At 67.3% G+C, this 57,671-nt stretch carries 49 protein-coding genes and 5 pseudogenes (2 of these 54 running past the window's edge); 18 read left to right on the top strand and 36 right to left on the bottom strand.

What is annotated here, in order from left to right; genetic code table 11:
* The 3 genes and pseudogenes from L1066_RS05500 to L1066_RS05495 all read left to right on the top strand — a co-directional run.
* Positions 1-791, top strand: the 3' portion of a protein-coding gene (locus tag L1066_RS05500) for an MFS transporter (RefSeq protein ID WP_235735352.1). It extends 616 nt beyond the left edge of the window; only the last 791 of its 1,407 coding nucleotides appear in the window; its start codon lies beyond the left edge, outside the window; its stop codon occupies positions 789-791.
* 45 nt (positions 792-836) lie between these two features.
* Positions 837-1,154 (top strand): annotated as a pseudogene (locus L1066_RS28415) (NAD(P)-binding domain-containing protein); the annotation flags it as partial.
* Between the two features lie 77 nt (positions 1,155-1,231).
* Entirely contained in the window at positions 1,232-1,720 is a 489-nt protein-coding gene (locus L1066_RS05495; RefSeq protein WP_235735351.1) for an imine reductase family protein, read from the top strand.
* A gap of 83 nt (positions 1,721-1,803) precedes the next feature.
* On the opposite strand, the gene L1066_RS05490 is transcribed toward L1066_RS05495, so the two are convergent.
* Together L1066_RS05490 and L1066_RS05485 are read right to left on the bottom strand one after the other, a co-directional pair.
* Entirely contained in the window at positions 1,804-2,118 is a 315-nt protein-coding gene (locus L1066_RS05490; RefSeq protein ID WP_235735350.1) for a hypothetical protein, read from the bottom strand.
* A 124-nt stretch (positions 2,119-2,242) separates the two neighbouring features.
* Positions 2,243-5,683, bottom strand: coding sequence for a TM0106 family RecB-like putative nuclease (locus L1066_RS05485; RefSeq protein WP_235735349.1), 3,441 nt, complete (start codon positions 5,681-5,683; stop codon positions 2,243-2,245).
* Between the two features lie 200 nt (positions 5,684-5,883).
* Between L1066_RS05485 and L1066_RS05480 the strand changes: the two genes are divergently transcribed.
* Together L1066_RS05480 and ppsA are read left to right on the top strand one after the other, a co-directional pair.
* Complete coding sequence (locus L1066_RS05480) at positions 5,884-6,780, top strand: pyruvate, water dikinase regulatory protein (protein WP_235735348.1); 897 nt, start codon at positions 5,884-5,886, stop codon at positions 6,778-6,780.
* A complete protein-coding gene (ppsA, locus tag L1066_RS05475) occupies positions 6,777-9,140 on the top strand; it encodes a phosphoenolpyruvate synthase (protein ID WP_235735347.1) in 2,364 nt (787 codons plus the stop codon). The genes L1066_RS05480 and ppsA overlap by 4 nt, the downstream gene beginning before the upstream one ends.
* A 239-nt stretch (positions 9,141-9,379) precedes the next feature.
* Here ppsA and L1066_RS05470 read toward each other — a convergent pair whose 3' ends face one another.
* Positions 9,380-9,490: a hypothetical protein gene (locus L1066_RS05470; RefSeq protein ID WP_235735346.1), complete on the bottom strand. Its 111-nt coding sequence runs from the start codon at positions 9,488-9,490 to the stop codon at positions 9,380-9,382.
* A gap of 373 nt (positions 9,491-9,863) precedes the next feature.
* Between L1066_RS05470 and L1066_RS05465 the strand changes: the two genes are divergently transcribed.
* The gene (locus tag L1066_RS05465; RefSeq protein WP_235735345.1) at positions 9,864-10,025 is read left to right on the top strand and encodes a hypothetical protein; all 162 of its coding nucleotides are present in this window, start codon (positions 9,864-9,866) and stop codon (positions 10,023-10,025) included.
* Positions 10,026-10,053: 28 nt separating this feature from the next.
* Entirely contained in the window at positions 10,054-11,301 is a 1,248-nt protein-coding gene (locus L1066_RS05460; protein WP_235735344.1) for a hypothetical protein, read from the top strand.
* Positions 11,302-12,364: 1,063 nt separating this feature from the next.
* Here L1066_RS05460 and L1066_RS05455 read toward each other — a convergent pair.
* The 4 genes from L1066_RS05455 to L1066_RS05440 form a co-directional block, all read right to left on the bottom strand.
* Positions 12,365-12,928, bottom strand: a complete 564-nt coding sequence (locus L1066_RS05455) for a DUF6036 family nucleotidyltransferase (RefSeq protein ID WP_235735343.1) — start codon at positions 12,926-12,928, stop codon at positions 12,365-12,367.
* Positions 12,928-13,446, bottom strand: a complete 519-nt coding sequence (locus tag L1066_RS05450) for a helix-turn-helix domain-containing protein (RefSeq protein ID WP_235735342.1) — start codon at positions 13,444-13,446, stop codon at positions 12,928-12,930. The genes L1066_RS05455 and L1066_RS05450 overlap by 1 nt, the downstream gene beginning before the upstream one ends.
* Positions 13,447-13,562: 116 nt before the next feature.
* Positions 13,563-15,278 carry a DUF2075 domain-containing protein gene (locus L1066_RS05445; RefSeq protein WP_235735341.1) on the bottom strand — a complete coding sequence of 572 codons (1,716 nt, stop codon included), beginning with the start codon at positions 15,276-15,278 and terminating at the stop codon, positions 13,563-13,565.
* Entirely contained in the window at positions 15,259-15,585 is a 327-nt protein-coding gene (locus tag L1066_RS05440) for a nucleotide pyrophosphohydrolase (RefSeq protein WP_235735340.1), read from the bottom strand. The genes L1066_RS05445 and L1066_RS05440 overlap by 20 nt, the downstream gene beginning before the upstream one ends.
* Before the next feature lie 175 nt (positions 15,586-15,760).
* On the opposite strand from L1066_RS05440, the gene L1066_RS05435 reads away from it, so the two are divergent.
* Positions 15,761-17,191: a hypothetical protein gene (locus L1066_RS05435; protein ID WP_235735339.1), complete on the top strand. Its 1,431-nt coding sequence runs from the start codon at positions 15,761-15,763 to the stop codon at positions 17,189-17,191.
* A gap of 160 nt (positions 17,192-17,351) precedes the next feature.
* On the opposite strand, the gene L1066_RS05430 is transcribed toward L1066_RS05435, so the two are convergent.
* Positions 17,352-17,666 carry a hypothetical protein gene (locus tag L1066_RS05430; protein ID WP_235735338.1) on the bottom strand — a complete coding sequence of 105 codons (315 nt, stop codon included), beginning with the start codon at positions 17,664-17,666 and terminating at the stop codon, positions 17,352-17,354.
* A gap of 409 nt (positions 17,667-18,075) precedes the next feature.
* Between L1066_RS05430 and L1066_RS05425 the strand changes: the two genes are divergently transcribed.
* Positions 18,076-21,723 (top strand): Ig-like domain repeat protein, encoded by a 3,648-nt coding sequence (locus L1066_RS05425; RefSeq protein ID WP_235735337.1) that lies wholly within the window; start codon positions 18,076-18,078, stop codon positions 21,721-21,723.
* Between the two features lie 167 nt (positions 21,724-21,890).
* On the opposite strand, the gene L1066_RS05420 is transcribed toward L1066_RS05425, so the two are convergent.
* The 13 genes and pseudogenes from L1066_RS05420 to L1066_RS05370 form a co-directional block, all read right to left on the bottom strand.
* Entirely contained in the window at positions 21,891-22,478 is a 588-nt protein-coding gene (locus L1066_RS05420) for an enoyl-CoA hydratase-related protein (RefSeq protein ID WP_283095289.1), read from the bottom strand.
* A 14-nt stretch (positions 22,479-22,492) separates the two neighbouring features.
* A pseudogene (locus L1066_RS28410) lies at positions 22,493-22,687 on the bottom strand (enoyl-CoA hydratase-related protein); the annotation flags it as partial.
* A complete protein-coding gene (locus tag L1066_RS05415) occupies positions 22,687-23,025 on the bottom strand; it encodes a VOC family protein (RefSeq protein ID WP_235735336.1) in 339 nt (112 codons plus the stop codon). The gene L1066_RS05415 and the pseudogene L1066_RS28410, both read right to left, overlap by 1 nt.
* Complete coding sequence (locus L1066_RS05410) at positions 23,025-23,213, bottom strand: hypothetical protein (RefSeq protein ID WP_235735335.1); 189 nt, start codon at positions 23,211-23,213, stop codon at positions 23,025-23,027. Before L1066_RS05410 ends, L1066_RS05415 begins: the two co-directional genes overlap by 1 nt.
* Positions 23,214-23,248: 35 nt before the next feature.
* Positions 23,249-23,914 (bottom strand): annotated as a pseudogene (locus tag L1066_RS28405) (LLM class flavin-dependent oxidoreductase); the annotation flags it as partial.
* Positions 23,915-24,009: 95 nt separating this feature from the next.
* Entirely contained in the window at positions 24,010-24,981 is a 972-nt protein-coding gene (locus tag L1066_RS05405) for an enoyl-CoA hydratase/isomerase family protein (RefSeq protein WP_235735334.1), read from the bottom strand.
* A gap of 78 nt (positions 24,982-25,059) precedes the next feature.
* Positions 25,060-26,046 carry an LLM class flavin-dependent oxidoreductase gene (locus tag L1066_RS05400; protein WP_235735333.1) on the bottom strand — a complete coding sequence of 329 codons (987 nt, stop codon included), beginning with the start codon at positions 26,044-26,046 and terminating at the stop codon, positions 25,060-25,062.
* Entirely contained in the window at positions 26,043-27,581 is a 1,539-nt protein-coding gene (locus L1066_RS05395) for a class I adenylate-forming enzyme family protein (protein ID WP_235735332.1), read from the bottom strand. The genes L1066_RS05400 and L1066_RS05395 overlap by 4 nt, the downstream gene beginning before the upstream one ends.
* Positions 27,578-28,579: an LLM class flavin-dependent oxidoreductase gene (locus tag L1066_RS05390; RefSeq protein ID WP_235735331.1), complete on the bottom strand. Its 1,002-nt coding sequence runs from the start codon at positions 28,577-28,579 to the stop codon at positions 27,578-27,580. The genes L1066_RS05395 and L1066_RS05390 overlap by 4 nt, the downstream gene beginning before the upstream one ends.
* The gene (locus tag L1066_RS05385) at positions 28,576-29,664 is read right to left on the bottom strand and encodes an LLM class flavin-dependent oxidoreductase (protein ID WP_235735330.1); all 1,089 of its coding nucleotides are present in this window, start codon (positions 29,662-29,664) and stop codon (positions 28,576-28,578) included. The genes L1066_RS05390 and L1066_RS05385 overlap by 4 nt, the downstream gene beginning before the upstream one ends.
* Before the next feature lie 73 nt (positions 29,665-29,737).
* Positions 29,738-30,748: an acyl-CoA dehydrogenase family protein gene (locus L1066_RS05380; protein ID WP_235735329.1), complete on the bottom strand. Its 1,011-nt coding sequence runs from the start codon at positions 30,746-30,748 to the stop codon at positions 29,738-29,740.
* Between the two features lie 13 nt (positions 30,749-30,761).
* Positions 30,762-31,913, bottom strand: coding sequence for an acyl-CoA dehydrogenase family protein (locus L1066_RS05375; RefSeq protein WP_235735328.1), 1,152 nt, complete (start codon positions 31,911-31,913; stop codon positions 30,762-30,764).
* 2 nt (positions 31,914-31,915) lie between these two features.
* The gene (locus L1066_RS05370; RefSeq protein ID WP_235735327.1) at positions 31,916-33,451 is read right to left on the bottom strand and encodes an AMP-binding protein; all 1,536 of its coding nucleotides are present in this window, start codon (positions 33,449-33,451) and stop codon (positions 31,916-31,918) included.
* 69 nt (positions 33,452-33,520) lie between these two features.
* Here L1066_RS05370 and L1066_RS05365 point away from each other — a divergent pair, with 69 nt between their 5' ends.
* Genes L1066_RS05365 through L1066_RS05355 form a run of 3 tightly spaced genes read left to right on the top strand, consistent with a single transcriptional unit; the run spans position 33,521 to position 36,272 of the window.
* The gene (locus L1066_RS05365) at positions 33,521-34,519 is read left to right on the top strand and encodes an MBL fold metallo-hydrolase (protein ID WP_235735326.1); all 999 of its coding nucleotides are present in this window, start codon (positions 33,521-33,523) and stop codon (positions 34,517-34,519) included.
* A complete protein-coding gene (locus tag L1066_RS05360; protein ID WP_235735325.1) occupies positions 34,516-35,511 on the top strand; it encodes a zinc-binding dehydrogenase in 996 nt (331 codons plus the stop codon). The genes L1066_RS05365 and L1066_RS05360 overlap by 4 nt, the downstream gene beginning before the upstream one ends.
* The gene (locus L1066_RS05355) at positions 35,508-36,272 is read left to right on the top strand and encodes an enoyl-CoA hydratase/isomerase family protein (protein WP_235735324.1); all 765 of its coding nucleotides are present in this window, start codon (positions 35,508-35,510) and stop codon (positions 36,270-36,272) included. Before L1066_RS05360 ends, L1066_RS05355 begins: the two co-directional genes overlap by 4 nt.
* Positions 36,273-36,339: 67 nt before the next feature.
* On the opposite strand, the gene L1066_RS05350 is transcribed toward L1066_RS05355, so the two are convergent.
* The 13 genes and pseudogenes from L1066_RS05350 to L1066_RS05290 form a co-directional block, all read right to left on the bottom strand.
* On the bottom strand, positions 36,340-37,884 hold the full coding sequence (locus tag L1066_RS05350; RefSeq protein WP_235735323.1) for a class I adenylate-forming enzyme family protein: 1,545 nt from the start codon (positions 37,882-37,884) through the stop codon (positions 36,340-36,342).
* Complete coding sequence (locus L1066_RS05345; protein WP_235735322.1) at positions 37,881-39,407, bottom strand: class I adenylate-forming enzyme family protein; 1,527 nt, start codon at positions 39,405-39,407, stop codon at positions 37,881-37,883. Before L1066_RS05345 ends, L1066_RS05350 begins: the two co-directional genes overlap by 4 nt.
* Positions 39,407-39,910, bottom strand: coding sequence for a VOC family protein (locus L1066_RS05340; protein WP_235735321.1), 504 nt, complete (start codon positions 39,908-39,910; stop codon positions 39,407-39,409). The genes L1066_RS05345 and L1066_RS05340 overlap by 1 nt, the downstream gene beginning before the upstream one ends.
* A 38-nt stretch (positions 39,911-39,948) precedes the next feature.
* On the bottom strand, positions 39,949-40,857 hold the full coding sequence (locus tag L1066_RS05335; protein WP_235735320.1) for an SDR family NAD(P)-dependent oxidoreductase: 909 nt from the start codon (positions 40,855-40,857) through the stop codon (positions 39,949-39,951).
* Complete coding sequence (locus L1066_RS05330; RefSeq protein WP_235735319.1) at positions 40,854-41,279, bottom strand: thiolase C-terminal domain-containing protein; 426 nt, start codon at positions 41,277-41,279, stop codon at positions 40,854-40,856. Before L1066_RS05330 ends, L1066_RS05335 begins: the two co-directional genes overlap by 4 nt.
* Positions 41,237-42,049 carry a thiolase family protein gene (locus tag L1066_RS05325; RefSeq protein ID WP_235735318.1) on the bottom strand — a complete coding sequence of 271 codons (813 nt, stop codon included), beginning with the start codon at positions 42,047-42,049 and terminating at the stop codon, positions 41,237-41,239. The genes L1066_RS05330 and L1066_RS05325 overlap by 43 nt, the downstream gene beginning before the upstream one ends.
* Before the next feature lie 4 nt (positions 42,050-42,053).
* Entirely contained in the window at positions 42,054-43,439 is a 1,386-nt protein-coding gene (locus L1066_RS05320) for a hypothetical protein (RefSeq protein WP_235735317.1), read from the bottom strand.
* Positions 43,432-45,135 carry a dipeptide/oligopeptide/nickel ABC transporter permease/ATP-binding protein gene (locus L1066_RS05315; protein WP_235735316.1) on the bottom strand — a complete coding sequence of 568 codons (1,704 nt, stop codon included), beginning with the start codon at positions 45,133-45,135 and terminating at the stop codon, positions 43,432-43,434. Before L1066_RS05315 ends, L1066_RS05320 begins: the two co-directional genes overlap by 8 nt.
* 5 nt (positions 45,136-45,140) lie before the next feature.
* A pseudogene (locus L1066_RS05310) lies at positions 45,141-46,051 on the bottom strand (ABC transporter permease).
* On the bottom strand, positions 46,048-46,881 hold the full coding sequence (locus L1066_RS05305; protein ID WP_235735315.1) for an ABC transporter ATP-binding protein: 834 nt from the start codon (positions 46,879-46,881) through the stop codon (positions 46,048-46,050). Before L1066_RS05305 ends, L1066_RS05310 begins: the two are co-directional and overlap by 4 nt.
* A 1-nt stretch (position 46,882) precedes the next feature.
* Positions 46,883-48,339: pseudogene (locus L1066_RS27515) on the bottom strand (ABC transporter substrate-binding protein).
* Between the two features lie 290 nt (positions 48,340-48,629).
* On the bottom strand, positions 48,630-49,325 hold the full coding sequence (locus L1066_RS05295; protein ID WP_235735314.1) for an alpha/beta fold hydrolase: 696 nt from the start codon (positions 49,323-49,325) through the stop codon (positions 48,630-48,632).
* Positions 49,322-49,489, bottom strand: coding sequence for an alpha/beta fold hydrolase family protein (locus tag L1066_RS05290; RefSeq protein ID WP_235735313.1), 168 nt, complete (start codon positions 49,487-49,489; stop codon positions 49,322-49,324). Before L1066_RS05290 ends, L1066_RS05295 begins: the two co-directional genes overlap by 4 nt.
* Positions 49,490-49,560: 71 nt before the next feature.
* Between L1066_RS05290 and L1066_RS05285 the strand changes: the two genes are divergently transcribed.
* Both L1066_RS05285 and L1066_RS05280 read left to right on the top strand, forming a co-directional pair.
* Positions 49,561-50,292: an enoyl-CoA hydratase/isomerase family protein gene (locus L1066_RS05285; protein ID WP_235735312.1), complete on the top strand. Its 732-nt coding sequence runs from the start codon at positions 49,561-49,563 to the stop codon at positions 50,290-50,292.
* On the top strand, positions 50,289-51,623 hold the full coding sequence (locus L1066_RS05280) for a flavin reductase (RefSeq protein ID WP_235735311.1): 1,335 nt from the start codon (positions 50,289-50,291) through the stop codon (positions 51,621-51,623). Before L1066_RS05285 ends, L1066_RS05280 begins: the two co-directional genes overlap by 4 nt.
* A gap of 70 nt (positions 51,624-51,693) precedes the next feature.
* Here the strand turns inward: L1066_RS05280 and L1066_RS05275 are convergent, their stop codons facing one another.
* Positions 51,694-52,338 (bottom strand): TetR/AcrR family transcriptional regulator, encoded by a 645-nt coding sequence (locus L1066_RS05275; RefSeq protein WP_235735310.1) that lies wholly within the window; start codon positions 52,336-52,338, stop codon positions 51,694-51,696.
* A gap of 26 nt (positions 52,339-52,364) precedes the next feature.
* The gene (locus L1066_RS05270) at positions 52,365-52,838 is read right to left on the bottom strand and encodes a MaoC family dehydratase (protein ID WP_235735309.1); all 474 of its coding nucleotides are present in this window, start codon (positions 52,836-52,838) and stop codon (positions 52,365-52,367) included.
* A gap of 115 nt (positions 52,839-52,953) precedes the next feature.
* Between L1066_RS05270 and L1066_RS05265 the strand changes: the two genes are divergently transcribed.
* From L1066_RS05265 to L1066_RS05250, 4 genes are all read left to right on the top strand, one after another.
* Positions 52,954-54,555, top strand: coding sequence for a class I adenylate-forming enzyme family protein (locus tag L1066_RS05265; RefSeq protein WP_235735308.1), 1,602 nt, complete (start codon positions 52,954-52,956; stop codon positions 54,553-54,555).
* 3 nt (positions 54,556-54,558) lie between these two features.
* Complete coding sequence (locus tag L1066_RS05260; RefSeq protein ID WP_235735307.1) at positions 54,559-55,716, top strand: acyl-CoA dehydrogenase family protein; 1,158 nt, start codon at positions 54,559-54,561, stop codon at positions 55,714-55,716.
* 93 nt (positions 55,717-55,809) lie between these two features.
* Positions 55,810-56,733 carry an AfsR/SARP family transcriptional regulator gene (locus L1066_RS05255; RefSeq protein ID WP_235735306.1) on the top strand — a complete coding sequence of 308 codons (924 nt, stop codon included), beginning with the start codon at positions 55,810-55,812 and terminating at the stop codon, positions 56,731-56,733.
* Positions 56,621-57,671, top strand: partial view of an ATP-binding protein gene (locus L1066_RS05250; RefSeq protein ID WP_235735379.1) — the 5' portion only. 701 nt of this gene lie beyond the right edge of the window; the window shows 1,051 of its 1,752 coding nt (coding positions 1-1,051); it begins with the start codon at positions 56,621-56,623; its stop codon lies off the right edge, out of view. Before L1066_RS05255 ends, L1066_RS05250 begins: the two co-directional genes overlap by 113 nt.

Genomic DNA, 57,671 nt, shown 5'->3' with positions numbered 1-57,671 from the left:
CGAGCGAGACCGTGCCTTGGGGTTCACTGGTGCTGCTCGCCAGCGGTGTCGGCGCGGTGAGCCTCGCCAGCGTCGTACCGGCGGGGGTCGCGAGCGCGTCGGCCCTGGTCGTCGGCATCGCCTTGGGCGTGCTGTTCCTCCGCCACGAGCGGGACGGCCGCAGCGGCATCCTGCCCAGGGTCACGTTCTCGCAGTCGTCCTCGGTCCGCTGGGTGTATCTGGCAGTAGCGGTTCTCGCGTTCGGAATCGGCACGGAGGCGTTCATCCCCCTCTTCGGACAGGAGATCGGGGCACTCGCTCCGCTGGTCGCGGGCCTGCTGGGAGCCGCGCTCTCCCTGGGCTGGTCGGTGACTCAGATGTTCGCAGCCAACGTGTCGGCCGACCGAGGTCGACGACGGCTGATCATCGCCGGACCACTGGTCGTGGCCATCGGACTCGCGGCGTACGGCGCACTCCAGCACGAGGGTCCGTCGAACGTGGTCATCGGCTTGTGGTTCGTCACCTTGTTCGTGGCCGGCGCCGGCATCGGCCTCGGGTTCCCCCACCTGACGGTGGCTGCCCTCGGCAGTGCCGACGGGGACGAGGAAGGTGCGAAGGCAGCCGCCGCCGTGAGCACCGTCTTCATGATCGCGAGTGCCGTCAGCGCTGCCCTGGCCGGGGTGCTCGTGAACCTCGGCTCCATGAGCCTCTTCCAGTCCGCACAACTACTGATGCTCGTGTTCGCCGGCATCTCCGTCGTCGGAGTGGTGGCCGCCCGTCGAGCCGCCGCCGGTGTTGGTCACCAGAGCTGAGAATCCTGAGCCCACGCATCCGCACACGTCAACGAGGAGAAGCGCATGAATCCGAACAGCCAGATCACCGTCCTTGGCCTTGGCTCCATGGGGTCCGCGATCGCACACGGTCTTGTCGACCGCGGATACACCACGACGGTGTGGAACCGGACCGCGGCGAAGTCCGTCCCGTTGGCCGAAGCGGGGGCCAGGGTCGCAACGACCGCCCAGGAGGCGGTCCTTGCGAGTCCCCTCGTCATCATCTGCCTGCTCGACAGCGCGGCCTCCGACGAGGTGCTGGGTTCCCTGGGCCCGGAGGTGGCGGGCAAGGTGGTCGTGAATCTCACGACCTGCGCTCCCGAGCATGCGCGGGCGAACGAGGCCTGGGCACTCGAGCGTGGGGCAACGTATGTCGACGGCAAGATCATGGGAGATCCCCGGATGTCGGTGGCCCGAACCTCATGCTGCTGTTCAGCGGCTCCCCAGACGCGTTCGAGGAGCACAGGACGACGCTCGAGTCGTTGGGAAACGTGGCCTATCACGGCCCGGACGCCGGCATGGCCGCTGTGGAGTTCATGGCACAGGTCGCCATCGGTTACGAGTTCCTGATCGGCTTCTTGCACACCCTTCGGCTGGTGAGTGCCGAAGGCGTTGACGTTGCCGAATTTGCGCGGCGTGTCTCGGCCTCCATCGGCGGCTACGCGGCCCTGGTCGACGCCTTCGGCGTCGCGGTCCAAAGTGGCGAGTACGGCCCGGACCTCGGCTCCCTGAACGTCCAGTCTGCGCTGATGGACGACTTGGTCACCCATCGCGAATCCAAGGGAGTCGAGGCCGTGCGCATGCGGGAGGTCAGGGACTTGATGGCCCAGCGGATAGCTGACGGACACGGCGACCACGGGTTCTCGAGCCTGTTCGAGCTCCTGGAACCCAGCGGTTCACGAGCCAGCTGACGCTGACGTTTCGCAGAGAACTTCGAGATTCGACGCGCGGCCTGTGAAGGTCAACGCAGAGCCTCTTCGATCTCGCCGCTCGGTCACGAAGCCGCTGTCCCGGTGGCGTCGTGGGAGTGCATCGCGCGAAGGGCGCGAACGAACTTGGCAGCCAGGGCGAGGCTGTCTGCGCTGTCGGGTCGCAACACGGCACGCGCCGACTCGAGCTCGTCGATCGCTGCCAGGTAGGGCGTGGCGGCGGGATTCTCGAGACCGTGCTCATGGGCGCGGGCGAACTGCCACGCGATCTCGTTCGTGATCGCCTCGCTGACAATCTCGAACTCGATGCCGACGGCGTACGTCGGGGAGAGGTTCAACCGGGTCATGACCATCCCTTCGTCGTTTTCCGATTCTGCCACGGCACGCGATTCTGACTTCGTTCGTCGCAGTGCCCGCGATTCGATCCCCGGCCACTCCCGAAGAATGTCCACGTCGAGCACTTCAGCCAGGGGCGTCCGAGCAACGATCGCTCATCAACGACCATCAGCGGTCCTCACACAGCCCGATGAACGCCCCCAGCTCCAACACGCCCCGAGCAGTGCTCGGCATGAAGGCAGTCAGTGCCTCGGAACGGATGAGCACCGCTCGCCACTGCGCTCGCGACACCGCGACGTTGACCCGATTGCGGTTGAGCAGGAAGGACATCCCGCGCGGCACGTCACCGTGGGAGGAGGCGGTCATGGAGACGATCACGACCGGTGCTTCCTGGCCCTGGAACTTGTCCACCGTGCCCACAGGGACGCCGGCCAGGCCGGCCCGGGTGAGCGCGTCACGGATGCAGGTCACCTGAGCGTTGTAGGGGGCAACCACCCGAAAATCGTTCTCACCCAGAGGGCGCGGAGTCATCTCTGCCGCGGGGTCCAGCCAGGACAGGCCCAGGTGGGCCCGGACTTGGCGCACGACCTCCTCGGCCTCCTCCGGCGAGTCCACCCGGTTGTGCTGGTGCGACAGCGTGATGACCTGCAGTCCCGGCTTGACGCCTTCGAGCCGACGCTCCGAGGCCGGTCCCGCCGAAGTGAGGCGACCGTCGTAGGAGAGCGTCGACACCTTGGCGCAGAGCGCCGGGTGCATCCGGTAGGACAGCCCCAGGAAACAACCGAGCGCGGGCGGCAGGGTGTCGTGGCCGTCCATCAACCAACCGAGCGCGGAGTCGTCGACCGGCTCTGCATGGGAGCCCTGACTCACCTGAGGGAGCTGTTGCGGGTCACCGAGCAGGAGCAGACGTCTGGCGGCGGCCGACACGGCGATGGTGCGAGCCAACGAGAACTGGCCGGCCTCGTCGACCACCAACAGGTCGAGGCTCTCGCGCGCAATCTTGTTGGTGTTGGTGAAGTCCCAGGCTGTGCCGCCCACGACGCAGCCGGTCTCGACGTGGTCGTCGAGGTAGGCCGGCAGCTTCGACACGGTGGTCCAGCGCGGATCGGTGGCGTGCTTGGCCGCTCCCTTGGCCACCAGCGCCGGATCGAGACCTGCCCTCACGACGGCGTCAAGCATGTTCTCGACGACCGCATGGGACTGCGCAACCACACCCACTCGCCAGCCGTGCTCCTCGACCAGCTCCTTGATGACCCGGGAACCGGTGTAGGTCTTGCCGGTGCCGGGCGGGCCCTGCACCGCCAGGTAGGAGTTGGCCATGGCGGTCAGCGCGGTCACGACGTCATCGACGGTCGAACCGGTACTGGGCATCCCGCCTCGGGGCAGCCGTGGTGGTCGACGCGCCATCAGGTCGAAGACGGCCCGCTCCGGCAGCGTCGCCGCATCAGCGGCAGCGGAGGCGACCTCGTGGATCGCCGTACGGATGCTGGTGGTGGGCGGTGGTGGCGCCGGCACGAGCGCCACCGGCAAGTCATCGAAGACGTCGTCGGGTGGGCAGCCCTCGGTCAGCAGCATCACCCTCGGATCGACGGGATCCGGCTCCAACGCACCGTCTCGCCGAGCGGCGTACGGAGCACCGTCTGGACCGAAGGACTTCGCGGGAGCCGGCGTCGCATAGACGACCTGGCTCTCCTTCGGGGCGCTCCCCGGCGTCCAGTCCCCGACGAGCCGGAGCGTGCGGCGGTGGTTCGTGCCCCTCCCTTCGGGCGGTGTCCAGCTCTGCACGACCTCGGCGGACTCGACCACGAAGATGTCGCGAGCACGCCCCCAGTCCTCGATGCGGTGGCCGAGCCGCTCGAAGTGTCCCCACCAGTACTGCTTCTCCTCGCGCCGGTCGTAGTCGAGCGCGGTCGCAAGCATCGCGTGGGCCTGTTGCTCCGGCGTCCGGCGCGCCGCAACCGCTCCGCCGGCCTTCGCCATCAGCGCGATGAAGACGGGGTCGTTCTCGGAGAGCTCCTCGCCCTCCTCGGTCTTGGTGCGCGCCACGATCTCATCGCGAACGCCTGCCTCCGTGGCCCGCTCGAGCAACCAGTCGCGCAGCCGGAGGGTGGAGAGGCAGTCGTATTCGTTGTAGTCGGCCAGCGCCGCCTGCCGCTCTCGGGCGGTCAAGGGGTCGGTGGCAAGGAACTCGCGGAACTCCTGATAGGCGACGATCGACGCGGCGCCATCGGCAACGTCGCTCTCACGCAGCTGCTCGCCCATGTAGAGCGGCTCGAGCTTCTTGATGCTGTAGGAGGGCTGACCGACCTGCACGGAGCCGCGCACGATCGCATAGAGGTCGACGAACACCTCGGAGCGGAGCAGGTCGTCGAGTTCCTTCTCGCGGGTCTGGTAGCGCATCGCGAGCCGTTTGAGCGCGGCGACCTCGTAGGGCGCGTAGTGGTGGATGTGGAGGTCGGGGTGCTGGAGACGGCGGGCGGCGACGTCATCGATGAACGCCACGAACGCGTCCCGCTCCTCGGCCCAGCTGTGCGCCCAGGTGGGCGTGTAGTGCCCATCAGCGTCGAGCACGCCCCAGAGGTATTCGAGCCCGACCCGGCTCGGGTCACCCTCCTCGTGCATCGGGTCGCCCTCGAAGTCGAAGAACAGGTCGCCGGGCGAAGGCGCCGGCAGGCGCCGCAGTGTGTCGGCAGCCGTCGCGGTGAGGCGGTATTCGACCGGCATGTCGCCGGTGTCTGCGCCCCTTGACTCCATCTGCCGCCACTGCAGGTCGGCTTGGGCACGGAGCTTGGCGAACGTCGCACCCACCATGCCGTCGGGCTGCACGGTGGCCGAGGCGAGGTCGGCAACGGTGGCGATGCCCACCTCACGGAGCTTGCGGCGCTGATCCATCCGGACCCCGGCGACGAGGAGCACGTCATCGACCTCTGCCGCGGCTTCGGTGCACTCGTCGCAACGCCCGCACGCGACGTACCGCTCGTCTCCCCATGCCGCAGCCCTGCCACTCGCCGCGTGGGTGGCGAGCAGCTCGCGCAGCCGCGAGCGACGTTCCTCGAAGACGGGGAGTACGTCGGTGGCCGGGAACTCGACACGCTCGCCGTTGCCGAGCAGGAGGGCGACGGTCGGCGCCAGCGGCAGACCCAGCGACCGGATCTGGGCGGCGTAGGCGCCGAGCTGCAGCAGTGCCTGGGGCTTGGCCGAGCGGGCGAGCTTGGCGTCGCAGACCAGCCAGCCGGCCTCGGTGCGCTCAACGAAGTCGGCATAGCCGAAGAACTCGCCGTCGTAGAAGGCGGCCTGATGGATCGTGGTGGGCTCGTCCTCGAACACCTTCAGCGTCGCCTGGGACTCGTCGCGCAGCGAGCCCTCCTCGTAGGACGCCATCTGGCGGAGCTCGACCAGCCCGCCACGTGCTCGGAACTCCTCGAGCAGCCTGGCCTCGTGACGGTTGCCGAGATCGGCGATGTGCCGCTGGAGCAGGTCTTCCTCATGGATGACGCGCGGCGCACGGCGCAGCTCGTAGTCCATCGCCCGGAGCAGCGCGTATTCGCACTGCGCCGCGACCGACAGGTCCGATGCGCTCCAGCGGAGCGTGCCGTCGATGAGGAACACCGCGCCTCCTTCTGTTGACGTCCAGCTTCAGCGTGGCAGAGACCTCCGACAGTCGCTGGCACACACCCTGCATGCGGAGCAGGGCGCGCAGCAAGACCTCGTTCGCGCACCTGAGTGACGCCAACCTCCGGGGAGGTCGGAGCACCCGTAGACTACGGCCGACCAGTAACCATCAGTTGAACCGAAGAAGACGATGAGGCGTGGGCGCCGAAACGAGTTTCAAGGGAGCGGCTGACGCCGACGCCGTACCGGTGTTCTTCCTCTCCGACAGCACCGGCATCAGCGCGGAGACGATGGGCAATGCGCTGCTCATCCAGTTCCCGGGTCTCCGCTTCGAACGGACGGTCGTCCCCTTCATCTCCTCGGTCGAGGAGGCGGCAGAGATCGTCTCCCGCCTCGACAAGGTGCTGGACGAGAGCCCGCGCACGCCCCTGGTGTTCACGACCGCGGCCAACGACGAGGTCCGTCATGCCCTGCAGCGCACCCGGTGTCCGGTCATCGACTTCTTCGACCTCCACCTCCGCCCGGTCGAGGAGATCCTCGGAATCCGTGGCGCGCGGGAGGCAGCACTGCTCCACGGTGTCGGCGACGTCCAGCGCTACAACAGCCGGATGCAGGCCATCGAGTACTCCATCGAGCACGACGACGGACAGAGTGTGCGCGGTTTGGAGAAGGCCGACGTGATCCTCCTGGCGCCGTCGCGCTGCGGCAAGACGCCGACGTCCATGTATCTGGCACTCCAGCACGGGCTGTTCGTGGCCAACTACCCGTTGGTCGAGGAAGACCTCTCCGGCACCGACCTGCCCGCCCCGGTGCGAGACCTGCGCGACCGATGCTTCGGCATGACCACGACACCGCGGCGCCTTGCCGCCGTACGGGAAGAGCGGCGGCCCGGATCCAGGTATGCCTCGCTCGACCAGTGCACCTTCGAGCTGCGCCGGACGAGTGAGATGTTCCGCCGCCACCGCCTTCCCGTGATCGACTCCTCCACGAAGTCGGTCGAGGAGATCGCCACCCTGATCCTTCAGCGCCTCAAGAAGATGCCCGCCGAGAACCAACCCACCGCCAGCCCGTCGTCGCCCAGGAGAATCCGATGAGCGCCTCCGCCAACATCCGCCCCTTCGCCGAGCTCGGCCTCAACGACCTGGAACAGGTCGGGGGCAAGAACGCCTCGCTCGGCGAGATGGTTGCCAACCTCTCCTCGCTCGGCGTGAAGGTGCCCGACGGCTTCGCCACGACCGCCGACGCCTTCCGCCGCTTCATCGGCGACACGGGCCTGGCGGAGGAGATCTCCCGCTCCCTGCGCGACCTCGACGTCAACGACACCCAGACGTTGGCCGAGGTGGGTCGCACGCTGCGCGAGAAGGTGGCCGGACAGCCGTTCCCCGCTGACCTCGAGGCCGACATCCGGGCGGCGTACGACGGCTTGGTCGCCGGACGCACGGAGGTCTCGTTCGCGGTGCGCTCGAGTGCGACCGCGGAGGACCTGCCCGACGCCTCCTTCGCCGGCCAGCAGGAGACCTTCCTCAACATCGTGGGCATCGACGGCGTCCTGCGGGCGATCCGTGAGGTCTTCGCCTCGCTCTACAACGACCGCGCCATCGCCTACCGCGTGCACCACGACTTCGACCACGACGACGTCGCGCTCTCCGCGGGCGTCCAGGAGATGGTGCGCTCCGACGTGGGCGCCTCGGGTGTCATGTTCACGATGGACACCGAGTCCGGGTTCGACGACGCCGTGTTCGTGACCTCCTCCTACGGACTGGGCGAGGCCGTCGTCCAGGGGGCGGTGAACCCGGACGAGTTCTACGTCTACAAGCCCGCCCTGCGGGACGGCCGCCCGGCGGTGCTCAAGCGCGGTGTGGGCTCGAAGGCCATCAAGATGGTCTACACCGACGACAGGTCCGTGGGCCGCACCACGGAGTTCGTCGACACCGACCCCGCCACGCGAGGTCTGCTCAGCCTCACCGATGCCGAGGTGGAGGAGCTCGCTCGATACGCGTTGGTCATCGAGGAACACTACGGCCGCCCGATGGACATCGAGTGGGGCAAGGACGGCGTCGACGGCGGCCTCTACATCCTGCAGGCCCGCCCCGAGACCGTGATGTCACGCGCGGGTGTGCGGCAGCGGTTCCGCATGGGCGCGCACCAGGGCGAGGTGATCGTCGAGGGCCGCGCGATCGGGCAGAAGATCGGTGCGGGCGCCGTACGCGTGATGACCTCGATCGACCAGATGCACGACTTCAAGGACGGCGAGGTGCTGGTCGCCGACATGACGGACCCCGACTGGGAGCCGATCATGAAGCGCGCGTCGGCGATCGTCACCAACCGCGGTGGACGCACCTGCCACGCGGCGATCATCGCCCGCGAGCTGGGCATCCCCGCTGTCGTCGGCACGGGTGGCGGCACCCGCGAGCTCGCCGATGGTCGGGAGGTGACGGTCTCCTGCGCGGAGGGTGACACCGGGCTGGTGTACGACGGTCGGCTCGACTTCACCGTCGAGGAGACCGAGCTCCAGGCGATGCCCGAGCTCCCCACCAAGATCATGATGAACGTCGGCACCCCGGAGCAGGCGTTTGCTTTCGCGCAGCTGCCCAACGCCGGCATCGGCCTGGCGCGGCTCGAGTTCATCATCAACCGGCAGATCGGCATCCACCCCCGGGCGCTGCTCGACTTCGACTCCCTCGAGGAGCCGCTGCGCTCGGAGATCGCCGAGGAGATCAAGGCCTATTCGACGCCCCGCGACTTCTTCGTGCAGCGCATCGCCGAGGGCGTCTCCATGCTCGCGGCGGCCTTCGCACCCAAGCCGGTCATCGTGCGGATGAGCGACTTCAAGTCGAACGAATACGCCAACCTGGTCGGCGGCGAGCTCTACGAGCCGCACGAGGAGAACCCGATGATCGGCTACCGCGGAGCCTCGCGTTACCTGTCGGACGACTTCGCCGAGTGCTTCGCCATGGAGGCCGAGGCGCTGCGTTACGTGCGCGACGAGATGGGCCTGACCAACGTCAAGATCATGATTCCCTTCGTGCGCACGGTGCCGGAGGCCGAAGCAGTCATCGCACTGCTCGCCGAGCACGGACTCGTGCGTGGTGAGAACGACCTGCAGGTGATCATGATGTGCGAGGTCCCGTCGAACGCGATCCTGGCCGAGCAGTTCCTCGAGCACTTCGACGGCTTCTCCATCGGCTCCAACGACATGACCCAGCTGACCCTCGGCCTCGACCGCGACTCCTCGCTGGTCGCCGACTCCTTCGACGAGCGCGACCCTGCGGTGCTCTTCATGCTGGAGCGCGCGATCAAGGCCTGCCACGCTGCCGGCAAGTACGTCGGCATCTGCGGTCAGGGCCCCAGCGACCACCCCGACCTGGCCCAGTGGCTGCTGGATCAGAAGATCGACTCGATGTCGCTCAACCCCGACACCGTCGTCGACACCTGGCTGGCGCTGGCGAAGTAGCCCGACCCCGCTGGTCGAGCTTCTCCCGCTGGTCGAGCTTCTCCCGCTGGTCGAGCTGCCTCGTTGGTCGAGCCTGTCGAGACCCACCCCGCCGGTCGAGCTTCTCCCGCTGGTCGAGCCTGTCGAGACCCACCCCGCTGGTCGAGCTTGTCGAGACCATCCACCGTGCCCCGAAAGGTGCGCAGGGGCGCAGTGTTGCCCGACCGAGCGGACCGCCGGGACTCAGCTCGCCACCAGAGTCACCACCTTGGCCAGTTCGTCGCCGTCCCGAACGACTGCTTGAATTCCTGCACCCGCTCAGGATGCTTGTGCAGGAGGTAGCCCAGGTCAATCGCTGGCTGGGTGGTCAAGACGGTCAGGAGCGCCGGGACAGTCTGCCGGAGGGTACGTCGGGGAGCGAGAGGGTTTCGATGCGAGGCACCGGTGCCGGAGCTTGAGCCAGCAGATGCGTCCTACCGCCCAGAGTGGGCTACCCGCGATGGCACACCATCTTCAGTCAGAGCGCCCGTCCAAGGGGGCTGCTGCACGACGAACATGCGGGAGTGTCGGCCTCTGTTGCGGGTTAAGGTGTTGGAGGCCCGCGAGCGAGCAAACCGGCGGCGGGCTCGTACGGCGTTGTTCACCACGACTGCCGGTGGCATTCGGGAGAATCCCCGTATGAGTCGAAGCTGTGACCAGTGCGGGCACGATACTCCCACGCGCGGCGGGGAAGGTCGTTTCTCAGTGCACGATCGTGACGGCAACGCCGAGGTGCTGCTCGGCCCTCGGATCGCCTCCGACACGGACCGGTGCCCCGGTTCGCTGCCGTACCCGGTGGATGACCAGAAGGTGCAGTCGATTCACGCGACTTCCGGCGGGCTGCCCGGTCTCGGGAAGCGCCGATGACGGGCAGTTCGGCGAGAGGCCGCAGCACGTGAGCGAGCGATATCTGCTGTCGTCGAGCGTGTTCAAATACTGGCAGATTGACTTCCAGAAGGGGACCATCCGCATTGTCGCGCAGGACGGTCGGGACGTCGAAGAGGAACTGGAAGCCAGGTATCGACCGGAGGACTCCCAGATCGCTTGCACAATCTTCGATTGGGAGAAATGGTGGATCTGGTCGATCACCACGCGGGATGACGTGATCGTCACGGAGGGGTTCAATCCGAACTCTCCCCCGCCGTTCAACGGGCGAGCGTCGGTCTACCTCGACCAGAACCGGTGGCGGACCGTCTCGGACGCGTTGCATAACCCAGAGCGGGTGAAGAACGAGGAGGAGCGCCGCGCCGCTCTCGACCTGATCCGGCTTGCTGTGGACGGTGGCATCGTCATGCCGTTGTCGATGGGGCACGCGCTGGAGACGGCGGGGCTGCACGGCGACCGCCGGTACGAGATTGGGGTGACGATGGCCCACCTGTCGAGCGGGTGGCAGATTCGGAACCCGGTCGACCTGTGGAAGCACGAGGCGGAACTGTCGATCCGGACTCACCTTGGACTGATGGACGGTGCGCCGGTCATACATCCGATCGTGACCGAGCCGGGGGCGTTGTACGGGTCTGACACATCGTTGGGAATCACCGACGAGACACCCGATCAGGACAAGTTCATGGCGATGTTGACCATGCCGAACGTGTTGCTGTCGATGCTGGTCGAGCCAGAGCAGACGCCGAAGCACCCGCTGACGACGTGGATCGACCACCATGCCCGCATTACGACCCAGATTCACGCGGAAGGCATGCCCAAGGACCAGCGCCGTCGGCTGGCTCGACGCCGTTACTGGAACGAGAACATCGGTTTCTATGCGGCTGCGTATCGGCGGTTGACGAACAGCGCAGACTTCCCGACGTTCAGCGACCGCGAGTTGGTCACGTTGCTAGCGGGTTCACCAATGGTGGGACTGGTGTCGGAACTGTTCGTTCGGAGGTTTATCGACCACCAGAGCAAGTGGCGTCGGAACGACTTGATCGACATGTTCCACTTGTCGACCGCCGCTGCGTACGCCGACTACGTGTGCGCGGAGACGCATACCGGTACGCAACTTCGTGACGCCCAGCGGGCGTTGAAGCGGCCTGTAACGGTGTTCACGTCGCTGGATGCTTTGGTGACGGCTGTTCGTCGTGATGGGGCGCGAGCCGCGTCCGAATGCATGCCGGTCGAACCGCAAGACGACGCGGACGAGTAGGCGTGACGCGGGAGGACGGCGCTTCGTCGACGCGCGGGTGCACCAGAATGTCGTCATCATGACGACCTGGACCGTTGCACTTACTGCCGTCGGCGCTGTCGGTACTTTCGCGCTCGGACTGTTCGCTGACGCTTAGCGCACTCGCCTCGGGATCAGAGCCTCGAAGAACGAGCGGACTGAGCTGCGAACTATCGCGCGCCAAGATCGCCGGGAAGAGTTCGAGGTTGCCGCACTACTCGAGCTGCAAGAAGTTGTCCTGACCATGGCTCGGCAAGTCGGGCAGGGGAACCACTCGGACGAAATGCACTACCGCACTACTGGCAGTTGGATAGCCGGGGCTTCTCCATTTCCGGAAGCCGCCGGAGGGGAAGCGAGCCTCGCGGCCGGTCGCTCCTTCTTGAAACTAAAGGCGCGGATACCGTCAGATGACCTACGGCGAACTCTCGAAGAGTTCCGTGAAGCGTGCACCGCCGCCACGCTGACTCCCGCTGGCGACGGCGCAAATGACGCCGCTATGCGGGCTGAGGCGACCGAACGTATGACGCTCATGGCCTCCCGGCTGGAGTCGGCTCAGGATGCCATCGGCGCTCGCGTCAGAGAGCTCTACGCCACCTGGCGGATCCGTCGATGCAACGGCGTGGTGGCGGCTCGTCGACTCCGTCTATCCGCCGCCTTCACCCTCCTCAGTGCGCTAACATTGCGTGCTCCGTGCAGCCTGGCTTGGGTCTGGCTGTTGGTTCGACTCCAATGGGGTCACCGCCAGTGTGCTTCTCATTGCCGCACCTCTGCTTCTCAACCTCGTAAGCGGACTCAAGAACCGGATTTCGAAAGCAGGCAGGACGACAAAGGGAGGGGTGCGTATGACGCGAGTCACCGCATGGGTCTGTTCGACCTTCTACAACATTGGCTGTGGCTTGGCAGGCGGCATCCTGTCCCAGACCAGGCGGCACGGTGCATCCTGCTAGCTGACGCCTCGGCGTGCACCCACAACGCCGGCGGGTCGACGGCTTCCCCTCGCCCTCCTGAGGTGCGTCAATCCGCCGCGAAGGTCGCCTAGGTCTGGCTACTTCCGGGACGACAACCAGGCTGCCGCGCGGTCGCGGTTCGCTCTGTAAACATCAGGGATCGCGTTGAGGCGGGCGGCGATGACCGCGGCATCCACCAGTTCTGCGTCCAGCAGAGCCGCTACGAAGTTACGATCCTTCTCGCGCAGCGCACACAACTTCGCCACGCAGAGGTCTTCCTTGTCCAAGCACCAGCCGGTGAACTCGGGATTGCCCGAGGGAGCGGTGGTGTTCTTGTTCTGCACCTTGACCAAACGACCGCGCCAGCCCTCGGGCAGCACCGCGGTGTCAAGATCGACGCCGTCGATGTGGAAGCCGTGAAGTTCGTCGAAGGGTGAGAACTCGCCGGCCACGCCTTCGAGCAGGTCAGCGAGGCGAGCGGTCTCAGTGTTGCCCTCTGCGATGGGCAGGATGTCGACCTCGACGGACATGGTGGCTTCCTGAGGCAGCTCGGTTTCGTCGAAACTCCCCAGAATCGATTGAGATCCAACGACGATCAATTCTGTCGTGCCGATGATCTGGCACGCCGCTCGAATGGCGTGTTCAAGTTGGTCGCGCCGCATCAGCCAGCCATCTGGAGTACGTCGGAACGCTCGTCTTGCGAGAGGATCCCGCCCATCGGAGAGACTTCGCGCATCTCGATCGAGTCACGGTCCAGGCCGGTCAGGAGGCGTTGGAGCCCGAGAACGTCGCTGTCTTGGATCAATGACGTCCAGCGCTCCAGATTGCGCACGTGCGGCTGCCCGGTCACGTTGCCGCGAAGGCGTTCGAGATTGCGCTCGATCGTGGGGCGCCACTCCTTGAGGTTTGAGCGGCTCAGATGCATGGAGAGTTGGCGATGGAGAAGCCAGGACCGGCGCTCAGAACGGGTCAAGTTGGGCACCACCGGTCGACGTACCACCTCGAGGCGGTAACCCATGCAACACAGCAGACGATCGAGTTGCGCGTCGCTCAACTGCACCTTGCCGGACAGGAACTGGCTGATGCTGGGTTGGCTGACGCCGCTCACCCGCGACAGCCAGGACTGGGTCACGCTCGTCTTGAGCATCACCTCTCGAAGCAGTTCGCCACGGTCGGACATGCTCCGAATATAGCAAAAATGCTATAGGGCGCCGCCCTCGTCCAGGCACTTGTCGATGGTCGAGACTCAGCGGGCGGGCACCTGCGCCCGGTCCCCGCGAATGCCCCGGCGGCGACTCACCCAAAGTACCTCCGCAGATGCTCACGCAAGTGCGGATCGACGACGTACAGGTAGGTCCCGCGGATGCCGCGGGTCAGGAGCACGGCGTAGATGTTCCGCACGTACTCCAGCAGATCATGGTCCGACAACTTCTGCCCCGGGTTGTTCTGCACACCCTTCTTGTCGAAGTAGTTCCGCCGGTCAAAGGACAGCCGGCCTGTTGACGGGTCGAGTCGGAGGTCGCGCCCGATGATGACACCCGCATAGTTGAGGTCGTAGCCCTGGATCGTGTGAATGGAACCGACCTCTTCCAACGACTTCGGCGAGTCCACCCAGTCCACGACACGACTGTTCCAGCGCAGTTCGATGCTCTCGTCATCGAACCGGATGTCAGTGTTCGCCTTGTCCTTCTTGCTGTTCCACGGCCAGGCATAGCCCGCAACGACGCGGGCCAGCCCGGTCTCGGCGTCGCGTTCCCTCACGGCGGAGACCATGTCGCCGGCCCTCTCGAAGAAGCGGACGTCGTACTCACCGAAGTCGATGCGACGCTCGGGCGGCGTGGGCCCGAGCACCTGGCGCACATAGTCGACGTAGTCCGATCCCGCCCGCACGCGCAGCTGGGACGTGAGGACGTGAAGACGTCCTCGCTGACCTGCACGAGCCGCAACATCCTCCAGCACCTGCGGGTCCAGATCGGCCGGCCTGACGCGCTGGAGTACGTCGATCAGCAACAACTGCTGATGGCTCATCTCCTGGATCCAGTCCAGCTGGGTCTTGCTGGGGTCATCCGCGCCGAAGAGCTTCTCGTTGATCTCTCTGAACTCGCGGTTCTTCTGTGCAGACGTCTGATTCGCACGCTGGTTGAGGCGGTGTGCTTCATCAACGATGAGCAGGTCCCACGTTCTGTCGCTCTTTCCGACATCGAACGGAGACAGCACGCTCACTTCCCCGAGGCCCGGAGTCCGCGCGAACACGGCTTGGATCGACTTCCGCAGCGACTGCTGCGGCACCACAACGCCGATGTCGAGATCCGCAAGGGTCGATGTGTTCTCTGTGGTGAAGAGTCCGGCGAGCACCGACTCGTTCTCCAGTGGTTCACCGTCCCAAGCCCCCAAGTCACGCAGGAGCTTGGTGAGGAAGACAGCCACGACCGTCTTCCCTGTGCCAGGCCCACCCTCGATCACCAGCGACCCACCAGGACCCGCACGAAGATCAGCAAGCAGGCTCTCGGTGATGGCAATGACCGCATCGCTCTGCTCGCCCGTCAAGGTCTTGAACGGCGACAGCTTGAAGAGATCGGAGTTCTCGATCTCCTCGATCGTGGTGGTGAACAACCCCTCCGCGCGCAGCTTGTCGAAGATCTCGCGGAAGCGCTCCCGATAGTCATCACGCTGGTAGTAGTTGCCCGATCCGCCACTGGTCTGGATGTTGAGCACCTTGAAGCGGCCCTCACCAGCGAAGAGGCCGATCAAGTAGGCCTCAAGGTCCAGGCACGCCGACTTGTTGAAGGCGTCGTCGATGATCACCCGCGCCTCGCCGAGGTGGGACTTCTTGTTCCCGTCAAGATGCTGACGAAGGCGAGACGTCGCGTCGACCGACTCCCCGACGTACAACTCCGTGGAGTCGTTCAGCGTGTAGACAACTGGCCAGTCCCGGTGTTGGTCGGCAAGACGACCCCACGCACCGAGTTCGCCACGCTCGAGTCGAAGAGACTCAATCCGGAAGCTGGTCATACTTCGTGCTCCGCCCACGCGCCTTGTCAGCCGGATACTTCGATCGAGTCGTCTCGAGTTTGTCCATCACTATGGCGTCCGCATCCAGGCCGAGTCGGTCCGCCAACAGGAAGCAGTAGGTGAGGACGTCAGCCAACTCCTCCTGAACACGTCGGGGGTCGCCGTCTTCTGACCATTGAAAGCACTCAAGCAACTCGCCCGCCTCGATGCTGATCGACTTGGCCAAGTTCGCCGGCGAGTGGAACTGCGTCCAATCGCGTTCAGCCATGAATTGGCGCAGCGCATCGAGGACCCCGTCAGAAGCCATGGGTGAACCCTAGACCGCCGCAACGCTCAACCGAGACCGAACGGCGAGGCGGGATGCTTCCGAATGGACAAGGCCAATCTCAGATATTCGGGCGCACGTCCCATTAGCCTCGACCACTAAGGACGGCGAGGAGCCGCCCACAAGTACGACGCAGCAGCTGACTGGGGAGCGTGAGATGAGCGAAGAGTCCTGGCACGAAGCAAGACTCATTCCGACGTCGGGCATCAACGGCGCTGAAGAACAGGAGCGTCGAGCCACCTCTGCCCTGCTCGCCGTACTCGGCGCTGTGAAGGAGTTCGGGCGGGGCTTCGTGAAGCCATTCGGCGCACCTGCTGGAAGCATGGAGTGCTACATCGAAGTCCCCTTCGTGCTCGGCGAACGCCGCCTCTATCCAGATGGACTCATCAAGGTGTCGCGCGGATCCAGGTCATGGACCGCGCTCGTGGAGGTGAAGACCGGACCGAATCAACTCAAGACGGACCAGATCGAGTCCTACCTCGACATTGCACGCGAGCAAGGCTTCGACGCCGTCATCACCATTTCCAACGAGATCCCTCCTGTCCCTGGGCAGCACCCCACCGCAGTCGACAAGAGGAAGCTGCGCAAGGTCGCGCTGCACCACGTCTCCTGGTCGCGGATCCTCGCCGACGCAGTGATGCAGAAGGAGTTCCGCGGCGTCGCCGATCCCGATCAGGCTTGGATCCTCGGTGAACTCATCCGTTATCTGGAGCACCGGAAGTCGGGCGCACTCGAGTTCGACGACATGGGTGAGTCGTGGGTGTCCGTGCGCGACGCCGTACGGGCCGGCACGCTTCGGCCTACAGACAAGGGAATCGTGGAAGTCGTGGCGCGATTCGACGCTCTCCTGCGTTTCGCCAGCCTGCAACTTGGACGCCAACTCGGCACCGAAGTGATCCCGGCGCTCAGCCGGAAGGAACTTGCGGACCCAGCCGTACGGGTGCAGACGCTGAGCACGTCCCTTTGCCAGACGGGTGTGCTCTCAGGCGCCATCCGCATCCCCGATACCGTCGGAGACATCGTCATCACGGCAGACCTGAGGGCATCGCAGGTCACCTGCCACGTCGATGTTGACGCGCCCCGGGAAGGTCGCCCGACCACACGCGTGAACTGGCTCGTTCGTCAGCTCAAGGCTGCCCCAGACGCCGTGCGCGTCGAGTCGTTCGTCGTGCGCGGGCGCGGTTCGGCCGCCGCGGAACTTCTGAGCGCAGTCCGAGAAGATCCCCGCAGTCTGGTCCAGGAGGCCGACCGGGAGATCCGCACGTTCCGCGTCGCGACGAGCAGTTCCCTTGGCACCAAGCGTGGCCGCGGTCGTGGAGCATTCATCGACTCGGTGCTGACTGCGGTCGACGACTTCTATGCAGACGTTCTCGGTTCACTCCGGGCGTGGTCTGCCACGCCACCCAAGCTGCGGCCCTCCGACCCGGATGCAAAGGGCGTCGACCCGGAGGTGCCAACGTCACTTTCGTCGACGGACTATTCGTCCCAGGACGAACCAACTCACTACACCTCGGGACCGGCACCTTCACCAGACGCCGGCGATGCGCACACGCATCTGGAAAGCGTGTCTGCGGCCGAAGGGGAGTGACTCAGAGTTGTCTGCACGTGTAGTGCGGCGGAGCACTGGCAGCCGGACAAGTGGCGCCAACGGCCTGCGGTTCTGCCTGAGCGTTACGCCGGGTCTGCGCGGCCGTGAATGAGGTCTTGGATCCTCTGGTCTGGGTAGGGCGCATGTACGCCGCGCAGTTTCAGAGCACGCTCTCCCCGCGCAACTCCCGGTTGTCTCCGTTGGTGCCACCACCCCCGGATCCAGAGGCGGGCCGAGCGCCGGCCAGGTAACCAGCCAAGGTCCCGAGCAGGGTGTAGATGGCCGTTCGAGCTTCAGTTGTCAGCGAGGAGGTCACCGCCAGTGCACATCCCAGGGCAGCGATGACGATGATCCCGAAGAGCTTGGCGAAGTTGGACGAGAAGGTCCCGCCCTTGAGGATCCGAGCGGCCTGCAACACGGAGAGCAATGCGAGGGCGACGGCGCAGAAGACGAGAAGGGCGTTCTGAGTGCTCACGGAAACACCTCCCTGTGGATGCCCCGACTGGGACAATTTTCTCAAGGCTAGGAGTCGGTGCGGACGGCGTCGTCATCCATGATCGGTATCTCGCCGGAGTGAGTGGTTTCGACAAGCTCAACCAACGGGGCGAGCGGTTTCGACAAGCTCAACCAACGGAGTGAGTGGTTTCGACAAGCTCAACCAACGGGGAGCGCTCACCCAGCGGGGAGACGAAGGACCCAGTCGCGCGGCCATCTGGGGGCACCATGTGTGCGTCCGCCGCACCGATCGGTCATTTCCACTCGGCAACGTCACCGCGGCCGCTCGTCCGCCACTAACGTTCGACCGTTGCCCCGGCTCGGGCGCCTCTTCGAGGTCACACCGGTGTTCCTTCCCTCTGACCACCGCATGACCAGAAAGAGATCCCGTGCTCCTACTACGCCGCCTCGGCGTTGCCATGCTGCTCGCTGCCAGCAGCATGGTTGCCCTGTCCTTGTCCGCACTCCCTGCCCACGCCGACCAGCTCGGGCCGCAGATCGCGCTGAATCCCGGCGGTGGTCTTCTCGCCAACGGCTCGGACGGCTTGCGGTTCGTGATCAACGCAGATTCCACACAGTCGTACCCGGGAGCAGACTCAGTCATCTACCGCGGCACCAACCAGTACTGCTGCAGCGCCGGCGCACCGATGCTCAACATCGGCGGCACCTTGTTCGGCCAGGCCGGCCCCGCCTTCAACCTCAGCAACTGGACCTCCCTGACGGTGCTGGCCACCACCGGCAGCACGGCTGTCGGCAACCTGACCAGTTCGAAGGGCAATGCGAGCGCGACGGTGCGCTACGTCGCCACGAAGAACTCACTGCAGTACGTGATGGAGCGCCACGTCAGCTACACCTACCCCAACGACTTCGTCACCGAGAGCTACACCTTCACGATCCCCGAGGGCAACACGGAGCAGGTGAAGTTCTACCTCGGCGGCGACACCGCCCCCGGCGGCTCGGACAGCGGCCTGGGCGTCATGATGACCGCACCGGTGCGGACGGTCATCTCGCTCAACCCGAACTCCGGCATTCAGTTCGGCTTCCGCGAGATGCCCGGCTCCAAGCCCTTCGACGGAGCCACCTCACAAAGCTTCTACACGCCCTACCCGCTGGTTGAATTCGGCCAGGACATCGGGTTCTACGCCCAACCTGGCCCGGGCGTACACGACGCCGGCCTGATGGTGCAGTGGAACCTCGGAAGCACTCCCGGCACCCAGACTGCCTCCATGCAACAGTTCGCCAGCGAGCAGGGCACCAACCTGACGGCCGGCTTCGACCGCGAGTTCGCCGTGGCCGGCGAGAGCGTGCTGCTGAATGCCTCCATCGAGAACACCCACACGACCGCAGCAGCCGCCCTCGACTTCCAGGTGACCCTGCCCGCAGGGACGACCGTCGCGCCCGGCGCGCAGAGCAACGCCTGCGGCGGCACCCTGACCGCGCCGGTCGGCGGCACCTCGACCACCGTGACCGGCGCCCAGGTCGGTGGCCTCACCAGCTGCGTCGTCACCGTGCCCGTCGTGGCGACGACGTACGGCACCTACACGATGTCCGCAGCCAACGTCACCACCTCCGGCGGCCTGACCAACAACGTCGGTACCTCCTCCTTCTATGTCCCGCTCGCTCCCGAGATCACCGTGACCGACCTCGGCACGCTCGCGGTAGGCGCACCCATCGACACAGCGATCTCCTCGCTGGGTGCGCCGCCGCCGAGCTTCGCCGTGACCGCGGGCTCGCTCCCGGCCGGTTTGACCCTCGATGCAGAGACCGGCTCCCTCACCGGCACCCCGACCACGGCCGGCCCCTACTCCGTCACGATCACCGCGACCAACGCCGGTGGCAGCGACAGCCAGCTCTTCACCGGCGCGGTGGAGCGTGGGACGTCCGGACTCGGCGGCACCGCCACCCCCAGCAGCGCCACGTACGGCGACACAGTGACCCTGGAGGTCTCCGACCTTCCCGCGTCGGCCACCGGCACCGTCGCCTTCACCAGCGGCGAGACCACCCTCTGCTCGGTCACCCTCCCCGCGACCTCCTGCACCACGAGTGCCGATCTGGTGCCCGCGACGTACCCGGTGCAGGCCTCCTACAACGGCGACGACAACTGGCTGCCCCGCAACGAGACCGTCACCAGCTTCAGCGTGGCGGCTGCCGCGACCACCGTCAGCGGAGCTCTCGCCGAGCACACCGTGCGGTACGGCGACGACGTGTCGGTCAGCGCGTCGGTGACCCCTGCTGCAGCCGGCGGAACCATCGCTGTCAGCACCGCCGGGCAGACCCTGTGCACCATCACCCTGCCCGCCACCGCGTGCACGATCGAGGAGGACCTCGCACCCGGCACGCACACGATCGCGCTCGCCTACTCCGGTGACGCGCCCCGCTACCTGGCCTCGTCTGCCCAGGCCGGCACGCTCCAGATCAACCGCGCGGTCCCGGCCCCGGCACCTGACAGCCCGGTCGTCTCCACCTACGGCGACGACATCGAACTCGAGCTGCCGGGCCTGCCCACTGCCGCGACCGGCACCGTCACCTTCAGCATCGACGGCGACGAGCTCTGCTCCTACGAGCTCGATGGCGATGCCGAATCCTGCACCGTGGACGGCGGGAGGCCGGCCGGTGACTACGTCATCGACGTCGCCTATTCCGGCGACGACAACTTCGAGCCCATCACGGAGGTGATCGACCTGCTCATCGAGAAGGCCAGCACCTCGATCGGCGCACCCGCCGCACTCACCGGCACCTACGGTCAGGCCGTGACCGTGGCTGCAACCGGAGTCCCTACAGGCGCCACCGGCTCCCTCACGGTCAAGCTCGGCAACGACACCCTCTGCACGGTCGCGGCGAGCGACGGTTCGAGCTGTGCCCTGCCCGCCGACCTGCCGGCCGGCGAGCACAGCCTCCTGGTCTCCTACTCCGGAGACACCAACCACCTCGGGTCCGACGCCGTCACGGTCGTCACCGTCGAGCGTGCCGGCACCGAGATCAGTGTCGACGACGTGATCCGCACCGATCGCAACGTCGCGGCGAGCGTGGAGGTCTCCGGCCTGCCCGCCGCAGCCACCGGCACCGTCACGATCGTCCACGACGAGCAGGGAGTGCTCTGCTCCTTCGACGTGGCCGACGCCAGCAGCTGCTCGACTCCCGCCGAGCTGCTCCCGGGCAGCTGGGAGCTGACCGCCGTCTACTCGGGCGACGCCAACCACTCCGGCTCGGAGGCCGACTTCACCCTCGAGATCGCCCGCGACGACACCCAGGTCGAGACGGCTGCGACGCTGACCGGAACCTTCGGCACCGCGACCACTCTCACGGTGTCGGGACTTCCCACCGAGGCGACCGGCGACGTCACCGTCTCGTACGACGAGGCTGGAACGACCGTCGTACTCTGCACCTTCGCGGTGCCCGGCACCTCGTCGTGCGAACTGCCCGCCCACCTCCCGGCCGGCGACCACGAGTTGACCGTCGACTACTCCGGCGACGTCAACCACAAGCCGTCGTCGAGCCGGACCGCACTCGAGGTCGACAAGCTGGCGACGGAGATCCTGGCCGCCGACGTCGTCACCACCGAGGTCGGCAGCGCTGCCGAGATCAGCACGTCGGGCCTGCCGGAGACCGCGACGGGCACCATCACGGTGTCAGTGGCTCCCGCCGCCCGGGCGGCTGCCCGGACGGCTGCTCGGACGACGCCTGCGGCCGGTGCCGTGCTCTGCTCGTTCGACGTCACCGAGGCGTCTTCGTGCGAGACCAGCACCACGATCGCGGCGGGGACCTATCGGATCCTGGTCGCCTACTCCGGCGACGACAACCACGTGCCCTCCCAGACCCAGGGGCGGTTCGTGGTCGAGGACGTCGTGACCGACGACGGTGACGACGTCAAGCCGGACAACGGTGGCAGTGACAACGGGAAGGACGCGCGCGACAGCGGCCAGCTTCCCGACACCGGCGCACCGTTCGCCTGGCTGCTCGCCCCGCTCGGCCTCGCACTCCTGGCGAGTGGCGCGACGTTCGTGTATGCCAGTCGGCGGCGCCACGAGGTGTTGTGACCCGAGCGCTCCGCCGTGCCATCGAGCCTCGACTGCTTCCGGCAGTCGAGGCTCGATCTCGTCATGGCGGCGTCTCGCGCGACGACCTCGAAGCGGTGTCCCCACAGCGGCTGCCACGAGCGGTGGCATGCCTGTCCCGCGCCAACTCGCACCACGGAGGACGCGTGTCAGCAACCGAGGAAGACCGGCCTGCGCTTGCCCAGGAACGCATCCACCGCACCACGATGGTCGTCGCTGCCACCACAGCGCTCCTGCTCGACTCCCTCGGCGGCAAGCACCTCGTCCAAGGCGGCACCGGAGGCACCCAGGCTCAGCAGCCGTTTGGTCGACGCGTAGGCAACGGTCGGTCCTGCGGCCAACCTCTGGGCCAGCTCAGTGGCAACGCTGCGCACCTCACTGACCGGCTCGACCGGACCGGCGAAGCCCCACGTCGTTGCCTCCTCCGGGGTGAAGCTCCTTCCGAGCAGGAGCAACTCGCGCGCGCGTGCAGCACCGATCATGCCGGGCAGTGTCGTCGAGACGCCCGAGTCGCAGGTCAGGCCGACCTTCGTGAAGGCGGTCCCGAGGGTCACTCCCGCACCCCACACCTGCAGGTCGCAGGCCAGCGCGAAGCCGAGGCCCGCACCGACACAGGTGCCGTGGACCGCTGCCACCACCGGCTTCGGCATCGTGGCCAGCAGACGGGTGATCGGACTGAAGTGCCGACCCACGGTCTCCGACGCCCGATCGGGAGCGTCACGCAGGGTCGAGGCCAACTCCCCAGGTCCTGACCCACGCAGAAGATCGGCCCCGCGCCGGCGAGCAACACCGCCCGGACCTCGTCGTCCTCGGCGATCCCACCCAGCTCGGCGACCAGCGCATCCTTCAGCGCCGTGTTCAACGCGTTCCCGTCCTCGGGTCGGTTGAGCGTCACTCGCGCTAGGCCCCCGGACCGCTCGACGAGCAGCACCGGCTCGGCGGCCATCAGCCGATCCGCTCGTGGACCACGACCGGGTTGCCGAACGGGTCACGCAGGGTCACCCGTCGTTCGTGTCCGCCCTCGACGATCTCGCCGACATCACCGTCGTCCGCCGACCATGCAGCGAGGAACGCTTCGAGGGACTCGACCTGCAAGGACACCACGATCCGGTCCTCGACCGGTTGCTCGACGGGAGCGGCGAGCCCGAGAGTCACCGATCCGTCCCCCACGGCGGCATAGCGATCGCCGTCGCGGAACCGCAACTCCAACCCGAGGCGCTCGACATAGAAACGGGCGGCCGATTCGACGTCGGCCACCGGGACGATGACATGTCCGATCTTCATCAGCGGAACCTCGGCATGACCTCGCGGGCGAACCGCTCAAGGATCTCCACCGACTTCTCGATCGGGAGTCCCAGCCACTGCACCCGGAAGACGAAGTGGTTGTAGCCGGCATCGGAGAAGTCCTGGATCTTCGCCGTGATGTCGTCGGGAGACCCGAAGAAGAGTGCCTTCTCCTTGATCCCCTCCACTGCGTGGCGAAGTAGTCCATGCCGTACTGGACGTACTCGTCGTACGACCTGCGAACCGGGTCGCCAGCGATCTCGAAGGCATCCTCGACGGAGTCGGCGACGCACAGGTCACGGTGGATCGGGAAGGTCATCCCGGTCTCGTCGTGGCCGGCCTCGCGCAGGCTCTGTCGGTAGTCCGCCAGATTCCCGACCGCCCAGTTGCGACGCACGTTGCTCGGCGCCAACCAGGAGAGGCCCTGACCGGCGATCCGCTTGATCCCGACCGGCCCGTTGGCACCGACCCAGACCTCTGGCCCACCCTCCTGTGCCGGCAGCACACTGCATCGCACGCCGTCGAGCGTGAAGTGCTTGCCCTGGTGATGGACCGGCTCACCCGACCACAGCTTCTGCATCACCTCGAGCGACTCGTTCATCCGGGAGACACGCGTCCGCCGATCGATCCCGAACGAGTTGAACTCGTCCTCGCGGTAGCCGGAGCCGATGCCGAGGACGAAGCGACCGCCAGACATCTGGTCGATCGTCGCGATCTCTTCGGCCCAGTGCACCGGGTGCCCCAGCGGCAGGATCAGGATGCCGGTGCCGATCTGCATGTCGCCGGTGTGGTCGAGCAGTCGGGAGAGCAACGGCAGCGGTTGCGGTGTGCTCAACGACGACAGGTAGTGCTGGATGCCGAAGAGCGAGTCGAAGCCAAGATCACGCACATGCTGCGTGAGCTCGATCAGCTCCCCGTGCGACGACCGAGGTCGTCACCGCGTTCGTACTGGTGGTCGAGCAGGATCCCGAACTTCACGCCAGATCAGTCCTGCTCGGCACGGGTGTTGCTGAGCCGGAAGTACGGCGCCACCCGCTGGTCGCGGTCCGCCAGCGCGGCGCTGACACCCCGGTCACGACGTTCCTTGAGGAAGTTCCAATCACCTTCGTCGAAGGAGGCGTTGGTGGCCCAGCCATGGCCGACCCAGCCCGTCATGGCACCGAGTCCCTTGCCGCGGGCCTCCATGATCACCTGCATCATCGACTTGCCCATCATCAGCGAGTCGAGGGGCATGAAGGCAATTGCGTCGGCGTAGTCGTCCACCCACTTCTCGAGCTCGTCGCGCTCGACGACCTTGGTGACCAAGCCCTTGCGCTCGCCCTCCTCGGCACCGATGGCGCGCATGGTGAGCATGACGTCCTTCATGGTCGTCAGGCCCATCTTCTCGATCCAGTGATACATGTCCTGCGGCGCGGGACCGAGGTAGCGGAAGGCCGGGTGGGTGAACCGCGCGTCGGGGGTGGCGATCACGATGTCCGCGGAGAGCGCGATCTGGAAGTGGCCGCCGTAGCAGTAGCCCTGCACCTGGCAGATGGTCGCTTTGAGGGACTCGATGATCGGGCGGGTGAAACCGGAGCTGAGCACGTTCCGGTCCGGCAGGATCCGCTGGCGCTGGGCCGGACGACGACGCGAGGCCTTGTCGGTGCCGGACTTGTAGCCGATGTAGTGGCCGAGCTCGGCAGCGTCGGCGCCAGTGCCGAAGTGCTCGCCGTTGCCCTTGAAGACGATCACCTTGACCCGGTCGTCGGCCTCGGCCTCGCGGACCAGGTCACCCACGCGCTCGAACGCTGCCACGGGGATGGCGTTGAGCAGTTCCGGCCGATCGAAGCAGATGGTCGCGACCGATCGCTCCTCGTCGACTTCGTAGGTGACGTACTTCTCGATGGTCGCCTGGTCGGTCACCATGTTCTCGGCATCCCACTGGGTCGCCAGCAGTTCTGCCTCGGTCTTCTTCATGATGTTCCTCTCGTATGGGTGCTGCATGATTGACGTGCCACGAGGTGCGGCCCGTGGTGCCGGGGAGCAGGTCTGAGCTCAGCGGAAGGCGGGGAAGACCTCCGTGGCGAAGAGATGCAGGGACCGGCGCACCATCTCCGGCGGCATCCCGAGCCAGCCGGGCCGGAAGATGATGTGGTTGAAGCCCATGTCACGCAGTTCCCCGATCCGCTCGATGAGCAACTCCGGGGATCCGAGGAGCAGGGTGTTGGCGACGAGGTCGTCGAAGCGGTCCCGCTGCCAGCGCAGAGCCGGGTACTCGGCGTACGTCGAGTACTCGCGGCGCGCATACTGCATGCCCTGCTCGACGGCCTGTTCCGTGGTCGGGGCGCAGAACACCTCGAGGCCAACCGGCCTCTCGATGCCGTCGGTCGGCAGCCCGAGCCGCTCCCGTTCCTCGTCGAAGATCGCGAGGTGCTTGGGCAGGAAGGTCGGATTGGGCGAGTTCCCGGGCGCGTACCAGGCGTCGCCGAGGCGGGCGGCGCGGCGTACGGCGATCTTGCCGCCGGCGCCGACCCAGATCGGAGGGCCGCCGGGGGTCAACGGCCTCACTCCGATCTGGGCGTCCTTGAGGGGATAGAACTCCCCGTCGTGGTTCACGGTCTGTCCGGACCACAGCGAGCGGATCAGCCGCAACGACTCGTCGAGGCGACGGAACCGGGAATCCGGGTCGACGGCGAAGGCCGCAAGTTCGTTGTCGCGATACCCGGCGCCGACCCCGAGCACCACCCTGCCACCGGAGAGCTGGTCCAAGGTGGCGAACTCCTCGGCGATGTGGACCGGGTGGAACATCGGCATGAGCAGGATTCCGGTGCCAAGCATCATGTCGCCGGTGCGCGGGATCAGCGCTCCGAGCATCGAGACGGGCTGCGGCGTCGCCAGGTTGGACAGGAAGTGGTTGATGGTCCACACCGAGTCGTAGCCGAGCTCGGCGGCGGTCTCGACCGTGCCGAAGAGGGCGTCGAGATGCGGGCGCAGGTCCTCGTCGTGGGGATACTGGTGCGAGGCCATGATGCCGAACTTCACGACGCGCCTCCGATCCCCGTGGGTACGGCGCCACGCTTGATCTTGCCCGCCTCGCTGCGCTCGAGCTCGGGGACGAACTCGACCCGACGTGGGGTCTTGAAGTGCGCCAGCCGCTCCCGGGCTTGGGCGATGAGGAGTTCGGTCAGCTCCGCGTCGCTGGTGCCCGGGTCGTCGACGCGCACCACGAGGGCGGTGGGCACCTCCCCGAGCCTGTCGTCCGGTGTCCCGACGACACGTACGTCGTGCACCAGCGGATGAGCGCGCAGCTCGTCCTCGATCTCCTCGGGCCAGACCTGGAATCCACCGCACTTGATCATGTCGCGCTTGCGGCCGGACAAGAAGAGCACACTGTCCTCGTCGACGTATCCGATGTCACCGGTGTGCACCCAGCCGTCACGGACCAGCTCCGCAGAGGCCTCCGCATCATCGACGTAGCCCCGGGTCATCTCGGAGCGGACCACGATCTCACCGGCGGTGCCGCACGGCTGGGCCACTCCGTCGTCGTCGCGGATCTCGAGCTCGACACCCGGATAGACCTTCCCGGCGGAACCCGGCTTCCACAGCCCGGCCCTCATGTCGCGACCGGTCCAGCCAGCGATGTGACCGGACTCGGTGGAACCGTAGTTGACCAGGATCGGCACGTTGTAGCGTTCCTCGAAGGCCTTGCGCACTGACCAGCTGAGTGCCTGACCGGCCACCAACACGTGCTTGACCGAGCCGAGCGGGAGCGAATCCTGCGCGTGCACGATGTCGAAGAGCATGGTGGGCAGCAGGAAGAGGTTGTCAAAGCGGTGCCGCTCCAGCAAGGTGCGCATCCGGTCCAGGTTGAACCGTTCCCACACCACGCAGCCGCGGCCGACGTGGAAGGCGAACAGCAGTGAGTGCTGGCCGCCGCTGTGGAAGAGCGGGAGCGCAATCAGGTTGGGCACGGTCTCCGCATCGACGGTTCCCGCTTCGGCACTGCCGGTGGAGACCTTCGCCAGCCGGGCCAGGGAGTCGCGGATCCCACCATGGGTGACGCTGACCGCCTTGGGGCGGCCGCTGGTGCCACCGGTGAAGAGGATGCAGGCCTCTTCGTCACCGGCGACGTCGACGGCTGCGAACTCGGTCGGGTTGCGCCACTCCAGCGGCTCGACTCCGTCGAGCGCTCCGGCAAGGCTGCGCACCTTCATCCGGTCGGAGACCGCGGCGACCACGTCGGGCCTGGCGGCGTCGACGAGGAGGAGGACCGGCGCTGTCTTCTGCAGCGACTCGGCGAGCTCGTGCTCGTTGTAGAGGCTGCTGATCGTGACCGGGATCGCCCCGATCTTCCAGGCACCGAAGAGGAGCAGGGCCACCTCGGGACCGTTGGTGAGGTAGGCCGCGACCCGGTCGCCGCGGCGTACCCCGGCGTCCTGGAGTGCGGTGGCGATGCCGCCGGCGAGCCTGTCGGCCTCACCGAAGGTGAGGCTGTTCCCGGCCTGGTCGAAGAGACCTGCCACTCCGGGCTGCTCGGCGGCGCGGTCCTCGAGGATCACGCCGAGGTTGGGGTTCATCGAGTGCCTCCTGAATCCTGCTCTGCGAGGTGCGGAACGACGTCTGCGCCGAAGCGGGCTATCTGGTCCATGGCCTCGTCCTGGCTGGCGCCGACGAACTGGAGCCGCAGCGCCACCTCGGTGATGCCGAGTTCGGCCTCCCAGTGGCGGAGCTTGGCGACGATCTCGTCGGGGGTGCCCACCAGGCAGTCCTCCTCGATGTAGCGCTCGAGGTCGATGGACTGGGCGTCGTCCCAGGACTTGTAGCCGGCGTACTGCCGCTGCAGGTGCGGCCGGATTCCGGCGACGGCGGCCTCATGGGTGTCGGCGACGAACGCTTCGCGGCTCATCGGGTAGGCCCGTTCGGCGCTGTGACCGTGCTCAGCCAGGGTCTCGCGATAGAGCGCCAGGTTGGCAGCGAGTTCACCGGTGCCGCCCTTGGGGCCGATCAGCCAGGAACAGCCGAGTCGTGCAGCGCGGCGGATGGCGGGCTCAGCGAAGGCGCCGATCCACACCGGAGGTCCGCCCGCCTGTGCCGGGCGCAGGGCGAGCGAGGCGTTGGGCACCTTTCCCCAGCTGCCCTCGAGGTCGAGCGCTTCGCCAGCCCACAACTTCTGCAGGATCGGGACGTACTCCCGCAACCGCACCAGGCGATCGGGCCAGGCGACGCCGAACGCCTCGGTCTCACGCCTGCGGTATCCGGCACCCATGCCGACCGTGAGGCGTCCGTTGCTGAGCACGTCGAGGGTGGCGAGTTCCTCGGCGAGGGCGACCGGGTTGAGCAACGGTGCCAGGAGCACGCCGAACCCGAGGCGCACCCGGTTGGTCTCTCGCGCCAGATAGGCGGCCAACGGGATCGGCTGGAGGAAGGCCGACTGTGCCAGGTAGTGGTGGCCCAGGAAGAGCGTGTGGAAGCCACCCTGCTCTGCGGCATTGGCCTGGGCGAGGACGTCGTCGATGCCCTGGGCGACGTCGGCGTCGGCGTCGAACTGCGCGCTCAGGAAGAGACTGGTCTTCACCCTGCAACAGCTCCGACCGAGTCCGCCTCCACGGCACCTTCCTTGGCACGGAAGTGCGGAATCACCTCGGTGGCGAACTCCTCCATCGAGCGCAGCGCCTCCTTGCGATCCAGGGTGGGGATCCGCAGCCAACCGATGTAGTGGTTGATGCCGAGCTGCTCCTGGAGCTTCTCGATGGTCTCGATCACCTGTTGGGACGAGCCGAAGTTTCCGCCGTGGGTGAGGGTTTGTTCCAGGGTCAGCAGATCGATGTTCTTGGCGACCGCCTCGTAGTAGCTGCGCTCCTGCTCGACCGCCTCGCTCGAGCCGGGGATGATCTTGCCGACCGACTTGTAGTAGTTGAGTGCGGCTTGGGCCGCCTCGGTCAGCCCCTGCCTGCTGTCCCCGCACCAGACCTGCTGCATGAACGGCAGGTCGAAGTTCGCGATGTCATGTCCGTTCGCCTCCATGGCCGAACGGTAGAGGTCGAAGTTCTTCTTCATCAGCCCCAGCGGCGTGAAGTTGGGCGAGGTGATGATCGGGTCACCGATGGTGCCGCGTTCGGTGAAGTTCTCCGGGGAGACCGTGCCCTGCAGGATGCGGGGACCGCCAGGGGTGTGCGGTCGCGGGTACGTCGTCATGTTCTCGTACTGGTAGAACTCGCCGTCGTAGGAGAAGTTCTCCTGGCTCAGGGCCAACCGGACGATCTCCAGCGTCTCCTTGTAGCGGGCCTTGGACTCGCCGAGCGGAACGTCGAAGCCGGCGAACTCGATCGGCGCGTAGCCACGGCCCACCCCGATGGTCACGCGTCCCTGGGAGAGGACGTCGAGGGCCGCGATGTCCTCGGCGAGACGCAGCGGATTGTGCAGGGGGATCACCAGGACGGCAGTGCCGATGGTGATCCGCTTGGTCCGCTCGGCCACCGCCATGCCGAAGTTGAGCGGGCTCCCGAGGATGCCGTACTTGGAGAAGTGGTGCTCGGCGAGCCAGACCGAGTCGAAGCCCAGCTCATCGGCGAACTGGATCTCGTCGAGGGTGTCACGCAGGACCTGGTGGTCTGAGCCCCCTTCGGCAACCGGGAACAGGTTCATGATTCCGAACTTCACTGGGTTCTCCTTTATTCCGACCAGACGGTATGTTAACTGCCGAGGGATCCCCCGGCAAGCGGTTCGTGATGGATCAGCTTCGAGCTGCGATGCGCAGGGCGCCGGCGCGGCGACGGTGCCAGGCGGAGCTGCCCAGCCAGTTGTCGAGCACCATGGCCCGCCGCAGGAACAGGTGGGGGTCGGCCTCCATCGTGATGCCCATCCCCCCGTGCACCTGGATGCAGCGCTCGGCGGCGAAGACAGCAGCCTTCCCCGCTGCGGCCTTGGCCGCGTGCACCTGCATCTCGGCCTCGTCCCTGTCGTTCTCGACGGCCCAAGCAGCGTGCAGGGTGAGATCCCACCCTGCCTTGGCAAGGGCAACCGCCTCGGCCAGCTGGAAGGCCACTCCCTGGAAGGAGCCGATCACCCGACCGAACTGCTGCCGCGTCCGGGCATGGCCACCGGCCAGCGCGATCGCGCCCTGGGCCACGCCACAGAGTTCGGCAGCCGCGACCAAGGTGGCTCGTTGGACACCTCGCCCGGCAGACAGCGCCTGCCCAGGAGCCGAGGTGATGTCGGCAAGCGGCCGGGACGGGTCGAAGGAGACCCGTTCGCGCACTGCCGCGGGAACACCGATGGTGAGGCCGTCGACACCGAGGGTGACCACGGCCTCGGCACCCTCGACGTACGGGACCAAGGTCTTGGTGACCGGGGCGGCCGCAGTGCCGACCAGGTCGAGCCACCCGGCCACGCCGGGCTCGTCGACCGCGGGAACCCAGCGCTGGCTTCCGTCGAGCGCGGGCGCCAAGTCACTCCCGGACTCCACCGCCAGTTGGATGGCCGCAGCGTGGGCCGGGAAGGCCGAAGGGGCCAAGCCCTGACCGAGCGCCTCGACGGCGACGGCCAGGTCCACCAGGCTGGAGCCGACCCCGCCGGCCGACTCGGGTACGCCGAGCACGCTGAAGTCAGCGAGCAGCGCGGCATCGACCTCGGGAGCCTGCCAACCCACGTCCAACGCGGTCCGCGTGCCGGGACGGGACCCTTCTGCCATGGCCTTGACGGTCTTGGCTATGTCGGACTGCTCCTGCGTGAACGTTGCTCTCATCGACTGCCTCCACTCAGCGCGAGCGGGGCAGGTCGAGGACCCGCTCCGCCAGGATCGACTTCTGGACTTCTTCGGAACCGCCCTCGATGGTGTGGGCGCGCGCCCGGAGATAACGACGCATCCGGGCAGCGGCAGCCTCGTCGTCCATCAGCACGCCGGCGGTGCCGTCGAGCTGCACCGCGAGACGGTTCGCGTTCTGGACCACCGAGGCCCACAGACTCTTCAGCGCCGAGGTCTCCGGCCCGGGGACCCCACCGGAGCGGGTCTCCCCCACCATGCGCATCGAGCCGACACGCACCGCCTCAGCGGTGCAGTGCAGGTCTCCGACGGCATCGATGACGGCCTGGTCCTCGGTGGCCCCCTTCTCCACGGCGATGTCGATCACCCGGTCGACGGCTTCGCGGGCCCAGACCCACAGGTTCAGGGCCATGCTGCCGCGCTCGAAGGCCAGCGTGGTCAGTGCGACACTCCAGCCGTTGCCGAGGCCACCGAGCACATCCTCGTCGGCGACGAAGACGTCATCGAGGAACATCTCGTTGAACTCCTGGTCGCCGTTGATCATCGTCAACGGGCTGACCTGGAACTTGTCCATGTCTGCCAGGAGATAGCTGATGCCCTTGTGCTTGGACGCCTCACCGTCGGTGCGGACCAGGAGCATGCACTTGGACGCATGGTGGGCGTTGGAGGTCCAGATCTTCGAACCGTTGACCAGCCAGCCGCCATCGACCTTGACGGCCGAGGTGCGCAGGCTGGCCAGGTCAGAACCGGAACCTGGCTCACTGAACCCCTGGCACCAGTACTCCTCGCCGGCCAGGATCGGTGGCAGGTAGCGGGCCTGCTGCGCCGCGTCGCCGTGCGCGAGGATGGTCGGTCCAGCCAGCATCATGCCGACGCCGTTGAGGGGATACGGCGCACCGCGACGGGCGCACTCCTCGTTGAAGATCGCTTGGGAGAGCGCGTCCAGTCCCCGGCCACCGTGCTCGGTCGGCCAGGAGAGCCCCACCCAGCCACCGGCCGAGAGTCGGTCCTGCCAGATCCGCGACCACTCCTCGCGCTCGGCCTGGGGCAGGGATTCCTGCTCCGGGATGTCGGCCAGGGCCTGCTCGATCCAGGCTGCCGCCTCCTGCCGGAACGCCAGTTCCTCGCGAGTGTCCTCGAAGTCCATCCTCAGCCCACCTCCAGGGCATCGTGCAGTCGCGACTTGTAGAGCTTGCCGTTCGGGTCTCGTGGCAATTGTTCGTGCACGACGTAGTCATGCGGCCGCTTGGCGGCAGCCAGCCGCTCAGCCAGGTGCTGACGCAGATCCGTCAGGGCGGCCTCGATGCCGATCCCTTGGGGGACGAGGGCGATGTGCGCCACCGGGACCTCACCGAGATCCGCGTCGGGACGGGAGACGACCCCGGCATCGGCGACCAATGGATGCGAGAGCAGCACAGCTTCGATCTCGGCCGGATAGACGTTGACGCCGCCGACCAGGATCATCTCGCTGGCGCGGCCGGTGATGTAGAGGAACCCGTCCTCGTCGACGTGGCCGATGTCCCAGACCGTGAGCAGGCCGTCGCGCCGCGAACCCGCAGTCTTCTCCGGGTCGTTGTGATAGCCGACGACATCGTCGCCCTGCCGCATGTAGACGATGCCCGACTCGCCGGTGGGCACTTCGACGCCGTCGGCGTCGAGGATCTTGAGGGTGGAGATGGAGGCGGCCCGCCCCACCGTGCCCGGATGGGCCAGCCACTCGTGCGGGCGAGCGATGGTGGTGCCGACCTCGGTGGATCCGTAGTACTCGTAGACCACGGGGCCGAACCAGTCCATGATCCGCTGCTTGACCTCCAGGGGACAGGGCGCCGCCCCATGGATCACGTACTCGAGCGAGTCCACTCGCGCGTTGGCGCGGACCTCTTCGGGCAGTTGCAGCAGGCGGTGGAAGTGGGTCGGCACCATGCTGGTGCCGGTGACGCGCTGCTTCTCGACGCGCTCCAGGAAGCCTTCGGGAGACCAGCCCTCCATCAACACCAGCGTGCCGCCGGCGTGGAGCGCGCCCATCGCCGGCGTGATGTTGGCGGAGTGGTAGAGCGGCGCGGACACGAGCCACGCAGCGAAGGCGGAGCGCTCCATGCCGAACTCGTTGAAGAGCCACAGATAGGTCTTGGCGCCCTCGTCGGCCGTGGCACCGGAGAGCGGACGGCGGACTCCCTTGGGCCGACCCGTGGTGCCGGAGGTGTACATCATCAGGGAGCCGGCAGGGACGTCCTCCGGCGAAGTCTCCGGCATACCGACGGTCAGCGACGACCAGGGCAGGCCGCCATGCGCGGGGTCGCCGTCGACGACGACCGGCACGCCATCCGCTGCTGCGACCACCGCCTCCTCCGCCCGGGCCGAGCAGACCGCGAGCTTGGCTGCACTGTCACGGAGGATGTGTTCGATCTCGTGACGGGTCAGGTGGTAGTTGATCGTGACCAGGTAGAGGCCGCTCTGCATGGCTGCCAGATAGAGCGCCACCATTCCAACGGAGTTGGACATCACGCAGGCGACGGTGTCCCCCTCGACCAACCCGTGGTTCTCCTTGAATCCGTGGCTGATGCGGTTCACCTCGGCGAAGAGCTCGCCATAGGTGAGACGTTCATCGTCCGCGTCGATCAAGGCAGTGAGGCCCGGTTCGGCGCTCGCCCACAGGCGAAAGCCGGTGCGAATCTCCTCAGCCATCCCAACCCCTTGAACTTAGTTCCGACCATTCGGTATGTTCATGTCAACCATAGAGGGGAACCCGAACGGATGTCTACACCTCAGCTCGGCCGACTCGCAGAGTTTCACCGGAAGAAGCAGCTGGCGCCGCCCACCGACCTCGGTCAGGGCATTCACGCCCTGACCATTCCCCTGGCCGGCTCCCCGCTGCGATCCGTCTTCATGTACGCCGTGGAGACGAGCGACGGGCTGGTGCTCATCGATGCCGCCTATGACCACCCGACGTGCTGGGACGCCTTGAATGACGCCCTCACCGAGATCCGCCAGCAGGTCAGCGACGTCATCGCCGTCCTGCTCACCCACAACCACCCTGACCACATCGGCCTCGCCGCCCGCATCCGGGAGGTGTCCGGGGCCGACCTGGTCATGCACGCACGTGACGACTTCCTCGGGCAGCGGCGAGAACGCGGAGGATTCCTCGAACAGCTGCGGACGGTGCTCGGGCAGACCGGGGCACCGGCCGACGTCATCGAGGAGATGTATGTCGCAGCCACCAAGGTGGCCGTGCACCACGAGGACCTCGTCGTCCAGCGGTTGTTGAACGAGCCGGAGACCGACCTCGTCTTCGGCGACGTGACCGTCCGCGCCGTGCACACGCCCGGCCACACCTGCGGTCACACCGCCTATCTGCACCCTGCGGGCGTGGTCTTCACCGGCGACACCCTCATGCCGGAGGGTCACACCCAGCTCGCGCTCGCCCCGCTTCCCTCCGACGACCCGACCGGGGATCTGCTCGCCACCCTGGAGCGGATCGCTGGCCTCGACGCCGGGCTCGTGTGCCCCGCGCACCAGTATCCGTTCACCGACCTCGCAGGTCGCTGCCGAGAACTGGTCGACTGGCACACCGAGGAAGCGGAACGAGCCCAGTCCGTGGTCGCTGGGCTCGGTGATGCACCGGCTGACGCATGGCAGGTCGCTCCCTCGATGTCCTGGGCCAAGCCCTGGGACGCGATGGGCACCAACAGCAAGCGATTCGCCCTCGTCCACACCCACTCCCTGCTCAAGCACCGACCGGAAGGCCAGCCATGAGCCCCACGACGACCCACCAGATGTCCGCGGCCGCGGTCACCACCCCGTCTGCGAGCGACCCCGCCGGCGCGCTGGTCATCGGCCGACACGACACACCTGAACCGCCCGCGGGCTGGGCACGGATCGACGTACGGGCAGCCGCGATCAACATGCATGACGTGTGGATGCTGCGTGGCGTCGCCCCGCTTCCCGGTCCGTGGCCCTGCATCCTCGGCAGCGATGCGGCAGGAGTCGTCGACGGCCGCGAAGTGATCGTCTACCCCGTCGCACCGGCCAGTCCCTCGGATCCGGCAAGGCCGCGCACCACCGTCGCGCAGGGGACCTTGCTCAGCGACGTGGGCCCTGGCCTGCTCGCGGAAACGGCCGCGGTTCCCGCGACCCACCTCATCGACAAGCCTGCCCACCTCTCCTGGTCGGCTGCGGCTTCACTGCCGACCTCGTGGCTGACCGCCTATCGGATGCTCTTCACGAAGGGCCGGCTCCGCGCCGGCGACACCCTGCTGGTCCAAGGTGCCGGAGGCGGAGTTGCGACCGCGGCGGTGATGGTCGCGAAGGCGATCGGAGCCAACGTGATCGTGACGTCTCGTTCGGCTCAGAAGCGGGAGCAGGCCCTTGCGCTCGGCGCCGACGTGGTGCTCGAGACAGGGCAGCGGGTTCCGGCGCTGGCCGATGTGGTGATCGAAACGGTCGGACCCGCCACGTTCAGCCATTCGCTCGCGGCGACGGCGCCGGGCGGCCGCGTGGTGACCTGCGGCGCCTCCACCGGCTTCACCGCCGAGGTCGACCTGGCCAGGCTGTTCGCCCGCGAGATCTCGGTGAGCGGTTCGACGATGGGCACCCTGGAGGAGTTCGCGGCGCTGGTCGCCCTGGTCGAACGCCATCAGTTGACGCCCGTCGTGGACAGCACCGTCCCGCTTGACCGGGCACCTGATCAGGTCCGACGGATGCTGAGCGGCGACGCCTTCGGCAAGCTCTGTGTGAGCATGCCATGACGACACGGAAGCCGGTCGTCAGGATCGCCCGCAACGGCCCCGTCCTCTGGGCGCGGATCAACCGGCCGGAGGCCGGCAACGCCTGCAACGGCGCGGTGATGGCCGGGGTCGACGCCGCCCTGCAGCAGTCGGCCAGCCCCGACGTGAAGGCGCTGGTGCTGACGGGCACCGGGACCTCGTTCTGCGCTGGCGCGGACCTGGCCGAGGGGACGGCCCTCCTCGACGACCAACCGGCCCTCCTCGCCTACCTCGACAAGGGTCGCCAGATGGTCAGGCACCTGTTGTCAGCGCCCGTGCCCACCATCGCTGCCGTCAACGGTGCGGCTTATGGGGGCGGGTTCGAACTCCTCCAAGCCTGTGACATCGCCGTCGCGGGCGCCAGCGCCCGCATCGGGGACCGCCACCTGAAGGTCGGCCAGGTCCCGGGTTGGGGCTCGAGTGCCATGCTGCCCCGGCGCATCGGGGCTGCCCGGGCCCGACGCCTGCTGCTGACCGCAGAGACCTGGACCGCCTCCCAGGCCCAAGAGCACGGCCTGATCAGCGAGGTCGTTCCGGACGCAGAGCTGGAGAGTGCCACCCAGGCACTGGCCGAGCAGCTCGCCTCCCTGGATGTCGCGGCGGTCCGCCGGATGCTGGCCCTGGTCCGCGACCCGGGCCCAGACTCCGCCTGGAACCGCGAGTGGGAGGTCCTCGTCGAGCACATGGGCAGCCAAGCAGGCGCCTCCGCAGCCGCAACCCTCGCGCGCCTACGCTCCCACTGACCGACTCCCGGTCCCCGTCTCGCTCCGGTCGCCGGTCGACGAGGAACCGGCGACCGGAGCGAGTCAGCTACCCATGGGTCCAGGCAGGCGTGAGACCAGGCTGCATCGCGCGCAGCGTCCGCTTGAGGACCTTGCCCGACGGGTTCGTCGGGAACTCGTCGACGAGGTAGATCTCCTTCGGCTGCTTGTAGCCGCCGAGACGAGTGCGAGCATGCGATGCCAGGTCCTCGACCTTCAGCCCCGGGCGGGCCATGACGAACGCGACCGGCACCTCCACCCAGACCGGGTGGGGCGCCCCGACCACGGAGACCGCGAGCACCTCAGGATGCTCGGCCAACGCTGCCTCGATCTCGGCGCTGGCAATGTTCTCCCCGCCGCTGCGGATCATGTCCTTGAGCCGGTCCCGGATGAAGAGATGGCCGTCGGAGTCGAAACGTCCGATGTCACCGGTGTGGAACCAGCCGCCCCGGAAGGCGGTGGCGGTCGCCGCGTCGTCGTCGAGATATCCGGGGCTGACCTTCGGACCGCGGGCGACCACTTCCCCGTCCGTCCCGACCGGTACCTCGTTGTCGTCCTCATCGACGACCCGGACGTCCACCCACGGCACCGGCGTACCCACGGATCCCTGTTTGGACTCAATGTGCGCGGCGTCCATGTAGGTCAAGGCACTGCAGGTCTCGGTGAGCCCATAGCCCTCGATCAACCGAGCACTCGGGAAGAGACCACGCGCCACCAGGTGCAGCGGACGGGTCACCTGCGAATAGATGACCCACCGCACGCTGGTGAGCTCCGAGGCTGCCTCGTCCGCCTCCGCGGTACGCCTCAGCATGTCGAGCATGGTGGCCCCGAGCACCATGCCAGTGACCCGCTCCTCACCGATCACCCGGAGCACCGCGGCTGGGTCATAGCGCCGTTGCAGCACCATGCAGCCGCCTGCGTGCCAGACCGCGTAGCCCGGGATGTCGGTGCCACCCACGTGATAGAGCGGAGCGAAGTTGAGCAGCCGCTCCTGCGGGCTGAGGCCGAGTTCGACGACGTGCACGTGGATGTTGGCGTTCACGTTGCCGTGGGTGAGCTTGACGCCCTTGGGGAGCGACGTGGTGCCGGACGTGTAGACGATCCGTTGCAGGTCGTCCGGCCCCAGCTCGGCATCGGGAACCCGCTGTCCCTGCGCACCCTCGATCAGCTCGGGCACGGAGACCCAGCCGTCGATGGGCTCCAGCGCCAGACGAACGAGCGCAGGTGACACCAGGTCCACCGCCGTGCCCGTCGTCTCGGCGAACTCGGGCACGGTCGCCACCGCCTGCACGTCGGCACGTCCGATCAGTTGGACCAACTCACCGCTGGTCAGCCGGAAGTTGAGCGGCACCAGGACACCCCCGAGCTTGGCCAGCGCAAGGGCAAGGATCAGGTACTCCGGCACGTTGTTGGCAACCACGGCGATGCGGGATCCAGGCCCGAAGCCTCGCGCCTGCAACGACGACGCCAGCGCGTTGACGTCACGATCGAGGTCCCGGTGGGTCCAGCGTCGTCCTTCGAAGACGAGCGCCTCGGCATCGCCGAAGCGCCGCGCGTTGCTGAGCAGCATCCGGCTCAGATTGGCAGTACTCATCTCGCTGCACCTTCCTCTTCACGCAGCACTCGCTTGAGCACCTTGCCCGAGTCGTTGCGGGGCAGGGAGTCGGTGAGAACGAAGTCTCGCGGCACCTTGAACTTGGCGAGGTTGTCCCGGCAGTGCTCGCGCAACGTCTCCTCATCGAGATCCGTGCCGGCATGCGCGATCACGAAGGCCTTGGGGACCTCGTCCCACTTCACGTCGGACACGCCGATCACGGCGACCTCGGCGACGGCCGGGTGCGCGGCGAGGACCCGCTCGATCTCGGCGGTCGCGACGTTCTCGCCCCCGGACTTGATCAGGTCGGTCCGCCGGTCGACGAACCACAGGTAGCCGTCGGCATCGAGATGGCCGATGTCCCCGCTGAGGAACCAGCCGTCACGGCGGCTTCGTGCGGTGGTCTCCTCGTCGCGCCAGTAGCCGGCCGAGACCTTGGCCCCGCGAATGATGATCTCACCGTGTTCCCCGGAGGGGACCTCGTTGTGGTTGGTGTCCACGATCCGAATCTCCATGCCCGCGACCGGCTGGCCGAGCGAACCGACCTTCTCCATCTCGTGCGCGGCGTCCATGTAGCAACAGCCGTTGGTCAGCTCCGTCATCCCGTAGGTGTCGATGAGCCGAACCGTGGGCAGTGCCTCCTTGACCTGCAGCCGGACCGTCGGCGCCACCCCGGCGAACAGCAGGTATCTCAAACCGGCCAGGTCCTCCATCCGGTGGAGCTCCTGGATCCCGAAGAGGATCTGGGCAGCGAGCACCAACCCAGTGATCCGCTCCGACTTCACCACGGAGGCGATGTCATCGGGTTTGAACGTCGGGCACAGGACCATCGTGCCGCCGGCGACGAAGGTGGCCAGGCCGGGCGCCTCGAGTCCACTCACGTGGAACAGCGGCGCCGAGACCAGGATCCGGTCGGCCGCGGTCAGTTCCAGCTCCAGCACCTGGGCGTAGTGGTTGGCGGCGACATTGCCACACGTGTGCATCACGCCCTTGGGCCGCGACGTGGTGCCTGAGGTGTAGAGCAGTCGATGCAGGTCGTCCGGCGACTTCTCAGCGTCGGGTACCCGCACCTTGTCCGGCACACCGGCCAACAGGTCGTCCAACAGCGGCCCGGATGCGACCGACTGCTCCTGGTTGCCGATGACCAGGCGTACGTCGGTGGCGGCGACGATCGCCTCGGCGTCGGCGTGGAAGTCGTCGTCGACCAGCAGCACCTCGATGCCGGCCTGCTCGATGATCCACGACTGCTCGGTGGCGTGCAGTCGCCAGTTCAGCGGCACCGAGGCAGCGCCGAGGCGGCTGATCGCCAGCAACTCCAACACGTACGTCGCATGGTTGCGTGCCAAGATGCCGACCAGGTCGTCGGGCCCGATTCCCGCAGCCGCGAGGGCTGCGGCGTGTCGATCGACATCGGCGTCGAGCTCGGCATAGGTCCACCGGCGGTCACCGTCGACCAGCGCCTCGTGGTTGCCACGCCGGTTGGCCTGTCTCCGCAGGGCGAGGGTGAAGTTGGCGGTGGACATCAGGAACCGTTCCCTGCTTCTCGAGCGCGCAGGGCCAGGATCTCCTCCCTGGTCGGGAGCGAGACGAACTCGAGCAGGTTCCCGTCCAGGTCACGTGCAGCGAAGGCATGGATGAAGCCATAGTCCGGGAGCATCACCTCGTTGGGCGGCGTCAGGCACTCGCCACCGTGCTCGATGACCCGGTCATACACCTCGGAGAGCTCGTCGCGCGGCACCTCGAAGCTGAGCAGGAAGGTGCCGAGCTCGAGGTGACCGGCGCTGGCCGTACGCCGCTTGACCCCGTTCCACTCGATCAGTTCCAACTGGCCGACCTTGCTGGGCCCCTGGAGGTACTGCACCCTCCCGGTGGTGCCCGCAGGCAGGCCGAGCGAGGTCTCCACCTCGGGGCCGCCGACGTCGGTACGCAGGGTCTTCCTGTAGCCCAGCGCCTTCTCGTAGAACTCGGACGCCTTCTCCACGTCCGAGACGGTCATCGCCACGTGGTGCACTTCGCTGACTGGCATCTGTTGGTCCCTCCCGGGCTGGTTGATGTTGGCGGGCTTCAGCTGCCCTGGAGTGCTTCCAGGATCAGCGCGACTTCGTCGTCGCCGTCCTTGGGCACGACGAAGTCGTCGAGGTCGAGGATCTCCTCGAGCGCGTCGTGGACTGCCTCGGGCTCGACGGGCTCCCGACCGCCGTACCAGCCTCGCGTGGAGCCCACGAAGAGCCGGGCCACTCGGCCACCGCTCGCGGAGAGCACATGGTGAGTCAACTCGCACCGCTCGGACACGAGGTAGGTGGCGACGGCAGCGACGTGTCTCGGGTCGAAGTGTTCGGTGAGCTCACCGAGCAGGCCTTCGGTCATCCGGGTGGCTGCGGTCGGGGAGAGTGCGTTGGCCAGGATCCCGTGCCGGGCTCCCTCCACCGAGAGCACGTTCATCAGGCCGAGCAGCCCGGCCTTGCCGGCGGCATAGCTGGCCTGGCCGTAGTTGCCGAGCAGCCCCGAGGCCGACGTGGTGAGCAGGATCCGACCGTAGCGCTGCTCGATCATGTGCGGCCAGGCAGGACGGAGCACGTTGAACGCGCCGCGCAGGTGCACGTCGAGGACGGGGTCGATGTCGTCGCCGGTGACCTTGGCGAAGCTGCGGTCACGAAGGATTCCTGCGTTGTGGATCACCGCGTCGACCCGACCGAACGTATCGACGGCCCGGGCGACCACGGCCTCACCTCCCTCAGGGGCGGCGACCGATTCCGTGGAGGCGATGGCGGTACCGCCCGCCGCCTGGATCTCGTCCACCACGCTCTGGGCAGCGGCACCGTCCCCGCCGACACCGTTGACGGTGCCCCCGATGTCGTTGACCACGACGCTCGCACCACGCGACCCGAGCATCAGTGCGTGCGCGCGCCCGATGCCGTTGCCAGCACCGGTGACGATGACGGTGCGACCGGAGAAGTCGATCGGCGTGCTCATGCGGTGCTCTCTTCCGGCTCCTGGTCCAGCGCGTTGCCCAGCACCGCAACGAAGGCGACGCAGGATCCCGGCTGGCCGCCCAGATTCTGGGTCAGGGCAAGCTTGGCGTCAGGAACCTGACGCTCGCCGGCCTCGCCGCGCAGTTGCAGCCAAGCCTCGAACATCATCCGGAGGCCGGTGGCCCCGATCGGGTGGCCGAACGACTTCAGGCCGCCATCCGGGTTGACCGGAAGCGCACCGGAGAGTTCGTAGCGTCCATCGATCACGTCCTTCCATCCCTGGCCTCGCTCGGAGAAGCCGAGATCCTCCATCAGCACCAGTTCGGTGGGGGTGAAGCAGTCGTGCACCTCGGCCAGGTCGATCTGGGTCGCCGGATCGGTCACACCGGCTTGTTCATAGGCGACGCGGGCGGCCTCGACCACCTCAGGGAAGGTGGAGAAGTCGTAGCCATCCGTGGCCAAGCCCTCCCCGATCCGGAGACGAAGCCCATGCCACGCAGGAAGATCGGCTTGTCCGTGTACTGGTAGGCGTCCTCGGCCCGGACCAGGATCGCGGTGGCCGCACCGTCGGAGACACCGGAGCAGTCCATCACGCCGAGCATCCCGGCGATCCGCGGAGCCCTTTCGACGACATCGGCACTGACCGGCTTGCGGAACTGGGCCCGCTCATTGAGGGCGCCGTTGGCATGGTTCTTCACGGCGATCGCGGTGAGCACCTGCCGCAGGGACTGGTCATCGACCCCGTGCGCGCCCTGATAGGCAGGCGCAAGCAGCGAGAAGCCAGCCGGCGCGGTCCAGTCCACGTCGGAACCGTCCGCCGGCGGCCAGACTGCAGTCAGGCCGGAGACGTTCGCGTCCTTGAGCTTCTCCACCCCGGCGGCCATGACCATGTCATAGGCGCCGGAAGCGACGGCGTACGCCGCGTTGCGGAAGGCTTCTGAACCCGTGGCGCAGTAGTTCTCCACCCGGGTCACCGGCTTGCCGCTCATGCGCAGTGGCTTGGAGAGGGTCTGCCCACTCATCCCAGAACCTTGGGTGCCGACCCAGAAGGCGTCGACATCGGCGAGGCTGAGACCCTCGATGCTCGCGACTGCTTCGTTGACGGCGTCGACGACGAGGTCGTCGGCGGAGCTGTTCCAGTGATCGCGGAACGGCGTGCAGCCCATCGCGACGATGGCCACGTCGTGGATCATGCGGTTAGTCGACATCGGATCCCTCCACGGGTCGCAGCTTCCAGAAGTAGTTGTGAATGCCATCGGTGGTCCACATCCTGCGGAAGACCGGACGCATTCGGGAGCCGACGATGACGTCGTCGGCCGCCACGTCGGTGGCATAGCCACTCAGACGGCCACCCCCGTCGAAGTCGGCGACGATGACGGCGACGGCGGGGACCGGCATGGTGGTGAGCAGGTCCTGGGTGACGCTGACGACGGTGGCATCGCTCGCGTGCAGCAACTCGGGCTTGCCACCCTGGGTCGAGCCACAGCCGGCGCAGGCCTTTCCGGGTGGCGCGGTGACCGCGGAGCACTCGGGGCAGCGCACTGCCTCGAGGCGGTACTTCCAGCTACGGCGTCGGTGCATCGGCGGTGCCGCCGGAGGGGCTGATGCGGGGCGCGCCGGTCCCTGCACGTCGAGCAAGCCGCGCCAACGCAGGTAGTCGGCATAGGCAACCGGGGTACGCCGTGCCACGAGATCGGCGACCGGACGGCCGCGCCGGGCAGCGCGCACCCCATCGCCCACACGGAGCAGCCAGGCGTCGGCACCATCGGCGGCGGAGACCAGGAGGATGGTCTGACCGGGCTCGGCGCGGTCCAACGCGTCGGCCAGGAGCAGGCCCGGGTGCGCCGCACCGGTGAAGCCGACAGCGGCCTCGAGGGCAGCATCGGATCCGTCGGAACCCAACGCCTTGCGCAGCGCGGCGGCCGCACGTGGGTTGGTGGAGCTGACCACGACCACGTCGGCACTCTCCACGCCGGCCTCGACCAGAGCGGAGCTGACCGCGCCGGTGGCGGCCTCGACGAGGATCTCGGCGGTGAACCGCTCGTCCCAGGTCCGGTCGGTCACCTCTCCGGGGAGGCGCCAGCGGTCGAGGATCTCCACTGTGCGAGCACCACGACCTTGCACCTCGGCGGCATCGGCCGGCCCACCGATGAAGGCGACGGCGGCGTCGCCCTGGCCCAGCTCGTCAGGTGCGCCGGGCCGGGTGATGCGGATGTCGGCGGTGACCGCGAGCGAGGCGGAGTCGATCGCGAGGTCGAGGGCAGTGAATCCGGCCCTGTGCCCGGTCAGGTCCACCGCCGGAACGGACTCGCCCAGACCGAGGGCCTCGTGGACGACGGTGGCGGCGGTGCGGGCGACGTACGGCGCGGACGTGGTGGCCAGCAGCAGGCGGCGGGCTGACTCGGTGGCCTCACCGAGCATGCCGGCAACCTCGACCGACATGGTCAGCGCGTCCTCGTCGTGGTTGGCCACGCTCCGGGAGCGTCGACCGCCGGGGGCGGGGCCAGGACCGAGCCGGGTGTCGTTGAGCAGGTGGATCGGCAGGTAGGCGGCATACGCCGAGATGCCGAGACGTTCAGGCATGAGTTGCTGTGGCTCCGTTCCATTGGGGCACCGCGGCGAGGAGCCGCTTGGTGTAGTCGACCTCCGGCTGGTGCAGCACGGTGTCGACGGGGCCGATCTCAACGATCTCGCCCTTGTACATGACGGCGATCCGGTCACACAGGTCGCTGGCGAGCATCAGGTCGTGCGTGACGAAGAGCAGTCCGACGCCGAGGTCGGCTGCAAGGCCGCGCAGCAGGACGACCACTTCGGCCTGGGTGGTGACGTCAAGAGCCGTGGTGCATTCGTCGGCGACGACCAGGGCAGGTTCGGTGACCACGGCCAAGCCGATGGCGACGCGCTGACGCAGTCCGCCGGACAGCTGGTGGGGATAGCTGTCCAGGACCCGAGCGGTGTCGGCGATACGCATCCGTTCCAGCACGCGCGCGGACCGCTCGGCGATCTCGTCCTTGCCTATTCCCGGCACGTGGCGGCGCAGCACCTCCGCCAACTGGTTGCGCACGGTGAAGAGCGGGTTGAGCGAACGTGACGCGTCCTGGAAGACCATCCCGACGTGTTGGCCGCGGATCGAGGTGGTCCGGTCGACGTTCGGGGCCACGATCTCCTCACCACGCAGGGCGATGGAGCCGCCGGCGACGGACACGTTGTTCTCCAGCAGACCCAGCACCGAACGAGCCAGGGTCGTCTTGCCGCTGCCGGACTCGCCGACCACCCCGACCACCTCCCCGGGGCGATCGAGAGGCTGACGTCGTTGAGCAGGGTCAGGTTCCAGTCCATCACGGCGGCGGTGATGGTCAGGCCGTTGACCTCGAGAAGCGGTTCGGTGGCGTTCATCGCTTCCTCTTCCGGGGATCGTTGTGGGTGAGCAGCGCGTCACCGAGGAGGTTGACCAGGAGCACAACGACGGTGATCGCCATGCCGGGGAAGGCAGCCACCCACCAGGCATTGGAGAGGACGTCCTGTCCGGCGGACAGCATCGCTCCCCAGCTGATGTCGGGGGAAGGACACCCATGCCGAGGAAGCTGAGCGCAGACTCCACGAGGATCGCCGTACCCACCTGCAACGAGCCCAGGGCAACGACGGTGCCCATCAGGTTGGGGATGATGTGGCGGACGACGATCCGCGGCTCGGAGGCACCCGCGGCCCGCAGACCCATCACGAACTGCCGTTCGCGGACCTCCATCGCAGCTGAACGGGTGACCCTGGCGCACGGGGCCCAGCCGGTGAGGGCCAGGACCAGGAAGAGCACCGGCAGCGAACTGCCCCGGTTGGCGATGATCGCGAGAGCGATCAGGATGAAGGGCAGGGCAAGTTGGGCATCGATGAGGCGGGAGACCACGACGTCGACCCAGCCCCGGTAGTAGCCGGCGACGACCCCGATCAGGGTGCCGGGGCCGATCGCGACGAGCGCACCGATGACGCCGATGAAGAGGGTCAGCCGGCCGCCGGCGACCATCTGGCTGAGGATGTCCTGGCCCAGCCGCCCGGTGCCGAGCGGGTGGTCCCAGCTGCCGCCGGCCATCCAGGCCGGTGGAGACAGCGTGTTGTCGAGATCCTGGGCGTTGGGGTCGGGCAGGAGCCCGGTCATCGGCAGGACCACGACGGCGACCGCGATGGCGAGCAGGGGCAACGAGAGCCAGAAGGCGGACGTGCGGCGGCCCTTGCTTCGGCGGCGGGGCGTGGCGACTTCGTCGAGCGCGACGACTGCTTCCGTCACGACGCTCACCTCACTCTCGGGTCGATGACGGCATGGAGCACATCGACCAGTTGGTTGAGCAGGACGAAGGAGACGGCGCCGAACACGACGATCGCCTGGACCAGCGGGAAGTCACGGAACTGGATCGCCTGGAGGGCGAGTTGGCCCAGTCCCGGCCAGGCGTAGACGTATTCGACGGCGACGGCGCCGGACAGCAGCGTGCCGGCCTGGAGGACGACGATGGTGAGCACGGGCAGCGAGGAGTTCTTGAAGGCGTGCTTCCACACCACGCTGCGGGTACTCAGGCCGCGGGCGCGTGCCGCGTCGATGTAGGGCTCACGGAGCACGTCGCTCATCGTGGCCCGGGTGAGTCGCGCGACGTGTGCCATGGGATAGAGCGCCATGGTGAACGCCGGCAACACCAGGTGCTGGAGGCTGCCCGACTGGCCAGCGGGGAGCATCCCCACTGGACCGCGAAGAGCAGCACCAGCATCATCCCGAGCCAGAAGACGGGGATCGACTGGCCCACCAGGGCCAGGGCGGACGCCATCCGGTCCCACCAGCTTCCCTCGCGGGTGGCGGCCAGGACCCCGAGGGGTACGCCGACCACGACGGCGATGAGCATGCCGGCACCGACGAGCTGCAGGGTGAAGGGGAGCCGGTCGAGGATCATGGTCAGATTGGGTTGGTAGAACTGCAGTGAGTTGCCCAGGTCGCCGGTGAACACCCCGCGCAGATAGTCGAAGTACTGGGCGAGCAGTGGCTGGTCGAGACCGAGCTCGGCGCGCAGCTCCGCGCGCTGGTCCTGGGTGGCCATGGGGCCGAGGATGGTTGCCGTCGGATCACCGGACAGGCGCCCCAGGGCGAAGGCGATGCTGATCGCGATCAACAAGGTGACGAGGACCGCGACCACCCGGACGAGAATGCGGCGGATCATTGCTTCTCCCTCCATCGGGCTCCCGGCATCGCGTCCAGCAGCTTGCGGGTGTAGTCGTGTCGGGGCGCGCTCAAGACGCTTGCTGTCGGACCCGCCTCGACCACTTCACCGTGGAGCATCACCATGACGTGGCTGCACAGGTTCTGCACGACGGCGAGGTCGTGACTGATGAAGAGCATGGACGCACCGCTGTCGGCGAGCGACTCACGCAGCAGGTCGAGGACGTCGGCCTGGACGGAGACGTCGAGACCAGACGTGGGTTCGTCGGCCACGATCAGGCGAGGCCGCATCAGCAGGGCACGAGCGATGCAGACACGTTGTGCCTGTCCCCCACTGAGCTGGTGTGGATAGCGGTTGAGCATCTCGGGTCCCAGGCGCACCTTCTCCAGAAGGGCCGTGTCGCTGATCCAGGAGGTGCGCTTGGGCTGCAACTTGCGCAGCTCGCGGAATCCTGACCGCACCGATTGACGCGGGTCCAACGAGCCGTGGGGATCCTGGAAGACGACTTGGACCTCGGGGCGCAGGGCCCGCAATTGTCGCTTGCCCAGCGTGTCCAGGTCTCGGCCGAGGAGTTCGATCCTCCCCGACGTGCGGGGGCCCAGGCCGGTGGCGGCCATGGCCAGCGTGGTCTTGCCCGAGCCCGACTCCCCGACCACGCCGAGGGTGTCGCCCGGCTGCATGGTCAAGGAGACGCCGCCGACTGCCCGGAAGAGATCCCGGGTCTTCTCACGCCGGTGCTCGACGACGAGATCGGTGATGCTCAGCACCGGCCATGTCGGCGTGGAGGAGTCCACACCGACATGGCTGGTCTCAGGAGAGGTGCTGGTCATGTCAGTCGACAGTCACGCCAGTGAAGTCAGTGGCGTTGATCGGGTTGTAGACCAGGCCGGAGACGTTGTCGGCCGTGGCGATCGCGTACACCTGACGATAGAGAGGGATGTAGCAGTTCCTCTCCACGACCGCGATGCGGTTGATCTCGTCGAACACCGATTCCGCAGCCTCCCGGTCCGGGGCAGTGACGGCCTCGTCGGCCATCGCGTCGAGTTCCGGCGACCCACAGTTCTTGGTGATGGAGGCGGAGCGAACGAAGCCGTTGACGAAGAACGACGGCACCGCGACGTTCGGGACCGCGGCGAAGATGTAGAGACCGTCCAGCTCGCCGCCTCCGACCTGGGTGACCAGGCTGCCGTAGTCGATCGGGTTGTACTTGACCGTGAACCCGACGGCCTCCAGCTGGCCACCGACGGCCTGCGCAACCTCTTCGATGTTGACGTACTGCCCAGCGGGGTAGGTGAGCCTGATCTTCACCGAACGTCCGGCCATCAGGTCCTTCGCCTTGTCCACGTCCTGGGTGACGACATCGTCGGGTTGTTCACCAGGCTTGACGTTGAGCAGGCCGCCGTCGGACGCCGCAGCACCATTGAAGATGCCGTTGACGATCTGATCGCGGTCGACCGCCAGGGCCGCCGCCTTCGCGACGTCGGGATCGTCGAAGGGAGCCTTGTCGGTCTGCAGGAACCCGACGATCTTCATGGCGGACTCCGTTGCTATCACCTCGAGTCCGGCCTTCTTCGCTTCTTCCTGCTGGGTGGGGGCAGGTCATAGACGACGTCGGCACTGCCGCTGCGCAGCAGGGCCAGGCGCTGAGACGCCTCGGAGGACCAGCTGTAGACGATCTTCTCCGTCTCGGCTGCGTCACCCCAGTAGTCGCCGTTGCGAACCACCGTCATGTCGCGGCCCGCGCGCTGTCCCTCGAAGAGGTAGGGCCCGGTGCCGATCGGTGCAGCGGAGAAGCCCTCCGGTCCCTGCTCCTCGTAGTACTTCGGCGGGATCATGTAGATCGTGCCGAGATTGTTGACCAGGTCGTACTGCGGTGCCTTGGTCTTGATCACGAGCGTCGTCGGGTCCGGTGCCTCGAACGACTCGGCGTTCGTCCAGAACGACTTGAGGATCGAGGTCGGTTCGTCGCGGACCTTGGTCAACGCGAAGACGGCTGCTTCGGCGTCGGCGGGCTCGCCGTTGCTGAAGGTGACCCCGTCGCGCAGGGTCAACGACCAGGTGGTGTCGTCAGTGCGTTCCCAGTCGGTGACCAAACCGTCCTTGGTGGGCTCGAGATCGAGGTCAGTGTGAACCAGCGGTTCGATGACCGTGTCCCAGACGACTTGGCCGGAGCGAGCGCCGGCGATCGGGTCCAGGGTGGTGGGTTGGGCGGCCAGGACGACCCGGAGGGTGTCGGAGCTGCTCGTGGCGGAGCTGTCGCTCCCACATGCCGCGAGACCGGGCAGCATCAGCCCGGCCACGGCGAGGACGGTCGCCGAACGACGCATCCCCTTGCCCTTGCGATTGAACATGGTCCCTCATCTTTCCTGCGGAGTGTCGAGCTCTGGGGCATGACTGGGATTGAAGGTTTCCGAGACGACGATTCATAAAGTACCGACCAGCCGGTATCAAGTCAACAGAGAAATGAGACCGCTGTCACATGAGCACTCGCAGCTCACGATTTCGCGTCCCGACGGCCTCGCCGGACGGGCCGGTCGCGGTCAGCACCGCGTCGAGGTTCGTCGGCGACAGTGCGGCATCACGCGCGTTCGTCGAGCCACCGCGAGACGACGGCCACGAACTCCTCGTTCTCCTCGACGTAGGGAAAGTGACCGGAGTCCGCGAACTCGTGGTAGGCGGAGCCGGGGATCAGCCCATGGGTACGACGTGCCCCGACCGCCACCGGGAAGGTCCAGTCGCGCGCCGCCCCGAGAACGAGGGTCGGCGTGTCCGCGATCTCCCCGATTCGACCGGAGAGATCGGAGTTCTCCCAGACTCGCAAGGTGGCATTGAAGGCAGCCGCGCTGCCCCCACTGGGCATCGGCACGTCGCGACCGAGGAAGTCGGGGTCCGCGAAGTACGCCGACCGCACCTGCGCGGTGATCTGGTCGAACTCGGCGTCGCTCGCCTTGGGGACCATCAGATGGTCCCGGATCGTCTCGAACTGCTCGTCACTGTGACTGGCGATGCGGGCCTGTCTCATCGACTCGTCCATGTGGTCCAGGATCGACGTCGAGCACGAGATGACGAGGGCATCGAGGTCGTCGGGATGGTCGATCGCGTAGGACTGCACGACGTACCCACCGAAGGAGTGGCCGAACACGCTCCACGTGTCCACGCCGAGAGCGAGGCGGAGCTCGTGAAGGGCATCGGAGAGCCGATCCACACTCGCCCACTGCTCATAGTCGACTGGGGTGTCGCTGCCACCATTGCCGGGCAGGTCGACGTAGATCACGGTCCGCCGGGTGCCGAGGGGTCGAGCCAGGGCCGGAAGCCCTGGTGTCCGTAACCCATGCCTCCGTGCACGACGAGCAAGGGCGCTCCTGCACCGACGACCTCGCAGTGCAGTCGATATCCGTCGACCCCCACCTTGCGCGGGCCATTCTCCAACTGGACCATTTCGACACCTTTCCGGGCTGGCTGCAGATATCCGGTTTACATTCATACCGACTGGTACGTATGATCTCACCATGTCTACCACCTTGTCACGTGATCGCGGCGCTCGGATCGCCGTCGTCCGCTATGACAACTCCGCGCAGGGCAACAGCTTCGGGCTCGACCAACTCACCGAACTCGTCACCGTGCTCGAGGAAGCAGCCGCCCATCCCCACTGCTCGGTGATCCGGCTCGAGATGGCCGGACGCCACTTCTGCGGCGGTTGGGACACCCGCTCGTTCCCCGATCTGGCCGCCAGCGGCCGCGACGCCGTCAGCGCGGGCCTGCGCGAGAGCGACGAAGCCCTGGCCAGGATCCGCGACCTGCCCGTCCCGGTCGTGGCTGGAGTCCGCGGCAAGGTGATCGGCTTCGGCGTCGGCCTGCTCAGCGCCCTGCACATGAGCCTTGCGGCGGACGACGTCCAGCTCTCACTGCCGGAGGTCGGCTTCGGCTTCGCGCCGGCCGGGGTCGGGCACACCATCGCGCAGCGCCTGCCGCGGCCCCAGGCCTACGCACTGCTCACCCATGGCAGTGCCGACGCACCGCAACTCGCCAGGTGGGGGTTGGTCTCCCGGGTCGTCGCAGCAGATGAGCTGGATGAGCAGGTCACTGCCCTGGTCGACACGCTCGCCTCGATCCCTGCCGGAGCCCTGCGTGCCCTGGTCGAGGTGGTGGAGTCGAGCCGAACGACCGGCCGACCAGACCAGGCGTATGAGATCTCGGCCTGGACGGTGGTCGCCGCCCTGGCCCAGGGAGGCGACCGATGAACCGCTTGACCACACACTTCGCACCGGGCGAGCCGGCGTGGGTGGAATTGTGCACGGCCCGGCCCGATCAGGCCGAGGCATTCTTCCGGGACCTGATGGGCTGGACCGTACGTCGCGAACAGCTCGGCCAGGGCAGCTACCGGATCTGCGAAGCGGACGGCCACGACGTGGCAGGCATCATCGACGCCGCTCTGCTGCACTCAGGACGTCGGCACGGCTGGATCACCTACTTCGCCGTGGACGAGATGGAGTCGGCCATCTCCCGAGCCATCTCCTTGGGCGCAACGGTCCTGCTGGAACCGCGACACCTGCCGGCAGCCGGCACCGGAGCCACCATCGTGGACCCGCATGGCGCCGTACTGGGGCTCTATGAGGCAGGCGCTCGGGCCGGGGTGGAGACCCTGAACTCGATCGGTTCCCTGTGCTGGAACGAGATCTCCACGGGTGACCCCGCAGGGACTGCCGCCTTCTACGGCGCGCTCTTCGGATTCACCACCGACCAGCTCCGCTCCACGATGGGCCAGCCCTATTCCGTGCTCAAGCTGGAGGGGCGTCCGGTGGCTGGCCTGCTGGCTCTGGAGAGCAGTTGGCCCAACGAGATCCCTGCCCGCTGGGTCCCCTACTTCAACGTCGCCGCACTCGACGACTCGATCGAGCAAGTGGTCAACCTGGGCGGCGCCTCAGTGCTGGGGCCGGTGTCGAGTCCCAACGGGCCGCTCCACGTCGTGCATGACTCGGAGGAGAATCCGCTCTATCTGATCGAGCTGGAGTCCTCCCTGCGCACCCCTCGTCCGCATCGTCTCGTCAGGCAGGACTCCATGGCTGAGCCACGCACCACGCCCCTCTTCGACTCGCGCGAGTTCCGTGACGCCTGCGGGCAGTTCCCGACCGGCGTCACGGCCGTCACGGCCGTCACGGCCGACGGCCGACTGGCCGCCTTGACGGTCAACTCGTTCACGTCGGTCTCGCTCGACCCACCCCAGGTGCTGTTCTGCTTGGCCACGTCGTCGTCGAGCTTCTCCGTGCTCGAGGTGGCGCAGCGGATCTCGGTCCACATCCTGCGCGAGGACCAAGAGGATCTGGCCCGTCGTTTCGCCACGTCAGGACTGAGCGGCGAAGCCAAGCTGGAGGGTGTCGAGTGGGCATCGGGCCCAGACGGCGTGCCGATCATCGAGAACACCGCGGCCACTCTCGTCGGGCACCCGGGGCAGCTGATCACGAGTGGTGACCACGTCATCATCCTCGTTGACGTCGACGAGGTGCACCACAAGCCCTCGCAACTGACTGCCCTGGGTTTCCACCGGGGCCGGTTCCTGATCCCGGGCTCCTGACACGGCGACCGGGGGCGGCGACCGGCCCGGCCACGCGACACACGCGTCGGACCGGTTCGGTCGCCGCGACCTACTTGCTCGGGAAGGCGGCCCGGTCCACAGCCAGCCCGTCGAGGACCATCGCGGAGAACTGGTCGGCCACGTCCTGGATCTTCATGCTTCCACCAGGGCGGAACCACTGGAAGGCCCAGGCACACATGCCGAGGATGCCGAAGGTGACCAGACGCGGGCTGGCGTCCGCCCTGAGTTGACCGGCATCGATGGCGGCTTGCACCGTGTCCCGGAAGAGCAGGTCGACCCGGTCCCGCTTGGCAGTGACGTCAGCCAGCCGCTCACCGGTCAGGTTGCGCCGCTCCTGCTGGAAGATCGCGACGTGTGGCCGGTGCTCGGCGACTCCCTCGAGGCTGAGCAGGATCAGGGAGCGAATCTTCTGGATCGGATCTCGGCCGCTCTCGGCGATCGCCACGGCTGCCTCCCACTGGGAGGCGAGGTATTCGTCCTGGATCTGCCAGAGAAGGTCTTCCTTGCTCTGGAAGTGGTGATAGAAGGCCCCCTTGGTGAGCCCCGCTTCGGAGACGATCTGCTGCAGGGACGTCCGATCGAAGCCTTGCTCCTCGAAGAGACGCAGAGCGCTGTCGACCAGTTGGCTCCGGGTCCGTCCTGGGTCATAGCCGTCGGGCCACCGGCGTCGACCGGACTTCTTCTCCTCTGACATCACTCTTCCCCGTTTCGACGAATCGCTCAGTTGTAGTAGCGAAAGACTATGTCCGCGACGCAGCAGACACTGTCATCTGCAGTTCGCTCCACGGTGACACGCGCCGAGGCCTGTACCCCGTCCCCGCCCCGGAGCGCCGACGCGGACAGCAGTGTTGCGCGCGCCCGGATCACCTCGTCGGGCTTCACGGGCGAGACGAAACGAACCTTGTCGAGTCCGTAGTTGACCCCCATCGAGGTCTCCTCGACCACGAGGATGTCGGCCAGCATCAGCGGCACCAACGCGAGCGTGAAGAACCCGTGCACGATGGTCGACCCGAAGGGTCCCTGCGCGGCACGGTCAACGTCGACATGGATCCACTGGTGATCCCCCGTGACGTCCGCGAACGCGTTGATCTGCTCCTGACTGATCCGGTGCTCACCGCTCTCACCGAGCGCCGTACCCACGATCTCGAGGAGGTCACCGGGCTTGGAGACGATGGTCGTCATCGGTGCAGACATTTCGTGACCCTTCGTGGATAATACCGACCGGAGGGAATGCTAGCACTCGGACGGGCCACCAGGCCGGAGAGCTCCTTCTGGCGTCAGCTCGTGCTCATTCCCGACGAATGGATCGATGACCATGCCTCACCGCGACACCAACACCCGATTGATCTCGCGACTCCCCGACGGCCAACCACTGGAACGCCTCGCCGACATCATCCGGGCCCGTGCCGCCGCCACCCCGGACGGCGTGGCGATGCGGACCCGCACCGGCGCCACGACCTTCCGCCAGATCGATGAGCTCTCGTCACGCATCGCTCGACGGCTGGTCGCCGTCGGGGTGCAGCCCGGCGACCGCGTGGCCTGTGTCTCCAGCAACTCTCCCGAGTTCCTCGCCGTCCTCTACGGGGCCGCCAAGATCGGCGCGATCGCGACAGCCGTCAACATCCTGCTCGCCCCGCGCGAGGTCACCTGGATCGTGGAAGACGCAGATCCACGCGTGGTCTTCATCGGCTCCGGCGAGCAGCACCTCGCTCCCGCGGTCGAGGCTGCTGCCGGGGCACCTCTCGTGGTCGGGGCGAGCACCGCAGCGCTCGAGGAGTGGGTCGGTGACCTCCCAGCCGTCGACCCACGGGCCGACGCGGGCGGGGAGCAGACCGCACTGATCCTCTACTCGTCGGGCACCACCGGCAACCCCAAGGGGGTGATGCTGACCGGCCACAACATGGCCCAGGCCCTCGCTGCCGTCCAGAACCTCCTGGAGCTCGACGAGTCCTCGGTGGCCATGGCCCCGATCCCGTTCTTCCACATCTCTGGCCTCGGCCTGGCGTTGGTCGCCACCTTGGTGGGCGCCGAGCTCCTCGCCTTTACTCCCGGAGCGCCGGACGAGCTCCTCAGCACACTGCGCGAGCAGCACGTGACCCACGCCGTCGTGGTGCCCACCGTGATCCAGCGACTACTGGAGTTGCGCGACGCCACGCCTGGTTGCCTGCCCCAGTTGCGCTACGTCATCTATGGCGCGGCCCCGATCACGCCGACACTGTTGCGTTCCGCCATCGCGACCCTGGAATGCCGATTCGTGCAGAGCTATGGCTTGACGGAGTCCTCCGGCGGAGTCACCATCCTCGACCACGGCGACCACCAGCGCGGCCTCACCGAGCCTCGGTTGCTCAGATCCGCGGGCCGCCCCCTTCCGAGCGTGGACCTACGCATCGTCGACCACCTGACCGGCGACGACACCGCGGTCGGTCAGCCCGGCGAGATCTGGATCCACGGTTCACACTGCATGGCCGGCTACTGGAGCAATCCCCGGGCCACCGAGGAGACCTTCTCCGGCGAGTGGCTGCGCACCGGCGACGTCGGGTACGTCGACGAGGAGGGCTATCTCTTCATCGTGGACCGCCTCAAGGAGATGATCATCTCGGGCGGCGAGAACGTCTATCCGGCGGAGGTGGAGCGCGCCCTCATGGCCCGCCCCGACATCGTCGAATGCGCGGTGATCGGTCTCCCGGACGAACGCTGGGGCGAGGTGCCCCTGGCAGTGGTCGTCAAGGCCGCGGGGACGAGACTCACCGAAGCTGAGCTGATCGAGTGGAGCCGGACCCAGGTGGCCCGCTTCAAGGCACCCAAACGGGTCCTCTTCGTCGATGCCCTGCCCCGCAACGCGAGCGGCAAGGTCCTCAAGCGCGCGATCAGACCCGATTCCGCCACCCTCACCCCCGGAAGGGATTCCTGACCCATGGAACGGACAGTCTTCAACGAGGATCACGAGTCCTACCGGCTCACCTTGCGGAAGTTCATCGAGGCCGAGGTCGTCCCCCACTACGACGAGTGGATGGCGGCCGGCGCGGTTCCCCGCTCGCTCTATCGCAAGCTCGGCGACCTGGGCATGTTCGGCATCGAGGTCCCCGAGGAGTACGGCGGCGCCGGGGTGACGTCATTCAAGTTCGCGGCGATCGAGTGCGAGGAGACGGCTCGCGCTGGGATCATCCTCGGCAGTTCAGGCGTCCATGTCGCACTCTGTCTCCCCTACCTCCTGCAGCTGGGGACACCGGAGCAGCTGAAGGCCTGGCTGCCCGGCTTCGTCACGGGCGAGACGATGTTTGCCATCGCCATGTCCGAGCCAGGCACGGGATCCGACCTGGCGGGGATGACCACCAGTGCGCGTCTTGACGACACCGGCACCCATTACGTCCTCAACGGCGCCAAGACATTCATCACCGGCGGAGCGCAGGCGGACCGCATCATCGTCTGCGCCCGCACTGCCCCGTCCAGCGAGACCGACCGCCGCTTCGGCATCTCCCTGCTGGTCGTCGACACCACGACGCCGGGGTTCTCGGTGGGACGCAAGCTGAACAAGGTCGGCCTGCTTGCCTCGGACACCGCCGAGTTGGCGTTCAACGACGTACGGGTGCCCCGGGAGAACCTGCTCGGCGTGGAGCACAAGGGCTTCCACTACCTGGGGGACAACCTGCCGAAGGAACGGTTGAGCATCGCCTTCGCGGCATACGCCCAGGCTCGCGCAGCGATCGACTTCACCGTCGCCTACGTGCGCCAGCGCGAGGTCTTCGGCAAGGCCCTGGTCACCTTCCAGAACACGAAGTTCGAGTTGGCTGCCTGCCAAGCCGAGGTCGATGCAGCGCAAGCAGTCGCAGACCGCGCCCTGGACGCACTCGATGCGGGCACGCTGACCGCGGCCGAGGCAGCCTCGGCCAAGCTCTTCTGCACCGAGGTCGCCTCCCGCGTGATCGATCGATGCCTGCAGTTGCACGGCGGCTACGGCTACATGACCGAGTACCCGGTGGCGCGTCTGTATGCCGACAGCCGTGTGAACCGGATCTATGGCGGCACCTCCGAGGTGATGAAGATGATCATCGCCAAGCAGATGGGCCTCTGAGCCAGGGACGGGTCCGACACGTGACGGCACCGATGCGTGCCGAGTCCGCCTGACTTGGCTGCGCCCCGGGCCGCGGTCCGTAGACTTCCCCACGTGCCGATCCTGCTGACGCTCCTCGACGGAGTGCGCTGGCAAGGCAGAGCAGTCCCCGGTGATCGGGCACAGGCCCTCCTCGCAGCGCTGGTCGACGCCGGGCGCACGGTGAGTGCGGAGCGGCTCGTCGCCCAAGTGTGGGGCGACGGCACCCCCGCCAATCCCGGCAAGGCCCTGCAGGTGTTGGTCTCCCGGGTGCGGCAGGTCATCGGCGCGGAGCACCTCCGCACCGACGGCGACGGTTACCGGCTCGCGCTCACCGACGACCAGGTCGACGTGCTCCACCTCCACACGGAGACCCGGCTCGCCAGCGGCTGCCTCGGCACCGACCCGGCCCAGGCCCTCCTCCATGCGGACAACGCCCTCGCCACGGCCCGCGGACCACTCATCGACGCGCCCGACGGGCCACTCGGCGACGTACTCATGGGCGCGGAGCGCGACCAGCAGGCTGCGCGGGAGGTCCGGGCTCGGGCGCTCGTCCGCACCGGCCGCGCCGCCGAGGCCCTCCCCGAGCTCGAGGCGATCGCCGACCGGTCGAAGGACGACGAGCCCCTCCTCGTCGATCTCCTCCACGCGCTCGCCGCCGCCCGCGGACCCGCTGCCGCGTTGGAACGCTACGAGACCCACCGCGCCGACCTGGCCGATCGGCTCGGCACCGACCCCGGCGCCGAGCTCCAGCGCGTCCACCGCGAGCTGCTGGCGGCCGACCGTCCCGTGCGCGAGGGCCTGATGTACGACGCCTCCCCTGCTCGGCCGCGCCGACGACCTGCGCAGCATCAGCGGACTGCTCACCTCCGCGCGGGTGGTCTCCATCGTCGGCCCGGGCGGTCTCGGCAAGACTCGGCTCGCCCATGCGGTCGCCCGCGAGGCTCCCCAGCCGGTGGTCCACTTCGTCGAGCTCGTCGGCGTCACCTCTCCCGATGACGTGGTCGGCGAGGTCGGCTCCGTGCTCGGCGTGCGTGACTCGGTGAGCGGCCGCCGAGCGTTGACACCCGAGCAGCGCGCTGACGTACGTGCCCGTATTGCGCAACAGCTCGACCAGGCTCCCACGCTGCTGGTGCTCGACAACTGCGAGCACGTCGTCGACGCGGCGGCCGACCTGGTCGCCTTCCTCGTCGCGACCACCCGCGAGCTGCGGGTGCTCACCACCACCCGCGCACCGCTCGCGATTGCAGCCGAGCACGTGCACCAACTCCCGCACCTCGGCAGCGACGACGCGATCGCGCTCTTCCGCGCCCGGGCGTCGGCCGCACGACCCGGCGTACGTCTCGACGACACCGAGATCCACAGTGTCGTCGACCGCCTCGACGGATTGCCGCTGGCCATCGAGCTCGCCGCTGCAAAGGTGCGGGTGATGGCTCCCGCCGAGATCGCGCGCCGGCTCGACGACCGGTTCGCGCTGCTCCGCGGCGGCGACCGCAGCGCACCTGACCGGCACCGCACCCTGCTCGCGGTCATCGACTGGTCGTGGGCCCTGCTGGCCGAGCGTGAACGCCGCGCGCTGCGCTTCCTCTCCGCCTTCCACGACGGCTTCACCCTCGACGCCGCCGACGCGGTGCTGGGTGGCGACGGACTCGACGCGGTCGAGGATCTGGTCGAGCAGTCCCTGCTCGTCGTCACCGACACCGACGGCGGCACCCGCTTCCGAATGCTCGAGACCGTGCGTGAGTTCGGTCGGCTGCAAGCCGAGACCGTGGGCGAGGCCACCGAGATCAGCACCGCGGTCCGCGCCTGGGCGGTCGAGTACGCCGACACGTGGGGTCGCCAGCTCTTCAGCCCCACACAGGTCGAGGCGATGGCAAGGTTGCGCGCCGAGGAGACCAACCTTGCCGATGTGCTGCGCGAGGCGCTCGCCGCACCTG

The sequence above is a fragment of the Nocardioides alcanivorans genome (genome assembly GCF_021555175.1).
Classification (GTDB): Bacteria; Actinomycetota; Actinomycetes; order Propionibacteriales; family Nocardioidaceae; genus Nocardioides; species Nocardioides alcanivorans.
Note: the sequence above shows the minus strand (reverse complement) of the source record. Positions and strands in the feature narration are given on the sequence as shown.

Excerpts from the sequence above, each read along its gene's own strand:
- L1066_RS05495 (WP_235735351.1), top strand. The coding sequence starts at position 1,232 with ATGCTGCTGTTCAGCGGCTCCCCAGACGCGTTCGAGGAGCACAGGACG.
- ppsA (WP_235735347.1), top strand. The coding sequence starts at position 6,777 with ATGAGCGCCTCCGCCAACATCCGCCCCTTCGCCGAGCTCGGCCTCAAC.
- L1066_RS05455 (WP_235735343.1), bottom strand. The coding sequence starts at position 12,928 with ATGCGGCGCGACCAACTTGAACACGCCATTCGAGCGGCGTGCCAGATC.
- L1066_RS05450 (WP_235735342.1), bottom strand. The coding sequence starts at position 13,446 with ATGTCCGACCGTGGCGAACTGCTTCGAGAGGTGATGCTCAAGACGAGC.
- L1066_RS05445 (WP_235735341.1), bottom strand. The coding sequence starts at position 15,278 with ATGACCAGCTTCCGGATTGAGTCTCTTCGACTCGAGCGTGGCGAACTC.
- L1066_RS05440 (WP_235735340.1), bottom strand. The coding sequence starts at position 15,585 with ATGGCTTCTGACGGGGTCCTCGATGCGCTGCGCCAATTCATGGCTGAA.
- L1066_RS05435 (WP_235735339.1), top strand. The coding sequence starts at position 15,761 with ATGAGCGAAGAGTCCTGGCACGAAGCAAGACTCATTCCGACGTCGGGC.
- L1066_RS05415 (WP_235735336.1), bottom strand. The coding sequence starts at position 23,025 with ATGAAGATCGGACATGTCATCGTCCCGGTGGCCGACGTCGAATCGGCC.
- L1066_RS05405 (WP_235735334.1), bottom strand. The coding sequence starts at position 24,981 with ATGAAGAAGACCGAGGCAGAACTGCTGGCGACCCAGTGGGATGCCGAG.
- L1066_RS05395 (WP_235735332.1), bottom strand. The coding sequence starts at position 27,581 with ATGAACCCCAACCTCGGCGTGATCCTCGAGGACCGCGCCGCCGAGCAG.
- L1066_RS05380 (WP_235735329.1), bottom strand. The coding sequence starts at position 30,748 with ATGAGAGCAACGTTCACGCAGGAGCAGTCCGACATAGCCAAGACCGTC.
- L1066_RS05375 (WP_235735328.1), bottom strand. The coding sequence starts at position 31,913 with ATGGACTTCGAGGACACTCGCGAGGAACTGGCGTTCCGGCAGGAGGCG.
- L1066_RS05370 (WP_235735327.1), bottom strand. The coding sequence starts at position 33,451 with ATGGCTGAGGAGATTCGCACCGGCTTTCGCCTGTGGGCGAGCGCCGAA.
- L1066_RS05365 (WP_235735326.1), top strand. The coding sequence starts at position 33,521 with ATGTCTACACCTCAGCTCGGCCGACTCGCAGAGTTTCACCGGAAGAAG.
- L1066_RS05360 (WP_235735325.1), top strand. The coding sequence starts at position 34,516 with ATGAGCCCCACGACGACCCACCAGATGTCCGCGGCCGCGGTCACCACC.
- L1066_RS05355 (WP_235735324.1), top strand. The coding sequence starts at position 35,508 with ATGACGACACGGAAGCCGGTCGTCAGGATCGCCCGCAACGGCCCCGTC.
- L1066_RS05350 (WP_235735323.1), bottom strand. The coding sequence starts at position 37,884 with ATGAGTACTGCCAATCTGAGCCGGATGCTGCTCAGCAACGCGCGGCGC.
- L1066_RS05345 (WP_235735322.1), bottom strand. The coding sequence starts at position 39,407 with ATGTCCACCGCCAACTTCACCCTCGCCCTGCGGAGACAGGCCAACCGG.
- L1066_RS05340 (WP_235735321.1), bottom strand. The coding sequence starts at position 39,910 with ATGCCAGTCAGCGAAGTGCACCACGTGGCGATGACCGTCTCGGACGTG.
- L1066_RS05335 (WP_235735320.1), bottom strand. The coding sequence starts at position 40,857 with ATGAGCACGCCGATCGACTTCTCCGGTCGCACCGTCATCGTCACCGGT.
- L1066_RS05325 (WP_235735318.1), bottom strand. The coding sequence starts at position 42,049 with ATGATCCACGACGTGGCCATCGTCGCGATGGGCTGCACGCCGTTCCGC.
- L1066_RS05320 (WP_235735317.1), bottom strand. The coding sequence starts at position 43,439 with ATGCCTGAACGTCTCGGCATCTCGGCGTATGCCGCCTACCTGCCGATC.
- L1066_RS05305 (WP_235735315.1), bottom strand. The coding sequence starts at position 46,881 with ATGACCAGCACCTCTCCTGAGACCAGCCATGTCGGTGTGGACTCCTCC.
- L1066_RS05290 (WP_235735313.1), bottom strand. The coding sequence starts at position 49,489 with ATGGTCCAGTTGGAGAATGGCCCGCGCAAGGTGGGGGTCGACGGATAT.
- L1066_RS05285 (WP_235735312.1), top strand. The coding sequence starts at position 49,561 with ATGTCTACCACCTTGTCACGTGATCGCGGCGCTCGGATCGCCGTCGTC.
- L1066_RS05280 (WP_235735311.1), top strand. The coding sequence starts at position 50,289 with ATGAACCGCTTGACCACACACTTCGCACCGGGCGAGCCGGCGTGGGTG.
- L1066_RS05275 (WP_235735310.1), bottom strand. The coding sequence starts at position 52,338 with ATGTCAGAGGAGAAGAAGTCCGGTCGACGCCGGTGGCCCGACGGCTAT.
- L1066_RS05270 (WP_235735309.1), bottom strand. The coding sequence starts at position 52,838 with ATGTCTGCACCGATGACGACCATCGTCTCCAAGCCCGGTGACCTCCTC.
- L1066_RS05265 (WP_235735308.1), top strand. The coding sequence starts at position 52,954 with ATGACCATGCCTCACCGCGACACCAACACCCGATTGATCTCGCGACTC.
- L1066_RS05260 (WP_235735307.1), top strand. The coding sequence starts at position 54,559 with ATGGAACGGACAGTCTTCAACGAGGATCACGAGTCCTACCGGCTCACC.